The sequence below is a fragment of the Bradyrhizobium sp. CCGB12 genome (assembly GCF_024199845.1).
Classification (GTDB): domain Bacteria; phylum Pseudomonadota; class Alphaproteobacteria; order Rhizobiales; family Xanthobacteraceae; genus Bradyrhizobium.
This window is the reverse complement of record NZ_JANADO010000001.1, coordinates 3,906,630-3,963,440: the sequence shown is the minus strand read 5'-3', so window position 1 is coordinate 3,963,440 and position 56,811 is coordinate 3,906,630. Positions and strand designations below refer to the sequence as shown.

Annotated in this window: 51 protein-coding genes, 2 pseudogenes and 2 riboswitches (2 of these 55 running past the window's edge); of the genes and pseudogenes, 37 read left to right on the top strand and 16 right to left on the bottom strand. The window is 65.5% G+C overall.

The window, feature by feature from the left end; translation table 11 throughout:
* The 5 genes in view from cobN to cobJ are tightly spaced (at most 2 nt apart) and all read left to right on the top strand, a layout consistent with a single transcriptional unit that may run on beyond the window.
* Positions 1-486: the 3' portion of a cobaltochelatase subunit CobN gene (gene cobN, locus NLM27_RS18775; RefSeq protein ID WP_254144720.1), read on the top strand. 2,763 nt of this gene lie to the left of the window's left edge; the window shows 486 of its 3,249 coding nt (coding positions 2,764-3,249); its start codon lies off the left edge, out of view; its stop codon occupies positions 484-486.
* Positions 483-1,646 (top strand): precorrin-3B synthase, encoded by a 1,164-nt coding sequence (cobG, locus tag NLM27_RS18770; protein WP_254144719.1) that lies wholly within the window; start codon positions 483-485, stop codon positions 1,644-1,646. The genes cobN and cobG overlap by 4 nt, the downstream gene beginning before the upstream one ends.
* Entirely contained in the window at positions 1,646-2,275 is a 630-nt protein-coding gene (locus NLM27_RS18765) for a precorrin-8X methylmutase (protein WP_254144718.1), read from the top strand. The genes cobG and NLM27_RS18765 overlap by 1 nt, the downstream gene beginning before the upstream one ends.
* Positions 2,276-2,277: 2 nt before the next feature.
* A complete protein-coding gene (locus tag NLM27_RS18760) occupies positions 2,278-3,009 on the top strand; it encodes a precorrin-2 C(20)-methyltransferase (RefSeq protein WP_254144717.1) in 732 nt (243 codons plus the stop codon).
* The gene (gene cobJ / locus NLM27_RS18755) at positions 3,006-3,740 is read left to right on the top strand and encodes a precorrin-3B C(17)-methyltransferase (RefSeq protein WP_254144716.1); all 735 of its coding nucleotides are present in this window, start codon (positions 3,006-3,008) and stop codon (positions 3,738-3,740) included. The genes NLM27_RS18760 and cobJ overlap by 4 nt, the downstream gene beginning before the upstream one ends.
* Here the strand turns inward: cobJ and NLM27_RS18750 are convergent.
* On the bottom strand, positions 3,716-4,462 hold the full coding sequence (locus tag NLM27_RS18750; RefSeq protein ID WP_254144715.1) for a cobalt-precorrin-6A reductase: 747 nt from the start codon (positions 4,460-4,462) through the stop codon (positions 3,716-3,718). The two genes, cobJ and NLM27_RS18750, sit on opposite strands and share 25 nt — an antisense overlap.
* Before the next feature lie 10 nt (positions 4,463-4,472).
* Here NLM27_RS18750 and cbiE point away from each other — a divergent pair, with 10 nt between their 5' ends.
* The 8 genes from cbiE (at position 4,473) to cobT (ending at position 11,670) form a co-directional block, all read left to right on the top strand.
* Positions 4,473-5,654, top strand: coding sequence for a precorrin-6y C5,15-methyltransferase (decarboxylating) subunit CbiE (gene cbiE / locus NLM27_RS18745; protein WP_254148863.1), 1,182 nt, complete (start codon positions 4,473-4,475; stop codon positions 5,652-5,654).
* A complete protein-coding gene (locus tag NLM27_RS18740) occupies positions 5,651-6,019 on the top strand; it encodes a cobalamin biosynthesis protein (RefSeq protein ID WP_254144714.1) in 369 nt (122 codons plus the stop codon). The genes cbiE and NLM27_RS18740 overlap by 4 nt, the downstream gene beginning before the upstream one ends.
* The gene (cobM, locus tag NLM27_RS18735) at positions 6,016-6,798 is read left to right on the top strand and encodes a precorrin-4 C(11)-methyltransferase (protein WP_254144713.1); all 783 of its coding nucleotides are present in this window, start codon (positions 6,016-6,018) and stop codon (positions 6,796-6,798) included. Before NLM27_RS18740 ends, cobM begins: the two co-directional genes overlap by 4 nt.
* Positions 6,798-8,108, top strand: coding sequence for a cobyrinate a,c-diamide synthase (locus NLM27_RS18730; RefSeq protein WP_254144712.1), 1,311 nt, complete (start codon positions 6,798-6,800; stop codon positions 8,106-8,108). The genes cobM and NLM27_RS18730 overlap by 1 nt, the downstream gene beginning before the upstream one ends.
* Complete coding sequence (gene cobA / locus NLM27_RS18725) at positions 8,105-8,836, top strand: uroporphyrinogen-III C-methyltransferase (RefSeq protein ID WP_254144711.1); 732 nt, start codon at positions 8,105-8,107, stop codon at positions 8,834-8,836. Before NLM27_RS18730 ends, cobA begins: the two co-directional genes overlap by 4 nt.
* A 45-nt stretch (positions 8,837-8,881) precedes the next feature.
* Positions 8,882-9,102, top strand: a riboswitch (cobalamin riboswitch).
* A 36-nt stretch (positions 9,103-9,138) separates the two neighbouring features.
* Complete coding sequence (locus NLM27_RS18720) at positions 9,139-9,816, top strand: energy-coupling factor ABC transporter permease (protein WP_254144710.1); 678 nt, start codon at positions 9,139-9,141, stop codon at positions 9,814-9,816.
* Positions 9,817-9,857: 41 nt separating this feature from the next.
* Positions 9,858-10,607, top strand: coding sequence for a precorrin-6A synthase (deacetylating) (cobF, locus tag NLM27_RS18715; protein WP_254148862.1), 750 nt, complete (start codon positions 9,858-9,860; stop codon positions 10,605-10,607).
* A 10-nt stretch (positions 10,608-10,617) separates the two neighbouring features.
* On the top strand, positions 10,618-11,670 hold the full coding sequence (cobT, locus tag NLM27_RS18710) for a nicotinate-nucleotide--dimethylbenzimidazole phosphoribosyltransferase (protein WP_254144709.1): 1,053 nt from the start codon (positions 10,618-10,620) through the stop codon (positions 11,668-11,670).
* Positions 11,671-11,676: 6 nt separating this feature from the next.
* On the opposite strand, the gene NLM27_RS18705 is transcribed toward cobT, so the two are convergent.
* Positions 11,677-12,249 (bottom strand): histidine phosphatase family protein, encoded by a 573-nt coding sequence (locus NLM27_RS18705; RefSeq protein WP_254144708.1) that lies wholly within the window; start codon positions 12,247-12,249, stop codon positions 11,677-11,679.
* Positions 12,250-12,321: 72 nt separating this feature from the next.
* Positions 12,322-12,524: riboswitch (cobalamin riboswitch) on the top strand.
* A 114-nt stretch (positions 12,525-12,638) separates the two neighbouring features.
* Between NLM27_RS18705 and NLM27_RS18700 the strand changes: the two genes are divergently transcribed.
* The 9 genes from NLM27_RS18700 to NLM27_RS18660 all read left to right on the top strand — a co-directional run bounded on the left by NLM27_RS18700 (position 12,639) and on the right by NLM27_RS18660 (position 24,905).
* On the top strand, positions 12,639-14,987 hold the full coding sequence (locus tag NLM27_RS18700; RefSeq protein WP_254144707.1) for a TonB-dependent receptor domain-containing protein: 2,349 nt from the start codon (positions 12,639-12,641) through the stop codon (positions 14,985-14,987).
* Positions 14,988-14,999: 12 nt separating this feature from the next.
* Positions 15,000-16,433 carry a PepSY domain-containing protein gene (locus NLM27_RS18695; protein WP_254144706.1) on the top strand — a complete coding sequence of 478 codons (1,434 nt, stop codon included), beginning with the start codon at positions 15,000-15,002 and terminating at the stop codon, positions 16,431-16,433.
* Between the two features lie 168 nt (positions 16,434-16,601).
* Entirely contained in the window at positions 16,602-18,035 is a 1,434-nt protein-coding gene (locus NLM27_RS18690; RefSeq protein ID WP_254144705.1) for an NAD-dependent succinate-semialdehyde dehydrogenase, read from the top strand.
* Between the two features lie 244 nt (positions 18,036-18,279).
* The gene (locus NLM27_RS18685; protein ID WP_254144704.1) at positions 18,280-19,212 is read left to right on the top strand and encodes an N-carbamoyl-D-amino-acid hydrolase; all 933 of its coding nucleotides are present in this window, start codon (positions 18,280-18,282) and stop codon (positions 19,210-19,212) included.
* A 211-nt stretch (positions 19,213-19,423) separates the two neighbouring features.
* Complete coding sequence (locus NLM27_RS18680) at positions 19,424-21,028, top strand: ABC transporter substrate-binding protein (RefSeq protein WP_254144703.1); 1,605 nt, start codon at positions 19,424-19,426, stop codon at positions 21,026-21,028.
* Positions 21,029-21,045: 17 nt separating this feature from the next.
* Positions 21,046-21,987: an ABC transporter permease gene (locus tag NLM27_RS18675; protein ID WP_254144702.1), complete on the top strand. Its 942-nt coding sequence runs from the start codon at positions 21,046-21,048 to the stop codon at positions 21,985-21,987.
* Positions 21,984-22,907 (top strand): ABC transporter permease, encoded by a 924-nt coding sequence (locus NLM27_RS18670; protein WP_254144701.1) that lies wholly within the window; start codon positions 21,984-21,986, stop codon positions 22,905-22,907. Before NLM27_RS18675 ends, NLM27_RS18670 begins: the two co-directional genes overlap by 4 nt.
* 19 nt (positions 22,908-22,926) lie before the next feature.
* Complete coding sequence (locus tag NLM27_RS18665) at positions 22,927-23,916, top strand: ABC transporter ATP-binding protein (RefSeq protein WP_254144700.1); 990 nt, start codon at positions 22,927-22,929, stop codon at positions 23,914-23,916.
* Positions 23,913-24,905 carry an ABC transporter ATP-binding protein gene (locus tag NLM27_RS18660; RefSeq protein ID WP_254144699.1) on the top strand — a complete coding sequence of 331 codons (993 nt, stop codon included), beginning with the start codon at positions 23,913-23,915 and terminating at the stop codon, positions 24,903-24,905. Before NLM27_RS18665 ends, NLM27_RS18660 begins: the two co-directional genes overlap by 4 nt.
* Before the next feature lie 248 nt (positions 24,906-25,153).
* Here NLM27_RS18660 and NLM27_RS18655 read toward each other — a convergent pair whose 3' ends face one another.
* The 11 genes from NLM27_RS18655 to NLM27_RS18605 all read right to left on the bottom strand — a co-directional run bounded on the left by NLM27_RS18655 (position 25,154) and on the right by NLM27_RS18605 (position 36,016).
* Entirely contained in the window at positions 25,154-25,441 is a 288-nt protein-coding gene (locus tag NLM27_RS18655) for a YciI family protein (protein ID WP_254144698.1), read from the bottom strand.
* A gap of 75 nt (positions 25,442-25,516) precedes the next feature.
* Positions 25,517-26,491, bottom strand: coding sequence for a sugar ABC transporter substrate-binding protein (locus NLM27_RS18650; protein ID WP_254144697.1), 975 nt, complete (start codon positions 26,489-26,491; stop codon positions 25,517-25,519).
* A 42-nt stretch (positions 26,492-26,533) separates the two neighbouring features.
* Positions 26,534-27,511 (bottom strand): ABC transporter permease, encoded by a 978-nt coding sequence (locus tag NLM27_RS18645; RefSeq protein WP_254144696.1) that lies wholly within the window; start codon positions 27,509-27,511, stop codon positions 26,534-26,536.
* Positions 27,508-28,458: an ABC transporter permease gene (locus NLM27_RS18640; RefSeq protein ID WP_254144695.1), complete on the bottom strand. Its 951-nt coding sequence runs from the start codon at positions 28,456-28,458 to the stop codon at positions 27,508-27,510. Before NLM27_RS18640 ends, NLM27_RS18645 begins: the two co-directional genes overlap by 4 nt.
* Positions 28,451-29,977 carry a sugar ABC transporter ATP-binding protein gene (locus NLM27_RS18635; RefSeq protein WP_254144694.1) on the bottom strand — a complete coding sequence of 509 codons (1,527 nt, stop codon included), beginning with the start codon at positions 29,975-29,977 and terminating at the stop codon, positions 28,451-28,453. The genes NLM27_RS18640 and NLM27_RS18635 overlap by 8 nt, the downstream gene beginning before the upstream one ends.
* Positions 29,974-31,368, bottom strand: a complete 1,395-nt coding sequence (locus NLM27_RS18630) for an FAD-linked oxidase C-terminal domain-containing protein (RefSeq protein ID WP_254144693.1) — start codon at positions 31,366-31,368, stop codon at positions 29,974-29,976. Before NLM27_RS18630 ends, NLM27_RS18635 begins: the two co-directional genes overlap by 4 nt.
* 55 nt (positions 31,369-31,423) lie before the next feature.
* Positions 31,424-32,308, bottom strand: a complete 885-nt coding sequence (locus NLM27_RS18625) for an intradiol ring-cleavage dioxygenase (RefSeq protein WP_254144692.1) — start codon at positions 32,306-32,308, stop codon at positions 31,424-31,426.
* A 15-nt stretch (positions 32,309-32,323) separates the two neighbouring features.
* Complete coding sequence (locus NLM27_RS18620) at positions 32,324-33,226, bottom strand: NAD(P)-dependent oxidoreductase (protein WP_254144691.1); 903 nt, start codon at positions 33,224-33,226, stop codon at positions 32,324-32,326.
* Positions 33,227-33,247: 21 nt separating this feature from the next.
* Positions 33,248-34,612, bottom strand: coding sequence for an amidohydrolase family protein (locus tag NLM27_RS18615; RefSeq protein ID WP_254144690.1), 1,365 nt, complete (start codon positions 34,610-34,612; stop codon positions 33,248-33,250).
* Positions 34,613-34,616: 4 nt separating this feature from the next.
* A complete protein-coding gene (locus NLM27_RS18610) occupies positions 34,617-35,696 on the bottom strand; it encodes a maleylacetate reductase (protein ID WP_254144689.1) in 1,080 nt (359 codons plus the stop codon).
* Complete coding sequence (locus tag NLM27_RS18605; protein WP_097659251.1) at positions 35,693-36,016, bottom strand: Dabb family protein; 324 nt, start codon at positions 36,014-36,016, stop codon at positions 35,693-35,695. Before NLM27_RS18605 ends, NLM27_RS18610 begins: the two co-directional genes overlap by 4 nt.
* Positions 36,017-36,123: 107 nt before the next feature.
* On the opposite strand from NLM27_RS18605, the gene NLM27_RS18600 reads away from it, so the two are divergent.
* The 10 genes from NLM27_RS18600 (at position 36,124) to mdlC (ending at position 49,204) form a co-directional block, all read left to right on the top strand.
* Complete coding sequence (locus NLM27_RS18600) at positions 36,124-37,047, top strand: LysR family transcriptional regulator (RefSeq protein WP_254144688.1); 924 nt, start codon at positions 36,124-36,126, stop codon at positions 37,045-37,047.
* A gap of 13 nt (positions 37,048-37,060) precedes the next feature.
* Positions 37,061-38,506, top strand: a complete 1,446-nt coding sequence (gene xylB, locus NLM27_RS18595) for a xylulokinase (protein ID WP_254144687.1) — start codon at positions 37,061-37,063, stop codon at positions 38,504-38,506.
* Between the two features lie 130 nt (positions 38,507-38,636).
* Positions 38,637-40,160 carry a sugar ABC transporter ATP-binding protein gene (locus NLM27_RS18590; RefSeq protein WP_254144686.1) on the top strand — a complete coding sequence of 508 codons (1,524 nt, stop codon included), beginning with the start codon at positions 38,637-38,639 and terminating at the stop codon, positions 40,158-40,160.
* A complete protein-coding gene (locus tag NLM27_RS18585; protein WP_254144685.1) occupies positions 40,153-41,196 on the top strand; it encodes a ribose ABC transporter permease in 1,044 nt (347 codons plus the stop codon). Before NLM27_RS18590 ends, NLM27_RS18585 begins: the two co-directional genes overlap by 8 nt.
* 133 nt (positions 41,197-41,329) lie before the next feature.
* A complete protein-coding gene (locus NLM27_RS18580; protein WP_254144684.1) occupies positions 41,330-42,277 on the top strand; it encodes an ABC transporter substrate-binding protein in 948 nt (315 codons plus the stop codon).
* A 170-nt stretch (positions 42,278-42,447) separates the two neighbouring features.
* Entirely contained in the window at positions 42,448-42,915 is a 468-nt protein-coding gene (locus NLM27_RS18575; RefSeq protein WP_254144683.1) for a MarR family winged helix-turn-helix transcriptional regulator, read from the top strand.
* A gap of 45 nt (positions 42,916-42,960) precedes the next feature.
* Positions 42,961-44,670, top strand: coding sequence for an FAD-dependent oxidoreductase (locus tag NLM27_RS18570; RefSeq protein ID WP_254148861.1), 1,710 nt, complete (start codon positions 42,961-42,963; stop codon positions 44,668-44,670).
* Between the two features lie 80 nt (positions 44,671-44,750).
* Entirely contained in the window at positions 44,751-46,076 is a 1,326-nt protein-coding gene (locus NLM27_RS18565) for an MFS transporter (RefSeq protein WP_254144682.1), read from the top strand.
* Between the two features lie 34 nt (positions 46,077-46,110).
* Positions 46,111-47,559, top strand: coding sequence for an aldehyde dehydrogenase (locus NLM27_RS18560; RefSeq protein ID WP_254144681.1), 1,449 nt, complete (start codon positions 46,111-46,113; stop codon positions 47,557-47,559).
* A gap of 37 nt (positions 47,560-47,596) precedes the next feature.
* Positions 47,597-49,204, top strand: a complete 1,608-nt coding sequence (gene mdlC, locus NLM27_RS18555; RefSeq protein WP_254144680.1) for a benzoylformate decarboxylase — start codon at positions 47,597-47,599, stop codon at positions 49,202-49,204.
* On the opposite strand, the pseudogene NLM27_RS18550 reads toward mdlC, so the two are convergent.
* The 3 genes and pseudogenes from NLM27_RS18550 to NLM27_RS18540 all read right to left on the bottom strand — a co-directional run.
* Positions 49,201-49,467: pseudogene (locus NLM27_RS18550) on the bottom strand (hypothetical protein); the annotation flags it as partial. The gene mdlC and the pseudogene NLM27_RS18550 overlap by 4 nt on opposite strands.
* A gap of 172 nt (positions 49,468-49,639) precedes the next feature.
* A pseudogene (locus NLM27_RS18545) lies at positions 49,640-50,698 on the bottom strand (MFS transporter); the annotation flags it as partial.
* A gap of 101 nt (positions 50,699-50,799) precedes the next feature.
* Positions 50,800-52,152: a glycosyltransferase gene (locus tag NLM27_RS18540; RefSeq protein WP_254144679.1), complete on the bottom strand. Its 1,353-nt coding sequence runs from the start codon at positions 52,150-52,152 to the stop codon at positions 50,800-50,802.
* Between the two features lie 563 nt (positions 52,153-52,715).
* Here NLM27_RS18540 and NLM27_RS18535 point away from each other — a divergent pair.
* The 5 genes from NLM27_RS18535 to NLM27_RS18515 all read left to right on the top strand — a co-directional run.
* Positions 52,716-53,441, top strand: coding sequence for a response regulator (locus tag NLM27_RS18535; protein WP_254144678.1), 726 nt, complete (start codon positions 52,716-52,718; stop codon positions 53,439-53,441).
* 133 nt (positions 53,442-53,574) lie between these two features.
* Positions 53,575-54,228 carry a DUF1127 domain-containing protein gene (locus NLM27_RS18530; RefSeq protein WP_254144677.1) on the top strand — a complete coding sequence of 218 codons (654 nt, stop codon included), beginning with the start codon at positions 53,575-53,577 and terminating at the stop codon, positions 54,226-54,228.
* The gene (locus NLM27_RS18525) at positions 54,218-54,448 is read left to right on the top strand and encodes a hypothetical protein (protein WP_254144676.1); all 231 of its coding nucleotides are present in this window, start codon (positions 54,218-54,220) and stop codon (positions 54,446-54,448) included. The genes NLM27_RS18530 and NLM27_RS18525 overlap by 11 nt, the downstream gene beginning before the upstream one ends.
* A gap of 132 nt (positions 54,449-54,580) precedes the next feature.
* On the top strand, positions 54,581-55,444 hold the full coding sequence (locus NLM27_RS18520) for a cytochrome-c peroxidase (protein ID WP_254144675.1): 864 nt from the start codon (positions 54,581-54,583) through the stop codon (positions 55,442-55,444).
* Positions 55,441-56,811, top strand: partial view of a two-component system VirA-like sensor kinase gene (locus tag NLM27_RS18515; protein ID WP_254144674.1) — the 5' portion only. It continues 1,131 nt past the right edge of the window; only the first 1,371 of its 2,502 coding nucleotides appear in the window; the start codon lies at positions 55,441-55,443; its stop codon lies off the right edge, out of view. Before NLM27_RS18520 ends, NLM27_RS18515 begins: the two co-directional genes overlap by 4 nt.

Below are 56,811 nucleotides of genomic sequence, written 5' to 3'. Positions count from 1 at the left end.
CAGGACCTGCCGGAAACCGATCTGCTGCTCGCCGCCGACTATGCCGCGCATGAAGCCGGTGTTGCGGCCGCAGCGGCGCATCTCGGGGCGGCAGGGCCGGCGCTCTATCACCTCGACACGACGCGCCCCGACCAGCCGCACGCGCGCACGTTGACCGAGGAAATCTCGCGCGTCGTCCGGGCGCGCGCGGCCAATCCGGCCTGGATCGCGGGCATGCTGCGCCACGGTTTTCGCGGGGTGGCCGAGATCACTGCGACGCTCGAGCACATGGCCGCCTTTGCGCATCTTGCCAGCGCCGTGCCGCCGCATCTGTTCGACCTCTACTACGATGCGACGCTCGGCAATGACGACATCCGCGCCTTCATGGCGCGCGAGAATCCGGCGGCGCTCGCCGCGATGGAGACCTGCTTCACGCGCCTGCATGAGGCCTCGCTCTGGCGAACGCGCCGCAATTCGATCGCGGCTGCGTTGCGGGAGGCATCATGAGCGCTTCCGCGGTCAAGGGCTGGTGTCCCGGCGCGCTGCGGCCGATGCAATCGGGCGACGGGCTCGTGGTTCGCGTGCGCCCGTTCGGGGGGCGGCTCGAGGCAGCGCAGATTGCTGGCCTTGCGGAGCTTGCCGAACGCTTCGGCAATGGCCTGATCGACGTCACGAGCCGCGCCAATCTCCAGATCAGGGGTGTCAGCGATCAGAGCCACCGGCCGTTGCTCGACGGCCTCGCGCGGTTGGGACTGCTCGATCCCGACCCGGAGACGGAAGCTCGCCGCAACATCCTGGTGACGCCGTTCTGGAGCCCCGGCGATGAGACGCAAGCGCTCGCCGCCGAGCTCGAAGAGGCGCTTGCCGACAGCAGGCTCGAGCTCCCCACAAAATTCGGCTTCGCCATCGATGACGGGAGGTCGCGCGTGCTGGCGGGCGATTCCGCCGATGTGCGGATTGAACGCGATCGCACTGGCCGGCTCCTGGTGCGCGCCGATGGTGCGAGGCTCGGCCGTTCCGCTGGGCGTGGCGGGGCCGTGAGCACGGCGCTTGCGCTTGCAGGCTGGTTCATCGCGTCCGGCGGCATCACGGGCGGGCGAGGGCGCATGGCGACCCACATCGCTTCCGGCGCGGCATTGCCCGGAACCTTGCGCGGCGAGACCGAGCCGGCCCCCGTGATGGCCGCGTTGCGGCCCGGACATTATCCGCAAGGTGCCATGGTCGGTGTCGCGTTCGGGCAGATGTTGCACTCGACGCTGCATCAGTTTTCCAGCTGCGGTCATGCGCTGCGGATGACGCCGTGGCGGATGGTTCTGAGCGAGGGCAAGCGTGCGATGCCGAGCGCCGCAGGTCTCATCACCGAGCCCCACGATCCGGCGCTGCGTGTCATCGCCTGCAGCGGCGCCCCGCGGTGCCGCGAGGCGCATGCCGACACCCGCGCGCTCGCCGCTGCGCTCGCGCCGCGCATCGCGCCCGATACGCGACTTCACGTCTCCGGCTGCGCCAAGGGCTGTGCGCATTCCGGCGCCGCTGCGGTGACGCTGGTTGCGACTCGCGTCGGATTCGATCTCGTCCGCGGCGGCTCGACGCACGACGAGCCTGCCCTGCGCGGCCTGAACGGCGCCGACATCATCAGCGATCCCTCCATTCTGGTGGGAGGGCACTGATGCCGCACACTTACGAGACCGACGGCGCGGCGATCTATCGGCAGTCCTTCGCCACCATCCGGGCCGAGGCCGATCTTGCGCGCTTCACGCCGGACGAAGAGCAGGTCGTCGTGCGGATGATCCATGCCGCCGGCATGGTGGGCCTCGAGGCGCATATCCGCTTCACAGAGGGCATGGCGACTGCCGCGCGTGCGGCCTTGAAGAAGGGCGCGCCGATCCTGTGCGACGCGCGCATGGTCTCGGAGGGAATTACGCGCGCGAGATTGCCCGCGGCCAACGCCGTGATCTGCACGCTCAGTGACGCCGCCGTTCCCGCGCTCGCGCAATCCATGCGCAACACGCGCTCGGCCGCGGCGCTGGAGCTGTGGCGACCGCATCTGGGTGGCGCGATCGTCGCAATCGGCAATGCGCCGACCGCGCTGTTTCATCTGCTCAACATGCTGGAGGACCGCGACTGTCCGCGGCCGGCCGCCATCATCGGCTGTCCCGTCGGCTTCGTCGGAGCTGCCGAATCCAAGGCCGCGCTGATGGCCGATCCGCCGGTGCCGGCGCTGACGGTCGAAGGCCGCCTCGGCGGCTCCGCGATCACGGTTGCTGCCGTGAACGCGCTGGCGAGCCGGAGCGAATAGTCATGGGGCGCATCATCTGCTGCGGTCTCGGCCCCGGCGATCCTGATTTGATGAGCGTGCGCGCCGACCGCACGGTGCGCGGGGCACAGCACGTCGCCTATTTCCGCAAGAAGGGCAGGCCGGGGCAGGCGCGCCGCATCGTCGAGGGCATGCTGGCACCTGATGTCACCGAATATCCGATGGAATATCCTGTTACCACGGAGATCGCTTTCGACAGCCCCGAATACGTTCAGCTGCTTGCCGGTTTCTACGACGAATGGGCCGAGCGCCTGGCGCGGCTTTCGCGCGCGGTCGACGTCGTCGTGCTGTGCGAGGGCGATCCCTATTTCTACGGCTCCTTCATGCATCTGCACACGCGCCTGCAAGGCCGCGTCGAGATCGAGGTGATCGCGGGCATTCCCGGCATGGTCGGTTGCTGGAACGGCGTCGGCCAGCCGATCGCGCTCGGCGACGACGTCACGACGGTGCTGATGGGGACGCTGGCCGAAGACGAGCTCGAACGGCGCATGCGCGATTCCGATGCGCTCGTCGTCATGAAGACCGGCCGCAATCTCGCAAAGGTGCGCCGCGCGCTCGCTGCCGCAGGCCGACTGGACGATGCCTGGTTGGTCGAGCGTGGCACCATGCCGGGCGAACGCGTCGCGCGGCTCGCCGAGATCGATGCCGCCGATTGTCCTTACTTCGCGATCGTGCTCGTGCACGGCAAGGGCCGGCATCCGGGCGCGGCCGAATGACGGGCACGCTGACCATCGCAGGCCTCGGGCCGGGCAGCGACGCGCTGGTGACGCCGGAAGTCTCCGCCGCGCTCGCGTCTGCGACCGACATCTTGGGCTACGCGCCGTATGTCGCGCGGGTGCCGCCGCGAGCCGGGCTCACCCTGCATCCCTCTGATAATCGCGAAGAGCTTCATCGCGCGAGCGAAGCCTTGCGGCTCGCCGCCGAAGGCGGGCAGGTCGTGGTCGTTTCCTCCGGCGACCCCGGCGTGTTCGCGATGGCCTCGGCCGTGTTCGAGGCGCTGGAGCAGGCGCCGCAATGGCAGGAACTGCCGATCCGCGTGCTGCCCGGCGTCACCGCGATGCTGGCGGCGGCTGCCCGCGCCGGCGCGCCGCTCGGCCATGATTTCTGCGCGATCAACCTCTCCGACAATCTCAAGCCCTGGACGGTGATCGAGAAGCGGCTGCGACTCGCCGCGGAAGCCGATTTTGCCATCGCGCTGTACAATCCGCGCTCGGCGAGCCGGCCGGAGGGATTTGGCCGCGCGCTCGCCGTGCTCCGGGAGGCCGGCTGCGGCGAGCGTCTCGTGATCTTCGCGCGCGCGATCAGCGGCTCGGATGAGCGGATCGAGACCGTCACGCTGAACGAAGCGACACCCGAAATGGCCGACATGCGCACGCTAGTCATCGTCGGCAATTCGCAGACGCGCCGCGTCGGCCGCTGGGTCTATGCGCCGAGGCGGGCGCGATGACAGAGCCACTGCAGCACTTCAGCGACGCTCTCGACTCGCAGCCGTTCGGGCAGTCTTGGCCGCGCAATCATGATCACGGGCAGGCTGAGCATACGGGCCGCATCGATCTTGGCGCGTGCGCCGTCACCGCCGGAATTGCGGGCGACAATCCATGCGATGCTGCGCGTGCGCATCATCTCAAGCTCACCTTCGAGCGTGAACGGTCCGCGCGACACGATCACATCGGCCGTGAAGGGCAGGGGCTTTTCGGGCGGATCGACGAAGCGCAGCGTATAGGCGTGTTCCGGCCGGCTCGCGAACGGCGCGATATGCTGGCGGCCGATGGCGAGGAACACTTTTGCGGGCGACTTGGGCAGCGCGGCGACCGCGGCGTTGACGTCAGGAATTTCGATCCAGTTGTCGCCGGGCGCTTTCACCCAAGCCGAGCGCTCCAGCGCCATCAGCGGCACGCCGGTTTCCGCGCACGCTTCGACCGCGTTACGGCTCATCTCCGTCGCGAAGGGATGGGTCGCGTCGATCACATGCGTGATGCCTTCGCGCCTGAAATAATCGGCAAGCCCGCTCACGCCACCAAAACCGCCGATGCGGGTCGGCAGCGGCTGATCGGCCGGCGTGCGGGTACGGCCACCATAGGAATAGACGGCATCGATGCCGGCGCGCGCGATCTCCGCGGCGAGCAGGCTCGCATCGGCAGTTCCGCCCAGAATGAGGGCGCGAATCATGGATGATTCCTTGGCTGATCCCTGGCTGACCATCATCGGTATCGGGGAAGATGGCCTTGCGGGGCTATCGGAGGCAAGTCGAAAGGCGCTTGCCAAGGCAGAAACCGTCTTCGGCGGCGAACGTCATCTGGCGCTTGCGGAGGTCGGCGGTCGCGGCCGTCCGTGGCCGGTGCCGTTCGACGCGGATATCGTGCTGAGCTGCCGTGGCCGGCCAACAGCGGTGCTCGCCTCTGGCGATCCCTTCTGGTACGGCGCCGGAGCTATCCTTGCCGAGAAGCTCGAGACAAGCGAGTGGATCGCGCATTCGGCGCCGTCGACATTTTCGCTTGCGGCCGCGCGGCTGGGCTGGCGCCTCGAAGCCGTTGCCTGCCTTGGCCTCCACGCTGCGCCGTTCGAGCGTCTCGTGCCGCACCTTGCACCGGGCGCGCGCATCATTTGCCTGGTGCGCGACGGGAAGGCGGCCAGTGATCTCGCAAAATGGATGAGCGAGCATGGATGGGGAGCCTCGAACTTCTGGACTCTGGCGGCGCTCGGCGGGCCACGCGAAAGCATCAGGGAACATCGTGCCGATGGCTTTGCGGACGACCTCGCTGGAAACCTGATTGCAGTAGCCGTCGAGGCGAAGGGCGGGCAGGGCATGCCCCGCAGTTCGGGACTTTTGGACGATTCCTTCGTCCACGACGGTCAGATCACCAAGCGGCCGGTGCGCGCGCTCGCGCTCTCGGCGCTGGCGCCCCGACCCGGCGAACGGTTGTGGGACATCGGCGCGGGCTCGGGGGCGATCTCGGTCGAGTGGGCGCTGTGCGGCGGGACAGCCATTGCGATCGAAGCGCGCGAGGATCGTGTCGCGAACATTCGCAGCAATGCCGCCGCGTTCGGATTGACGCATCGGATCAGTATCGTCACGGGGCGGGCGCCCGGCGCTCTGGCTGCACTGGACGCGCCGGACGCTGTCTTCATTGGTGGCGGTCTCGATCACGCGATGTTCGATACCGTCTGGTCGCAACTCGCGCCGGGTGCGCGGTTGGTCGCCCATGCAGTCACGTTGGAGACGGAAGCGCTGCTCGGCGAGCTGCACCAGCGTCACGGCGGTGAGCTGATGCGGGTGGAGATCGCGCATGCCGCTCCGCTCGGCCGCTACAGGTCCTGGGAAGCGGCACGGCCTGTGGTGCAATGGAGTGCGGTCCGATGAAGGTTGCCGGGCTCGGATTCAGAAAAGATGCAACGCTGGCCTCATTGCGCGAGGCGCTTCTGGCCGCCGGCGGCACCGACGGCCTTGCGGCGGTGGCGACCGTCAGCGACAAGGCCGACGCCGAAGCGCTAAAGCAGCTCGCGCGCGAATGCGGCCTGCCGATCAAGGCGGTCCCGGCGAATTTGCTGGCCGGCATCGACACGCCGACGCAGTCCAAGCTCGTCACGGAAAAGTTCGCCACCGGCTCGGTTGCCGAGGCCGCGGCGCTCGCGGCGGCCGGCCCTCGCGCGCGGCTGATTGCGACACGGGTGGTCTCGCAGGATCGCACCGCGACTGCGGCGATCGCCGAAGGAGACGGCACATGACGGTGCATTTCATCGGCGCCGGACCCGGTGCTCCCGATTTGCTGACACTGCGCGGACGCGACCTGATCGCGGCTTCTCCGGTCTGCCTCTATGCGGGATCGCTGGTGCCGGAGGGCGTGCTGGCGCATTGCCCGCGAGGGGCGCGCATCGTCAACACTGCACCGATGTCGCTCGACGAGATCATCACGGAGATCGCCGCCGCGCATGCGGAAGGCAAGGATGTCGCGCGGCTGCATTCCGGCGATCTCTCGGTCTGGTCGGCGATGGGCGAGCAGCTTCGTCGCCTGCGCGCGCTCGGCATTCCCTACACCGTGACGCCGGGCGTGCCATCTTTCGCTGCTGCTGCGGCCGCGCTGGAAACCGAGCTGACGCTGCCCGGCCTCGTCCAAACCGTGGTGCTGACACGCACACCAGGTCGCGCCAGCGCGATGCCTGAAGGCGAGAAGCTCGCTGCCTTCGCCGCCACCGGCGCAGTGCTCGCGATCCATCTGTCCATCCATCTGCTCGACAAGGTCGTCGCCGAGCTCACGCCGCATTATGGCGCGGACTGCCCGGTTGCGATCGTCTGGCGCGCGAGCTGGCCGGACCAGCGCATCGTCCGCGCGACCCTCGGCACGCTCGATGCCGCCGTGGGGAGCGAGATGGAGCGCACGGCGCTGATCCTGGTCGGCAAGACGCTTGGCGCTGCGGATTTCGACGAGAGCCGCCTCTATGCCGCCGACTATGACCGCCGCTATCGGCCTGTCGGCACCGAGCCGCGCTTTCCGGAGGTGTCGTGATGGCGGCCGGCCTCGTCATCTCCGCACCTGCCTCTGGCGTCGGCAAGACAACGCTGACGCTGGCGCTCGCGCGCGCCTGGCGCAATCGCGGATTGAACGTGCAGTGCTTCAAGAGCGGCCCCGACTATATCGATCCCGCTTTTCACGCCGCGGCCACGGGACGCGCGTCCGTCAATGTCGATAGCTGGGCGATGGACCGCGGGGGCATCGCGCATCTCGTCAGCCGCGGCGCGGATGCCGACGTCGTGCTGGCCGAGGGCTCGATGGGTCTGTTCGACGGCGTCGCCGCGCGCGGTGTCTCCGGCACCGGCGCCACCGCCGACATCGCGGAGATGCTGGGTTGGCCGGTGGTGCTGGTGATCGATCCCTCGGGACAGGCGCAGACGGCGGCCGCGATTGCCGCGGGCTTGCGCGATTATCGCGCCGGGGTGCGCCTTGCCGGCGTCGTGCTCAATCGCGTCGCTAGCCCGCGTCACGAGGATCTCGTGCGGCGTGCGCTTGATGATGCCGGCATTGCCGTGTTCGGCGCACTGCCGCGCCACGCCGAGATCAGCCTGCCGAAGCGGCATCTCGGCCTGGTGCAGGCCGAGGAGCAGGCGGAGATCGGCAAGCTGATCGACGAGGCCGCGCGCTTCGTCGCCGAGCATGTCGATCTCGATGCGGTGCTGCGCTTCGCTGCAAGCTGGTCGCCGCAGCCTGCCGCGAATGGTCTCAACGTGATGCCGCCCGGCCAGCGCATCGCGCTGGCCCGCGATGCCGCGTTCTCCTTCGTCTATCCGCATATGCTGGAAGCCTGGCGGGGGGCCGGCGCCGAGATCTTGCCGTTCTCGCCGCTGGCCGATGAAGCGCCCGACGCAAGCGCTGACGTCTGCTGGCTGCCCGGCGGCTATCCCGAGCTTCATGCCGGCAAGATCGCGGCCAATGCACGCTTCCGCAGCGGCCTGCGTGCTTTTGCCGAGACGCGGCCCGTGCATGGCGAATGCGGGGGCTATATGGTGCTGGGTGCTGCTTTGACCGACGCCGACGGTATCAGCCATGAGATGGCGGGGCTGCTCGGTCTGGAGACCAGCTTTGCCAAGCGCCGCATGCATCTGGGCTATCGTCTTGCCGAATTGGCCGCGCCGATCCCGGGGCATCAGGTCGGCGCGCGGCTGCGTGGCCACGAGTTTCATTATTCGACCATCCTCGCGCAGCCCGATACGCCGCTGGCGGTCGTGCACGACGCAACCGGCGCGGTCATCGCCGAGACCGGCTCGCGACGGGGCCACGCCACCGGCACGTTCTTCCATCTGATCGCGGAGGACCGGTGAGCGGCTTCGTCACTTTCATCTCCGCCGGCCCCGGCGATCCAGAGCTGCTCACGGTGAAGGGGGCTGCGCGGCTGCGCGAGGCCGACGTCGTGCTCTATGACGACCTTGCCTCCGGCGCGATTCTTGACCTCGCCCGGCCCGGCGCCAATCTCGTCGCAGTGGGCAAACGGGCAGGGCGGCCCTCGACCAAGCAACACCACGTGAACCGCCTTTTGGTCGACTATGCCGCGACAGGTGCGCGTCTGGTGCGCCTCAAGTCCGGCGATGCCGGCATTTTCGGCCGGCTCGAGGAGGAACTGGAGACGCTGCGGGAGGCCGGCATCGGCTACGAGATCATTCCCGGCGTCACCTCGGCCTGCGTTGCCGCCGCGCAAGCCGGCATTCCCCTGACCCGGCGCCACACCTCGCGGCGGGTGCAGTTCGTGACAGGAGCCGACGTTACCGGCGAACTGCCGCCAAACCTGAATTGGGCGGCGCTGGCGGACCCGGAGGCAACGACCGTGGTCTATATGGGCCGGCGCACCTTTCCGGCGCTTGCCGCGAAATTAATCGAACATGGCCTCGCCGCTGATACGCCGGCGCTGTTCGCGGAATCTCTCGGCCGTTCCGACGAGCGGCTGGTCCGTACCACCATTGCCGAACTCGCCGAGCAGCTTGCGCGCGGCGGCGCCGCTTCTACGGCCGCCGTCATCCTGTTCGGGGCGCTGGCGGGGGATTATCCGTCATGATGGCCGCGGTCGCCCTTCGCCCCTTGACGCCCGGCTGGCGAAAGAGGCACACAGGAGAGGCATGGTGCTCGACGCGGCGCAAAGCGCCGGAGCATAATCGGGAATGGGGATGGGCGGACCCAGTTGCGGCGCCCAAAACCCCAGCCGCCCCCGCGACTGTAAGCGGTGAGGGGCTCCGAACCGCCACTGGGCCGCAAGGCACGGGAAGGCCGGAGATCCCCAGTGAACCGCGAGCCAGGAGACCGGCCCTGCACGTTTTGAGGCCAAGGCCGTCGGGTGTGACGGCAGGAAGGATCTGAGCCATGCATATCGAACCCGGAATCGTGACGGGCGCCAAGCTCGTGCTGAGTTACGCAACCGGCATCGCCGCAGGCGGCGTTGCGCTCAAGCTTGCGGTCGAGACCGTGCGCGAGCAGGGCATCGGCTCGCTCGCCGTGCGGACGCTGGCTACCACGGCCCTCGTGTTCGTGTTCTTCGAGATCCTGCCGCACTTCCCGGTCGGCGTCTCCGAAGTGCACTTCATTCTCGGTTCGACGCTATTCCTGTTGTTCGGTGCGGCGCCGGCGGCCCTCGGCCTTGCGTTCGGCCTGCTGCTTCAGGGCGTGTTCTTCGAGCCCGCCGACATCCCGCAATATGGCATGAACGTCACGACGCTGCTGGTGCCGCTATTCGCGATCCAGGCGATCGCCACGCGGATCATTCCGCGCAACACCGCCTATGTCGATTTGAGGTATCGTCAGGCTTTGGCGCTTTCGACGACCTACCAGGCCGGCGTGATCGCCTGGGTGGCGTTCTGGGCGCTCTATGGCTCCGGCTTTGCTATGACGAACCTCGCCAACATCGCGACGTTCGCCGCGTCCTATGCGCTGGTGATCGTGATCGAGCCGCTCGCCGATCTCGCGGTGCTGGCGCTGGCGAAATCGCTGCGCGGTGTCACCGCGCCCGGCCTCGTCACGCCGCGCCTGCACAACGCGGCATAAGAGACCAGCGAAGGACGGTGCGGCCGTCCTTCGCGCTCGCGATGCTCACGCTCTCCCTGATAGGCATCGGTTGCGGCGATCCCGGGCAGCTCACGCGCGCCGCGATCCGTGCCATCAACGCCGCCGATCTCGTCCTGATCCCCCGCAAGGGGACGGCGAAATCCGATCTTGCGGATCTGCGGCGAACGATCTGCGCGGACGTGCTCACCAGCGCGAGCACGCGGATCGCCGAGTTCGATCTTCCCGTGCGCGATGCGGGCGAGACGGATTACCGCAAGGGCGTGGACGATTGGCACGATGCCGTGGCCGCGACCTGGTCGCAAACGATCGCGAATCATCTCGAAGGTAACGGCAAGGTCGCGCTGTTGATCTGGGGCGATCCATCGCTTTACGATTCCTCGCTGCGCATCGCACGGCGGCTCAATCCGTTGCCTGATATAGAGGTCGTGCCCGGGATCACCTCGATCCAGGCGTTGTGCGCGGCGCATGCGCTGCCGCTCAACGACATCGGCGAGCCGTTCCTGGTCACGACAGGCCGCCGCCTGCGCGAAGGCGGCTGGCCGCAGGGCGTCGACACCGTGGTGGTGATGCTCGACGGCGGCGCGGCGTTCCAGTCGCTCGATCCGGCCGGGCTCCACATCTGGTGGGGCGCCTATCTCGGCATGCCCGATCAGATCATCATGTCTGGTCCGCTCGCCGAAGTCGGCCCGCGCATCGTCGCCCTGCGGCAAGAGGCGCGCGAGCGGCATGGCTGGATCATGGACAGCTACATTCTCAAGCGCCTGATGTAAGCGAGGCAGCATGCTCCCCGAATGGGTCACCCAGAAATGCCCTGAGATCTCCGCGCATCATCGCGAGGCAGCGATCGGGCGGCAGGCGCAATTGACCAAGCCGACCGGCGCTCTCGGCCGGCTCGAGCAGCTCGCCATCGAGCTTGCGGGCCTGCAGGCGACGGAGCAGCCCCGCGCCGCGCGCGTGCCGATCATCGTGTTCGCCGGTGATCACGGCATCGTCGCGCAGGGCGTGTCGGCCTATCCGCAAGCCGTGACCATCGCGATGATGGCGAATTTTGCCTCGGGCGGTGCTGCGATCTCGGTGCTGGCGCGTGAGCTTAGCTCGAACCTCGAAGTCGTCGATGCCGGTACGCTGGCCGAGGCGGAGATGGCGGGCGTCGTTACCGACAAGCCGCGTCGTGGCACGCGCGATTTCAGCGTCGAAGCCGCGCTCACACCTGCCGAGTTGGCATTCGCCTTCGAAACCGGTCGGCGCGCCGTCGCGCGCGCGGAGGCCCATCAGCCCGATCTCCTGATCTTCGGAGAGATGGGCATCGGCAACACCACGACGGCGGCGGCGATTGCAGCAAGCCTGCTCGGCATCAACGCCGAGGAGATCGCGGGCAGCGGTACCGGCATCGACGCGGCCGGCCGCGTGCATAAGGCGCGCGTGATTGATGCTGCAATCGCGCGGCATGGCGTTGCGGGAGCGACGCCGGAGCAGATCCTGTGTGCCATCGGCGGTTTGGAGATCGCGGCGATCTCAGGCGCCATCATTGCGGCCGCACAGCGCCGCATCCCCGTATTGATCGATGGCTTCATCGTGTCGGTCGCAGCGCTCGTAGCCGTACGTCTCAATCCCTCGTGCCGGCCGTTCCTGTTGCCGTCGCATCAATCGGCAGAGCAGGGGCATCGGCTGGTGCTGCGTGCGCTGAACGTGCAGCCGTTGATCAGCCTCGATCTCAGGCTCGGCGAGGGATCGGGCGCCGCGATCGCATTGCCGCTGGTGCGCCTCGCCTGCAGCCTCCACAACGGCATGGCAACCTTCGCGCAGGCCAATGTGCCGGACCGGCCGGCCTGATACGCATCAAGCCGCGCGCTGATTGACCGACACGACGCGCCAGCCGCTCGCGAGCCGGTCGATCCGGGTCAGCGACAGCGGATCGATCACGAAGCGCAAGGCCCCTTGCGGTGTCAGATCCAGCGCGATGCAGAGTGCAGCGCGGATCGTGCCGGAATGCACGACGAGCGTTGCTGGTCCGGCTCCGATCCGTGACAGACCCAGCCGGACGCGCGCGACCTGATCTTCAAAGCTCTCGCCGCCCGGTGGCCGCCCGTGCGCCGGATCGCTCCAGAATTGCGCATGGGTCTCGTCGCCAGCCGCGGCGATCTCGTCATGCCGACGGCCGGTCCAGTCGCCAAAATCCTGTTCGCTGAACTCGGGCACCAGCTCTGGCGCGAGCCCCAGCGCCTGCGCGGTCTCGACCGTGCGCCGCGACGGGCTGGCATAGCTCGCCGCGCCTCCTGGCAGGCGCTGCCGCAGTGCCTGGAATTGCGTGGGATCGCCGAGATCGGCCGGCGCGTCGGCCGCATGGATCGTTCCCGCGATGCCGTCGACCGGCGCATGCCGTATCAGCCAGAGGAAGGTCTCGCCTTCCATGCTCGTCTCCAAGGAAGTTGGTTGCTGTGGCAATACCGCCGCAGCTTGCACATTGACTCTGTCTTGATCGTAATCCTAGATGGCTGCGACGGTTTCCCCGAAAGGGGATGAAAAGGGAATGCGGTGCGGGGACGTTGTCCCCAATGCCGCGGCTGCCCCCGCAACTGTAAGCGGTGAATCCTTCGTCAGAAGCCACTGGGTCCTCGGTCCCGGGAAGGCGACGAAGCGGTCACGACCCGCGAGCCAGGAGACCTGCCGTCAGCCGTGGTCACACGCGAAGATGTCGGTCGGGGAGTACAGACATTCGGCTTCATCGGACGGCTGAAGGGCCAAAGGTGAGACCTCGTTCGCGGTGACGTGCCACTGACGTCATACCGATGCCCAAAACCGTGTCTTCCATCCGTCGTGTACCACCGCGCAGATTCCTCCTCGCCTCCGCGGCCCTTACGTCGCTCGCCGCCGTCGATGTTCCTGCCGCGCTGGCGCAGCAGACCCGCGAACCCCTGCCACCCGTCGAGGTGTCGCCGGCTCAATCCCGCAAGCAGGCGAGGCCAGTGGGCCGGGAGGCGCAGAGCGCACGCCGTGCGGCTGCACGCCGGCCGACACCGGCACCCGCAGCGCCCAAGCCTGTCGTTCCGACCGACGCAGCGCAAACACCGCTCAACACCAATGCGATCGCCGAAAGCGCCTCGCGCCTCGGCCTGACCGTGCAGGAGACGCCCGCGACCGTCGAGGTGATCTCGGCCCAGACCATGCGCGAGCAGGGCTATCGCACCGTGTCCGAGGTGGCGCAGGGTGCGGTCGGTGTGACCTCCGGCGATAATCCGGCCGAGCCCGCGGCCTTCTCCATGCGCGGCTTCACCAACAGCCAGATCAACACGCTCTATAACGGCATCAAGATCGGCCCGCAGAACATGACTTCGCGGATCATTGACACCGCCAATCTTGAAGCCGTTGAATTTTTGAAAGGCCCGGCCTCGCTGATGTCGGGCGAGGGCGCGGCCGGCGGCGCCATCAACTTGATCACCAAGCAGCCGCATACCGGAGCGATCCGGAACGAAGCTGATTTCTCCTGGGATTCCCTGAACTCGTTCCGCGCGCATTACGGCTCGGGCGGCAGCACCAATGTGCGGGGCCTCGACTATCGCTTCGACATCAGCCGCGCCTCGCTCAACGGCTTTGCCGACGACACCAACACCAAGACTTTCGACGTCTCCGGCCAGCTCAACTACCGCGTCTCCGACAGTCTCAAGATCTGGGGCGCGATCGAGTACCGGGAAGACCGCTCGAAGGCGTATTGGGGTGCGCCGCTGGTGGCGGTCGCCTTCAGCGGCTCGCACGCGACGACGGGGATCGTCTCCGGCAATTATTTCAACAGGACCGATCTTGGGGCTGTCACGATCGACGACCGCACCTTCAACACCAACTACAACGTCCTCGACAATCGTAACGTGGCGCAGGAGGTCTGGCTGCGCGGCGGCTTCGAGCTGAAGCTGGCGCCCGACCTGACGCTGAAGAGCCAGGCCTATGGCTACGGCGCAGACCGCACCTGGTTCAACAACGAGATCGAGGCGTTCGATTCCACGAACAACCAGGTATATCGCGAGCGCTTCTACGTCGCGCATAGCCAGCGGCTGGTCGGCAACATCACCGACTTGGTCTGGGATGCGAATATCGCCGGATTCGACAACCGCATGGTCACGACGCTGTCGTCGAGCTACCTTGATTTCGTCAGGCCGGGCTCGGCGACCTTCCCGAACGATTTTGTCTCTTTGGTCGATCCCAGCCGTGGCTTCTACGGCTCGCTCACGACCAAGCAGCAGACCGCGCGCATCGACAACGAGGCGCTCTCGTTCGAGGACCGGCTGAAGCTGACCCGCACATTTGCACTGGTCGGTGGCCTCCGCGTCGAGCATATCGGGCTCGACCGCAATTCGACCGATGTCAACGGGCTGGTGAAGGCCGGCTTCCCGTACTCGATAGACTGGGCACCGGTGACGGGTCGTATCGGCTACACGTGGGATGCCGTGCCCGGCCTGACCTTCTTCAGCCAGTACGCGACTGGCGCTGACGTCTCGGCCAACAACATCTTCCTGCTCGCACCGACCCAGCCGCTCGACCTGACCACCTCGCGTACCTATGAGACCGGCGTCAAGCACCTGTTCTGGGACAACCGGGCGGAGTGGTCGTTCTCGGCCTACGACATCGTGCGCAAGAACGTCTATGCCGCCGCCGGCGGCATGCAGCTTAACATCGCCGGACGACAGGAGTCGAAGGGCGTCGAGCTCGCCGCGTCCGTCAGGCCGATCGAGCCGTTGCGGCTGTGGGGCAACATCGCCTATGTCGATGCGCGCTACGCCGACTACAATTTTGTCGGCGGCTCGTTCTCCGGCAACACGCCGCCGAACGTGCCGCGCATCGTCGCCAATGCCGGCGCGTCGTACCGGTTCTTCACGCCCTGGCCGGTGGAGCTCGGCATCACCGGCCGCCATGTCGGCGACCGCTACAACACGGATGCGAACGTGGTGACGATGAAGGCCTATACCGTCGCCGACGTCTACGCCTTCGTCGATATCCCCAGAACGGTGTTCAATGCGGTCGATCAGGCCCGCCTGACCTTCCGCGTGCGCAACATCACCGACAAGCGCTACGCGATCTGGGGCGATCCATTCTATCCCGATCAGATCCTGCTGGGCGCGCCGCGCACCTACGAAATCTCGGCGGCGTTCAAATGGTGAGGCCTTGAGCGCATGATGGGCGCGATCGTCCTGCTGCACCGCTGGCTCGGGATCGCGTTCTGCCTGCTGTTCGCGATGTGGTTCGCGAGTGGAATCGTCATGCACTTCGTTCCGTTTCCGTCGCTGACGGAGGCGGAGCGATTTGCCGGACTCGTGCCCGTGGATCGCGAAGAGACGAGGATCTCGGTTGCCGATGCCGTCGCCGCGAGCGGGATTGCGGATGCCACGCGCGTTCGGCTGATCGAGCGGAGCGATGGACCGGTCTACATCGTATCGGGACCATCTCGTTCGCGCGCGGTCCACGCCTCCGACGGACGGGACGCGTCGGTGATGTCTGCCGATGCCGCACTCACCATCGTGCAAGGGTATGCCCGGCAGCGCGGGCTCGACGCCGCACGGGCCGCGATCGTCGGGCGCTCGGATTATGACCAATGGACCGTGCCGAACGGTTTCGATCGCCATCGACCGTTGTTTCGCGCGGCTCTCGGCGATGCCAACGGAACGGAGCTCTATGTCTCGTCGCTGACCGGCGAGATCGTGCTTGATACGACGCGCAGCGAGCGTGGGTGGAATTGGGCCGGCAGTGTGCTGCACTGGATCTATCCGACGGTTCTGCGAAGCAACTGGGCGCTATGGGATCAGGTGGTCTGGACGCTGTCGCTGCTGGCGCTGATCGCAGCAATGCTTGGGGCGGTGCTCGGGATCGTGCGGATCCAGCCGCGAGGAGGTCGCATCTCCTCGCCATACCGGGGCTGGCATGCGCTACATCATCTGATGGGCCTTGCGGCGATGTTCTTCGTGCTGACCTGGATCTTCAGCGGCTGGCTCTCGATGGATCACGGCCGGTTGTTCTCGCGCGGGCAATTGACCCCGACAGAGGCCGGCGTGATGAATGCCGCGCCGGATTGGAGGGAGGCCGCATTGCTCGATCGGCAGCCAATATCTGCCTCGGCTCGCGAGGCCGAATGGTTCGCCTTCAACGGCAATGTCTATCGGCGCGATCGGATCGGCCTGCACGATCAGACAATGATCAGGGCGGGAGGTACGCCTCGCGACGGAGGGACGGCATTCCTGGATGTGCGGGAGATCGGCGAGTTGATGGCGCGCCTTGCCGCCGGCTGTGCCGCATCGTCGGTGCTCGCCGACAATGACGACTATCCGGCGCGATCCGCGGTCCCGGGCGCACCAGTCTACCGCTCGACCTGCGGCGACCTCTGGTTCGATGTCGACGGCGCCGATGGCAGCGTGCTGCAAAGACTGGACCCGTCGCGGCGCGCGTACCGCTGGCTTTACGGTGCGCTGCACACGCTTGACTTTCCGATTCTGCTGGCCCGTCCGCGGCTGCGTGATGTCGTGATCGTCGGCCTCTGTACGCTCGGGCTGGTGTTTTCCGTTACCGGCATCGTCATCGGTTGGCGGCGGTTGCGATCCTCGCTGGCAGCATAGGTTGAGCGGAAACTACGGCGCGATGCGGTGCGGGGCAGCAGATCAGCGATGCGCTGCTCCGGCATCATTGATCCTTTTCGCCGGCGACCTTTCAGTGTAGCTCTGCCTTCGCTCGAAACGGCGGCATCAACCCGTCGAAATCCGAAAGTCATGCAGGAGGCAGCAAGGATGTACCCGAAAGTTCAGATGTTCATCGCCGGCGAGTGGACCGACGGCACGTCCGGCAAGTCGGAGGACATCCTCAATCCCGCCACCGGCCAGCCGATCGGCAAGACCCCGCATGCCTCGCGCGCCGATCTCGACCGCGCGCTGGAGGCCGCCAAGGCCGGCTTCGAGGTCTGGCGCAAGATGTCGCCCTTCGACCGCTACAAGCTGATGCGCAAGGCTGCCGACATCATCCGCTCGCGCGCCGCCGAGATCGCGCCCGTGATGACCATGGAGCAGGGCAAGCCGGTGGTGGAAGCGCAAGGCGAGACCATGCTGGCCGGCGACCTCATCGACTGGTTCTCCGAGGAGGCCCGCCGCGCCTATGGCCGCATCGTGCCGCCGCGGATGGGCAACGTCTCGCAGCTCGTGACCAAGGAGCCGGTCGGCCCGGTCGCGGCCTTCACGCCCTGGAATTTCCCGATCAACCAGGCCGTGCGCAAGATCTCCGCCGCGCTCGCGGCGGGCTGCTCGATCATCGTCAAGGGGCCGGAAGAAACGCCGGCAAGCTGCATGGAGCTGGTGCGGGCCTATGCCGATGCGGGCATTCCCCCCGGCGTCGTCCAGCTGGTGTTCGGCGTGCCGTCGGAAGTGTCGGAATATCTCATTCCGCATCCGATCATCCGTAAAATCAGCTTCACCGGCTCGACCGCCGTCGGCAAGCATCTCGCCGCGCTCGCCGGCCTGCACATGAAGCGCGTCACCATGGAGCTCGGCGGCCACGCGCCGGCGATCGTGTTCGCGGACGCCGATCTCGACAACGCCGCAAAGATCCTGTCCGCCAATAAATTCCGCAATGCCGGCCAGGTCTGCGTCTCGCCGACGCGCTTCCTGGTGCATGAAAGCGTCTACCAGCCCTTCGTCGATAAATTCGTGGCGGCGGCCAAGAGCCTCAAGGTCGGCAATGGCCTCGACAAGGACACCCGCATGGGGCCGCTGGCGAACCCGCGCCGTGTCGACGCCATGGAGGGCTTCGTCTCCGACGCGGTCCAGCACGGTGCCAAGGTGCAGGCCGGCGGCAAGCGCATCGGCAATGAAGGCTTCTTCTTCGAGCCGACCGTGCTGACCGACGTGCCGCGAGATGCCCGCATCATGAACGAGGAGCCGTTCGGACCTCTTGCCCCGATCACGTCCTTCCGCAGCTATGACGAGGTGGTGGCGGAAGCGAACCGTCTGCCTTATGGGCTTGCGGCCTATGCCTACACAACCTCGACCAAGACGATGCAGGCGATCGGCGCCGACGTCGAGAGCGGGATGGTCTCGATCAACCATCACGGCCTCGCTTTGCCCGAAGTCCCGTTCGGCGGCATCAAGGATTCCGGCTACGGCTCCGAAGGCGGCCTCGAGGCGATCGAGGGCTATCTCAATACGAAGTTCGTGACACAGGCGAGCGCGTAAAACCCGCGACGTCCGTCACAAGGCGCGTCAGGGCAGGCCGTGACGCGCCTTTCTCTTTTTTGCGATCACGGCGACCTCCCGGAACCACGCCGGCACGAGGTTCGAAGCGAAGGATGCCGGATTGGGCAAACGGCATGAAAGCTGCTTGGGTGGAAAAACGGCGCGGGGCTGCGTTATGCTGCGCGCGCCGGTAGGCCCCTGAGCCTGCGATCCCCAGCCTCGTCAAGACATCCGGAAATCGCCGATGCGTATCGTCAACGTTGCCGCCGCCCAGATGGGCCCGATCCAGAAAGCTGATAGCCGCGGGGCCGTGGTCAAGCGCATGATTGCGCTGATGGACGAGGCCAGCGCCAGAGGCGCCGACCTGATCGTCTATCCGGAGCTCGCGCTGACCACGTTCTTCCCGCGCTGGTACGTCGAGGACCGGGCCGAGTTCGACAGCTGGTTCGAGCGCGAAATGCCGAATGATGCGACGAGGCCGCTGTTCGAGCGTGCGGCGCAGCATCAGATCGCGATGAATTTCGGCTATGCCGAGCTGACGCCCGACGGCCATCACTTCAACACGGCAATCCTGACCGACAAGTCCGGCAAGATCGTCGGCAAATATCGCAAGGTCCATTTGCCGGGCCATACGTACTACGACGCCAATCGCTCGCACCAGCACCTGGAGAAGCGCTATTTCGAGCCGGGCGATCTCGGTTTCAACGTCTGGCGCGAGCTGGGCGGCGTCATCGGCATGGCCATCTGCAACGACCGCCGCTGGCCCGAGACCTATCGCGTCATGGGCTTGCAGGGCGTCGAGATGGTGCTGATCGGCTACAACACGCCATCGGAGAACGCGGAGCGACGTGAGGAGGGCACCGAGAAGCGCATGTTTCACAATCGCCTCTCCGTGCAGGCCGGCGCGTACCAGAATGCGACCTGGGTGGTCGCGGTGGCCAAGGCCGGCGTCGAGGACGGTCACGCCTTGTTTGGCGGCAGTCTGATCGTCGATCCCAACGGTGAGATCGTCGCCGAAGCCGAGACCGAAGGAGACGAGCTCCTCGTCCACAGCTGCGATCTCGATGCCACGAGCTTCGGCAAGACCACGATCTTCAACTTTGCACAGCACCGCCGCATCGAGCATTACGGCCTGATCACCAGCCGGACCGGCGCGGTGCCGCCACCGGAGAAGTGACGCCCCGGTTTGCCCGCAAATGGCGATCACGTAGCTTATGCCTATCGCGGTGTGCGTCCGTGCTGCCCTGCAATGACTGGGCCAAAAAAGTCGATGAGATCCTGCTGGCGAAGGCGCGATTAGTGGCATACCATTTGCTTGCAAATGGGCTCGGTTTCACTTGCCCTTGCCAATGAACAGCTGGCATCACGGCATTACTGGGAGGGACTTCATGGATCGCAGGACCGTATTGAAGGGACTGGCTGGCGCGAGCGGTCTGGCATTGACAGGCGGCCTTTCGGCCCCGGCGATCGCGCAAGGAGCAGCGGCGCGCACCCTGCGCTTCGTGCCCCAGGCCAATCTGGCCAATTTCGACCCGATCTGGGGCACGCAATATGTCGTCCGCAACGCGGCGGCGCTCGTCTGGGACACGCTTTACGGAATCGACGCGCAGCTTCAGCCGCAGCGCCAGATGATCGAGTCCGAGGAGACCACTGACGACGGCAAGACCTGGACATTCAAGCTGCGCCCGGGCCTCAAATTCCACGATGGTGAGCCGGTGCTGAGCAAGGACGTCGTCGCCAGCCTGTCGCGCTGGGCGGCGCGCGATCCGATGGGCCTGATGATCCTCGCGATCCAGCAGGAATTGACCGCGGTCGACGACCGCACGTTCAAATGGGTTTTGAAGCAGCCCTTCCCGAAAATGCTCTACGCGCTCGCCAAGAACAACGCGCCGTGCTCCTTCATGATGCCCGAGCGTATCGCCAAGACCGATCCCTTCAAGCAGATCACCGAATATATCGGCTCGGGCCCGATGAAATTCGCCAAGAGCGAGTGGGTCCCGGGCGCCAAGTCCGTGTTCGAGAAATTCGCCGACTACGTCCCGCGGCAAGAGAAGGCATCCTGGCTCGCTGGCGGCAAGCAAATCATGGTCGATCGCGTGGAATGGATCGTGATGCCGGACCCCGCGACCGCGGCGGCCGCATTGCAGAACGGTGAGGTCGACTGGTGGGAGAACCCGATCGCCGATCTCGTGCCCGTGCTGAAGAAGAACAAGAACATCAGCGTCGACATCGGCGATCCCCTCGGCAATATCGGCTCGTTCCGCATGAACCACCTGTTCGCGCCGTTCAACGACGTGCGGGCGCGGCGCGCGGTGTTGATGGCGCTCAGCCAGGAAGACTATATGCGCGCGATCGTCGGCGACGACGATGCGCTGTGGAAGTCGCTGCCGGGCTTCTTCACGCCTGATACCCCGCTCTACAGCGAGCTGGGCGGCGAGATCCTCAAGGGCAAGCGTAACTTCGATGCGGCCAAGAAGCTACTGGCCGAGAGCGGATATTCCGGCCAGCCGGTGACCTGTTTGGTGGCGCAGGATCAGCCGATCACGAAGGCACAAGGAGATGTCACCGCGGACCTCCTGAAGAAGCTCGGCATGAATGTCGACTTCGTTGCCACTGATTGGGGCACGGTCGGCTCCCGCCGCGCCGCAAAGACGCCGCCGGGACAGGGCGGCTGGAACATGTTCCATAGCTGGCATGCCGGCGCCGATTGCATCACGCCCGCTGCCTACACCGCCATCCGCGCCAACGGTGACAAGGCCTGGTTCGGCTGGCCCAACAGCCCGAACACCGAGAAGGAGATCGCGGCCTGGTTCGAGGCCAAGAATCTCGAGGAGGAGAAGGCCGCGATTGCGCAGGTCAACAAGGCGGCGCTCGAGGACGTCGTCTACGCGCCGACCGGCTTCTTCCTGACCTACACGGCCTGGCGCAAGAACGTCTCCGGTATCGCCAAGGGGCCGCTGCCGTTCTTCTGGGGGGTGTCGAAGTCCGCATGATCGCGCGCTGAAGCCAGATGCTTTCCTACATCCTCCGTCGCATCGTCGCGACCTTGCCGGTAATGGCGATCGTTGCGCTGTTCGTGTTCAGCCTGCTCTACATCGCGCCGGGCGATCCGGCCGTGGTGATCGCGGGCGACCAGGCGAGCCCGGAGGATGTAGAGCGCATCCGCCAGAGTCTCGGTCTGGACCGCCCGTTCCTGGTTCAGTTCGGCAGCTGGGTCTGGCGCATCCTGCACGGCGATCTCGGCACCTCGATCTTCACCAATCTGCCGGTGTCGGCGATGATCGGCCAGCGCCTCGGACCGACACTGTCGCTGATGATCGTCACCCTGCTGCTGACGATCGTGGTCGCGGTGCCGCTCGGCGTCGTGGCGGCGTGGAAGGCCGGCAGCCTGATCGACCGCGTCATCATGGGCTTTGCCGTGTTCGGCTTCTCGTTGCCGGTCTTCGTGGTCGGCTACATGCTCGCCTACATCTTCGCGCTCGAGCTCGAATGGCTTCCGGTGCAGGGCTACACGCCGCTCGCGCAAGGATTCTGGCCATGGCTGGAGAACCTGATCCTGCCGGCGATCGCGCTTGGCTGCGTCTACATCGCGCTGGTCGCGCGCATCACCCGCGCTGCCATGCTCGAAGTGTTGCAGCAGGACTATATCCGCACCGCGCGGGCGAAGGGCTTGGGGCAGGGCGGCATCCTGTTCATTCACGCGCTGAAGAACGCGGCAGTTCCGATCGTGACCGTGATCGGGATCGGTATTGCGCTGCTGATCGGCGGTGCGGTGGTCACGGAGAGCGTATTCGCGATCCCCGGCCTCGGCCGGCTCACGATCGATGCGATCCTGCGCCGCGACTATCCTGTGATCCAGGGCATCGTGCTGCTGTTCAGCTTCGTCTACGTCCTCGTCAATCTGATGATCGACGTGATCTACACGCTCGTTGACCCGAGGATCCGCTATTGACCGACACGACCGTCAATCCGCAATCGCTGCCTCCGGGACTCGTCCTCGCGCCGCAACTTCCTGAAATCCTCCGGCCTGTCACGATCAGGCGTGGATTCATCGGGCTCTTGCGCGGTCATCCCACCGTTGCGATCGGCGGCGCGCTGTTGCTCGCATTGGTCCTGATCGCGATCTTCGCGCCTTATCTCGGAACGGTCGACCCGACGGCGCTTGCGCCCGCCAAACGCACCCGGGCGCCGTCGGCCGATTTCTGGTTCGGCACCGACGTGCTTGGCCGCGACATCTATTCACGCGTGCTCTTCGGCGCGCGGGTCTCGCTCACGGTCGGCTTATCCGTTGCGATATTCGCATCTGCAGCGGGTCTCGCCATCGGCATGGTCTCGGGCTTCATCCGCTGGGCCGACGGCATCTTGATGCGCTTCATGGACGGGCTGATGTCGATCCCGCCGATCCTGCTCGCGATCGCGCTGATGGCGTTGACCCGCGGCAGCGTCGGCAACGTCATCCTCGCCATCACCATTGCAGAAATTCCGCGCGTCTCGCGCCTCGTGCGCAGCGTCGTATTGTCGTTGCGCGAGCAGCCCTATGTGGACGCGGCGGTCGCCTGCGGCACGCGCACGCCGATGATCATTTTGCGCCACATCCTGCCCAACACGGTGGCGCCGATGCTGGTGCAGGCGACCTATATCTGCGCCAGCGCCATGATCACGGAGGCGATCCTGTCCTTCATCGGCGCCGGGACGCCGCCGACCATTCCGTCCTGGGGCAACATCATGGCCGAGGGCCGCGCGCTGTGGCAGGTCAAGCCCTACATCGTGTTCTTCCCGGCGGCCTTTCTGTCCGTCACCGTTCTCGCCGTGAACCTGCTTGGCGACGGCCTTCGCGATGCGCTCGATCCGCGCATGGCCAAGCGTCTTTAGTGTCCCGGGGCTGATGGCGATGGCGTTGCTCGAAGTCGAGAACCTGCAGACCCACTTCCGCACCCCCAGCGGCATCAATCGGGCGGTCGACGGCGTGTCCTTCCACGTCAACGAGGGGGAGACGCTGGCCATCGTCGGCGAATCCGGTTGCGGCAAGTCGGTGACCTCGATGTCGCTGATGCGGCTGATCCCGGAGCCGCCGGGCAGGATCGCAGGCGGCATCCGCTTTGCGGGCAAGGACCTGCTGCAACTCTCCGACCGCGAGATGCGTGCCATCCGCGGCAATGACATCTCGATGATCTTCCAGGAGCCGATGACCAGCCTGAACCCGGTCCTCACCGTCGGCCGCCAGATCCGCGAGACCTTGATGATTCATCAGGGCCTGGACAAGCACGCCGCCGAGGCGCACGCGATCGAGATGCTGACGCTGGTCGGCATTCCCGAGCCGAAGCGGCGCGTGCGCGAATATCCGCATCAGCTCTCCGGCGGCATGCGCCAGCGCGTCATGATCGCCATCGCGCTCGCCTGCAATCCGAAGCTTCTCATTGCGGATGAGCCGACCACCGCGCTCGATGTGACGATCCAGGCGCAAATCCTGAAGCTGATGCTGGATCTGAAGCGCCGGGTCGGCGCGGCGATCATCCTCATCACCCACGATCTCGGCGTCGTCGCCGAAATCGCCGAACGCGTCATGGTCATGTATGCCGGCCGCAAGGTCGAGGAGGCGCCGGTCGGCGAATTGTTCCGGTCGCCGCGCCATCCCTATACGCAGGGCTTGCTCGGCGCGGTGCCGAAGCTTGGTTCCTCGCTTGCCGGGACGGCGACGCGGCTCGCCGAGATTCCGGGGCAGGTGCCCGATCTTCGCAAGCCCATCAGCGGCTGCGTCTTCGCCGGCCGCTGCGCGCTTGCGACCGATCTCTGCCGGCAATATGCGCCGGGGCTCGAAGAGAAGGGCCCCCGTCACATCGCCGCCTGCCACTATGCAGCCAAGGGAGCCGTCGCGGCATGAGTCCTCCGCTGCTCCAGGTCAACGACCTCAAGAAGCACTTTCCGATCAAGTCCGGCCTGTTCGGCCGCAAGTCCGAATTCGTCTATGCGGTGGACGGCGTGTCGTTCGAGATCGCCCGCGGCGAGACACTGTCGCTGGTCGGCGAGTCCGGTTGCGGCAAGTCGACGGTCGGCCGCGCCATCTTGCGGCTGTTCGACATCACCGCGGGACAGGTGATCCTCGACGGCCAGCGTATCGACGACGCCGCGCCGAGCACGCTGCGCCAGATGCGCCGCCGCGTGCAGGTGGTGTTCCAGGATCCGTTCTCGAGCCTCAACCCGCGTATGCGCGTGCGCGACATCCTGGCCGAGCCGATCCGGAATTTCGGCCTCGCCAAATCGGCGGACGATCTCGAGGTGCGCGTTACCGCGTTGATGGATACCGTTCGCCTGCCGCGCGAGGCCCTGAACCGCCGGCCGCACGAGTTCTCCGGCGGCCAGCGCCAGCGGATTGGCATTGCGCGGGCCCTTGCGGCCGAGCCCGAGCTCATCGTGTGCGACGAGGCGGTCTCGGCGCTCGACGTCTCCGTCAAGGCGCAGATCGTCAATCTGCTGCAGGATCTCCAGAGCGAGTTCGGCCTCGCGCTCTTGTTCATCAGCCACGATCTCGCGATCGTCGAGCACATGACTCACCGCGTCGCGGTGATGTATCTCGGCAAGATCGTCGAGGTGGCTCCGCGCCGCGAGATCTTTGCGGCACCGAGACATCCCTACACCAGGGCGCTGCTCTCGGCGGTGCCGCTGCCCGAGCCCGGCGCGCAGCGCAATCCCATCATCCTCAAGGGCGACGTGCCAAGCCCGATCAATCCGCCGCGCGGATGCCGCTTCCACACGCGCTGCCCGCTCGTCTTCGATCGCTGCCGGATCGAGGAGCCGGTGCTTCGTGCGACAGGGCCCGAGCAGTGGGTGGCCTGTCATCTCGAAGACGACACGCCAGCGACGGCCGCATAGTAGTTGCGCCAGCCGCTATTGGCGACAGGTCTGAGGGCGCAGCAACGACGATCGGGGAATGATGGCATCATGCCCCTGTTTTGCCCGACGTGTCAAAGCGCAACTGCCCATCTGGCTTGGCGTCGGGTTCGTATGCGAGAATCGTCCCGAACGCGCCTGGCGCGAAGTTCGCGATGGAAATTCGTAAGCAGAAACAACTCCGTTCTACTGTGCATGGGGTTGTTTTCGTATTTTTGATGTGGCCGGCCTCAACCCTGCCGCCGCAGGAAGGCCGTGATCGTGACCTTTTCCCAGATGCCGGCGGCGGCAAAAGGATCAGCGCGGTTGAAGGCTTCGACCTCATTGCGGCCGGGCGCCTCGATCAGGAACAGGCTGCCGATCATGGTCGCGCCGTCGTCGGAGACGAGCGGCCCCGACATCACGATCTTGACGCCGTATGGCGAGGTGTCGCTCAGGAAGATCTTGTGGGCGTCGTAATTGGCAAGCCGGGTCGGCAGCGCGCCGGCGCGGTCGACGGCATGAATGGCGAACAGCATGGTGTCTCCGTTTCTTGGCCAAGTTCTTGGGACGGCCGCAGGCGCGGCCGTCCGGGTTTGTGGTGATCGGCTGGCTTATTTCGCGCTGAGCTTGCCGGCGTCCTCGAAGGTCGGGCAGGTCCGCTGCTCCAGGGGCACGTCGAACGGCTGGTAATTGTCCTTTGTGATGACGGTCGGCTTCAGCACGATCTCGTTGATGACCGGCTGGCTGCGCAGGGACCGGATCGCCATCATGGTGCCGAGGCAGCCTTGCGCGAATCCGTTGTAGTCGCCGCTCGCGAGCAGCTTGCCGGATTTGATCGCGTCGATCGCCTCTTTGGTGCCGTTGATGCCGATCACCTGGGCCTTGCGGTTGGCGCCGTCGAGGGCCTCGATCGCGCCGACCGCCATGGCGTCGTTGGCAGCTAACACGCCGTCGATCTGCGAATTCGACTGCATCAAGTTCTCCATCACCTGGAGCGCCTGGAGCCGCTGGTAGTTGCCGGGCTGCGAGGCCAGGAGCTTGGCGCCCGCGCTTTCCTTGAGCGCATCGTTGAAGCCGCGGACGCGGTCGACATTGGTCAGCGAGCCCTTGACGCCCTCGATGATGACGATGTTGCCCTTGCCGCCCAGCGTCTTGAGCAGGAAGCGCGCGGTCTCCAGGCCAAGGCTGTAATCGTCGGCGCCGACGAAGGAGAGGAACTTGCCGCCGGCGGAACGGTCGGTGATGTTGACGACCGGGATCTTGGCTTCGTTGATCTTCTCGACCCCCGGCACCATCGCCTTGTAGTCGACAGGCGTGAAGACGATCGCGCTCGGCTTCTTCACTACGACGTCCTCGATCTGGCTGAGCTGCTCGGGAATCGAGTCCGGCTTGGTCGGGATGTATTGCAGCGTCTTCGCGTTCAGCGACTTCGCCATGTTGTCGGCGCCGACCCGCACCGTCTGGAAGAACGGATTGGTCTGGTTCTTGGTGAAGACGGCGATGGTCTCGCCATCGGCGCGCGCTTGCGTGGTGAGCGCAGCCGCCATCAGCAGCGGTAGCGCCAGATAACCAAATTTCTGTCTCATGTAGCCTCCATCCCTCATTTTGCTTGTTGGATTTCTAAGAACTCATTGCGCACGGCGGCGGGTTTTCATGTCGAGCCAGACCGCGAGAATGACGATGATGCCGGTGACGAGCGGCTGCCAATTGGCGCTGACCGACAAGAGGTTCATGCCGTTCAGCACCAGCGTCAGGATCAGCGCGCCGATGAAGGTGCCGAACACGGTACCGACGCCGCCGAACAGCGAGGTGCCGCCGATCAGCACGGCCGCGATCGCCGGCAGCGTCAGGCTTTCGCCGATATCGGCCTCCGCCGAGTTCAGCCGCGACAGGAAGATGATCGAAGCAAGGCCAGCCATGGTGCCGGAGACGGCGTAGACCAGCAGAAGGCGGCGCGCCACGGGAATGCCGGAGAGGCGGGCCGCGACCGGATTGGCGCCGATTGCATAGATCTCCTGGCCCCAGATCGTTCGCTGGGCGAAAAGCGTCCCGACGCCAAGGAACACCAGGAGCAGATAGACCGGGATGGGCAGGCCGAACAGATAGCCGCTGCCGATCTGGCGGAAGCCTGCCGGGAAGCCGTGAAGGGTCTCGCCCGCCATGTACCAATAGGTGAGGCCGTTCAGCACCCAGAGCATGCCATAGGTGGCGATGAAGGAGGGGATGCGGAGCGCGGTGACCATGATGCCGTTGAGCAGACCAACGATGCCGCCGCAGGCAAGCCCGGTGAGGATGCCGAGCGCCGGCGAGCCGGTCGTGTGGATCACGGTGCCGGCGATGCAGGCCGACAGCGCGACATTGGCGCCGACGGAAAGATCGAGGCCGGCGGTCAGCACCACAAGCGTCAGGCCGGAGGCGATGAAGAAGGTCAGGCTTGCCTGTCGCAGAACGTTGAGGATGTTGCCGAGGCTCAGGAAGGAATCGCTGAGCACGGCGAGCACCGCGCAGATCAAGAGCGCTGCGAGCAGGCGATAGAACACCTGGATCGCATCCTGCGAGAGGAAGGAGCGGGGCGGCGCGATGTCGTTCTTGGTGATGTCGGTCATGCGCGGCTCCTGAGGCCATCGAGGAACAGGGCAACGATGACGAGGACGCCGACGCTTGCGACCTGCACCGAGGAGGGCAGCGAGATCAGGTTCAGCCCGTTGCGGAGCACGCCGACTGAGAGGACCCCGAGCAGGGTGCCGAGCAGCCAGCCATTGCCGCGCTCGAACGAGGTGCCGCCGACGGCGACGGCCGCGATGGCATCGAATTCGAGCCCAAGGCCCGCGGTGGGATGGCCGGAATTCATCCGCGCCGTCATCAAGAGGCCCGCGATGCCGGCCATGGCGCCGCCGATCGCATAGACCGCGATCAACAGCTTGTTCGGCGAGAGGCCGGCGTAACGCAGGGCCTCGCGGTTGCCGCCGAGTGCGAAGATGTAGGTGCCGAAGCGGGTGTGATAGAGCAGGCCGTGAAACACTGCATAGGTCACCAGCGCCATCACGATCGGTACGGGAATGCCGAGAAGCGTCGCCGAATAGATGTCGCGCACGCTGTGGGGGATGCCGACCACGCTCTGGCCGTCGCTGACGATCAGCGACAGGCCCTGCGCCATGCCGAGCGTGCCGAGCGTCGCGACGAAGGGCGGGATGCCGAGGATCGCAACCAGCCAGCCGTTGGCGACGCCGAACGCCGTGCCGACGAGCAGACCGGCGCCTAGGCCCAGCAGCATCGAGTGCGTTGCGAGCGACACGATCGCGACGCAGAGCGAGGTCAGCGTCAGCACCGCACCCATCGACAGGTCCAGCCCCTCGGTCATGATGATCAAGGTCATCGGCAGCGCGAGCATGGTCAGGATGGTCGACTGCACCAGCACGTTGGAGAGGTTGGCGACCGACAGGAAGCCGGGCGCGATCACGCTGAACAGCGCGATCAGCAGCACCAGCACCATGGCAACGCCGGGAATGCGCTGCAGCGGATTGGGTTGAGCGACGACCGCGGCTTCACGCATGATGCATCCCCAGTCGCACGATGTTCTCCTCGGTCAGTTCGTTGCGGGTCAGATGCCCTGCGATGCGCCCCTCGCGCATCACATAGGCGCGGTCGCAGACATGGCAGATCTCGACCTGCTCGGACGAGATCATCAAGGCGGCCGCCCCCTCCGCGACGAGGCGGTCGATCAGGGCAAAGATCTCCGACTTGGCGCCGATGTCGATGCCGCGTGTCGGCTCGTCGAAGATGAACAGTTTCGAACCGGCCGCGAGCCATTTGCCGATCACGACCTTCTGCTGGTTTCCGCCCGAGAGCAGCCCGACGGTTTGCCGCGCGCTGGGCGTCGCGATGCGCAGCTGCCGGATCAGGCCGTCGGAGGTACGCTGTGCACGGCGCTGATCGAACAGCCCGCTCGGGAACAGCTTTCGCAGCGCCGACACCACCAGATTGTCGCTCACCGAGCGCAGCAGCGCGAGGCCTTCGCTCTTGCGGCTCTCCGGGATCAGCGCGATGCCGCGGCGGGCGGCAAGGTCGGGTTCGCCAGAAATGGACTTGCCGTCGAAGACGATTTCACCTGACGTCACGGGATCGGCGCCGAAGATGGCGCGGGCGACCTCGCTGCGGCCCGAGCCGACCAGGCCGCACAGGCCGACGATCTCGCCCCGGCGCACCTCGATGTTGATATCGGAGATCCCAGTCGAAGAGCTCAGGCCCTTGACCTCCAGCAGCAGCTCGCCGGGCTTGTCGGCAAAATTGCGCGGGTAGGTCATGTCGACATTGCGGCCGACCATCATGCGGACAAGCTGGTCCGGCGTGACGTCGGCGGGCCGGACCCCGTCGATGCGGCGGCCGTCGCGCAGCACGGTGATGCGATCTCCGAGCGCGAACACCTCGGCCATGCGGTGCGAGATGTAGACGATGGACACGCCGTCGGCCTTCAGCCGCGCGATCAGCGCAAACAGCAGCTCGGTCTCGCGGTCGGACAGCGCCGCGGTCGGCTCGTCCATGACGAGGATGCGGGCGTTCTGGCTGATCGCCTTGGCAATCTCGACCATCTGCTGCTGCGCCACGCCCAACTTGTCGACGGTGGTGGAAGGATCGATGTCGAAGCCGATCGTGCTGAGCACTCGCCTGGCGTCAGCCAGGATCTTGCGGCGGTCGATGGTGCCGGGAATGCGGCCCTTCGGTTCGCGTCCGAGGAAGATGTTCTGGGCGATATCGAGATAGGGGACCAGCGAGAATTCCTGGAAGATCACGGCAATGCCGAGCTTCTGCGCATCCGCGGTCGAAGAGATCGCGACCTTCTCGCCCTTGTGGTAGAACTCGCCGGCATCGGCGCGGTAGGCGCCGCACAGCACCTTCATCAGGCTCGACTTGCCGGCGCCGTTCTCGCCCAGCAGCATGTGGACTTCGCCGGGGTAGACGGCAAAGGACACGTCATCCAGTGCCTTGACGCCGGGAAACTCCTTGCTGATGCCGCGCAGCTCAAGGAGCGGGACGGGCGAGGAGGGCTCAATGGCCAATGCTGCGCTGCTCATGCCCGCGCTCCGCTGGCAAAGATCTTTCCGGGATTCATCAGTCCATCAGGATCGAGGGCTTGCTTGACCTGCCGCATCACGTCCACGGCCTCACCGAGCTCATCGGTGAGATAGTCGATCTTGCCGAGCCCGATGCCGTGCTCGCCGGTGCAGGTGCCGTCCATGGCGATGGCGCGGGCGACCATGCGGGCCTGGAGCGCCTTGGCGCCTTCGGCCTCCTCGGGCTTTGCCGGATCGATCAGGATCAGCATGTGGAAATTGCCGTCGCCGACGTGGCCGACGATCGGCGCGGTGAAGCCGTGCTCGTCCGCATCGCGGCGCGTCTCGGTCAGGCATTCCGCGAGCCGCGAGATCGGCACGCAGACATCGGTGATTACTGCACGTGCGCCGGGTCGCAGGCCGAGGCCGGCATAGAGCGTGTTGTCGCGGGCGTGCCAGAGCCGGCTGCGGTCTTCCGCGGCCTTGGCCCAGGCAAAGCCGTGGCCGCCATGATCGGCGGCGATCGCCTGGGCGGCCTCGGCCTGCTCGGCGACGGAGGTTTCGGAGCCGTGGAATTCGAAGAACAGAGTGGGGGCCTCCCGATAACCGAGCTTGGCGTAGGCGTTGATGCCGCGCATCATGACGTCGTCGAGCAGCTCGATGCGTGCCACCGGGATTGCGGACTGGATCACGGAGATGGCGGTGTCCACGGCATCGTGCAGGGTATCGAAGCTGCAGACCGCGGCCGAGATCGCCTGCGGCACCGGGTGCACCTTCAGCGTGACCTCGGTGATGACGCCCAGCGTGCCCTCGGCACCCACGAACATGCGGGTCAGGTCGTAGCCGGCGGCCGATTTGCGCGCGCGTTTGGCGGTCCGGATCACGCGGCCGTCGGCCAGCACCACCTCGAGCGCCATGACGTTGTCCTTCATGGTGCCGTAGCGCACGGCCATGGTGCCGGACGCACGCGTCGACGTCATGCCGCCGATCGAGGCGTCGGCGCCGGGGTCGATCGGGAAGAACAGGCCTGTATTGCGCAGCTCCGCATTGAGCTGCTTGCGCGTAATGCCGGGCTGCACCACGACATCCATGTCGCTGTCGTGCACTGTCAGCACCTTGTTCATGCGTGCAAAGTCGAAGCAGACGCCGCCGGCGACGGCGGCCGCATTGCCTTCGAGCGAGGTGCCGGCGCCGAACGGGACGATCGGCATGCCCGTGCCGGCGCACAGTTTCACGATTTCGGCGACCTCCTGCGTGGTCTCGGGGAAGACGACGATGTCGGGCGGTAGGTTGCGGTAATGCGACTCGCTCTGCCCATGCTGATCGAGCACGCCGCGCGCGACGCTCGCGCGCGAGCCGATCATGCCGTTGAGGCGCTCGGCCAATATGCTTGTGCTGACCCGCGGTCCCATCCTCAGCTCCCGTCTGCTCCCTGTTGCCGGACTCTTGTTTGGTCCGTCGTTCAGCTTAAGCGGCTCTCGCGTTGCTCGCGAGCTGCTTCAGGCCGAAATCATAGTTGAGATGAAAATACGCGCTGTCCACCATGCGACCATCCGGCGCACGGCCGGCGGGCTGACGGACGAACTCCCGAATCAGGCTGTCCTTGACGCCGAACACCACGTCGCTATCGAGATATTGGTCGCCGGCCACGAACACGTGGGTCACCAGCTGCTCGAAGCCGGGCGCCGAGATCATGAAGTGCACATGCGCGGGCCGCCAGGGATGGCGGCCCTGGACCTCCAGCATCTCGCCGACCGGGCCATCATGCGGAATGGGATAAGCCGCAGGCTTGATCGACCAGAAATGGAAACGGCCGCTAGCGTCGGTGTGGAAGCGCGCGCGCATCGCGAGATCGCCGATGTCGTCGAGCTGCTGCACGTCGTAATAGCCGTCATCGTCGGAATGCCAGACGTCGACGATGGCGCCCGCAAGCGGCTTTCCGTCGACGGTCGAGACCGAGCCGGAGACCAGCATCGGATCGCCCTCCATCGGGCCGGAGATGTCGGCGCCGCTGTCCTTCTCCGGCGCGGCCTGGACGAAGAATGGGCCGAGCACCGTGGTCTCGGTTGCGCCTTCCGGCACCGGATGGTTGATGGCATCGACCAGCATGGAGACGCCGAGCGTATCCGACAGCAAGATGAACTCCTGGCGCTTGTCGTCGCACATGTGCCCGGTGCGGGTCAGGAAATCGATGCCGTATTCCCATTCCTTCTGGGTCGGCCGCACCTCGCGGACGAAAGCGTGAAGATGGCGTACCAAGGCCTCGCTGACCTGCTTGATACGCGGGTCGGTGGCGCCCGCGATCCGCCCCAGCACCGCGTCCGTGATCGTGTTCTCGTTGAAGTTACGCATAGGTGCCTCCGCCGATCAGAGTTTGGGTTCGCCGAGCCCGGACAACCGTTCCAGATGTTTGACGGTCGCGATGAAGTCGGTATCGCCGTCGCCTTGTGCGACCAGCGATCCATAGGTCTCGCGCACCTGGGCTGCGAGCTGAAGTGGCACGCCAACGGCATGGCCGGCGCCGAGGATGAGATCGAGGTCCTTGGCCATCTGCCTGCAGGAGAAGGTGGACTCGAAATCGCGGGTCCGCAGCGGCGCGGTCTTGTACTTCACCATCGGAGAGGCCACCGCGCTGTCGTCGAGCACCTTCAAGATGTCCTGCCAGGCGATGCCGCCCTTGCGCGCCAGCGCTAGGCTCTCGGCCATCATCGCCGCCGATACCGCGATCATCAGATTGACCGAGAGTTTTGCGTAGCGGGCCTCTTCGCCGGGCCCGAGATAGGTCTGTGCGCGGGTGAATGTTGCGAATAGCGGCTTTGTGTTCTCGAAGGCTTCTTTGGGTCCTGATACGAAGCAGGTCAGCGCGCCCGTGTGCACGATGCTGGCATTGCCGGAGACCGGCGAGCGAAGATAGGTGATTCCGCGCGCCTGGGCTGCGGCCGCAACTTCGCTCGAGGCCTCGACACTCACGGTACTGGTTTCGATCAGAACAGCTCCCGGCGTCATCGCGGCGATGAGGCCGGTGGTGTCAAGCAGCGCACCGCGCAAGGCAGCGTCATCAGGCAGGGACGTGACGACAGCCGTCTTGCCGCTCACGGCCTCGGCCGGCGAAGCGGCAATCGAGATGCCTTGCGCGCGCGCCTCGTTGGTCCGCGCCGCGCTCTGGTCGAACGCGGTGACGGCATAGCCGGCTTTGGCGACGAGCATCGACATCGGCAGGCCCATCTTGCCGATCCCGATGAAAGCGACCTTTTTCGAAATGTCTGTCATTGTTCTTGTCCGTTGGCGCCGTCAGGCAGCGCGTCCCTGTCGTTCGATGTCTCGCACCAGTCGCTGGCCGGATTGTGCGAGCAGCTTCTTCTTCGTCTCCAGCCCGTCGACCAGCAATTGGCCATTCCTCTTCTTCCAGGCGCCGCCGATCATGACGGCATCGATGTTGGCGAGGCTGGTCTGCATCACGACGGTTGCGACGGGATCGTGCACCGGGAAGAGGTTGAGGTCGGAGGCGTTGATGATGACGAGGTCGGCGAGCTTGCCCGGGGTCAGCGAGCCGATCTGGTGCTCGCGGCCGAGCATGCGGGCGCCCTCTGTTGTGATCCAGCGCAGCGCTTCGCGCACGGGAATTGTGGTTGTCGCCGGAATCGTGCCGCTCGCTTGCCGCGACTCCGCATTGTCGAGCGCCCGCTGCATCGAAAGCGCCACGCGGGCGGCGGAGAAGAGATCGCCGGCCAGCACGGATTCGAGATCAATGCCGATCGTCGGCCGAACGCCGCGCTTTAGGAGGCGTCCGGTGATGGGAAAGCCATGGCCCTGGATCATCTCGTTCTCCGGCGTCACCGAGAACGACACACCGAGATCGACCATCCGGCCGAGCAGTTCATCGGGCAGGTCGTTACCATGCACGATGTTGACGCCGGCCCCGACGAGACCCGCCTCGATCAGCTTTTCCCAGCCGCCAGGCGTCTTGGCCGGACCGCCGCCCTGGTGCATCGATGCGATCAGCTTGAGCTCGCGCGCCAGGCGGAAATCGTGCATGGCGACGTCGAGGGTCGAATAGTGTGGGCCGAGAATGGCGAGCCCCAGCGTGACGAGGCCGTCGCGATCGGCAAGGGGACCTGCGAGCAGCCGCTCGACCTCGCGGCGCGGGTGCGGCACTTCTGAGAAATGCGGCTCACCCGGTTTCGGCTCGGGCTTCGGCGAGCCGTGGAAGAAGGCGGCGCGGATGCCGCTCTCAATCAGGCCTCGTACGGCGGCGTCGGTATGATCGGGCGTCGGGTTGTTGTGGCACCAGTCAACGAGTGTGGTCGTGCCGCAATTGATCTGGTTCAGCGCGCCGACGAGGGTTGCGATGTGGATGTCATCGGGCCGGAACACGGTCGCGAGCCCGGCATGCATACGACGGAAATATTCGAGCAGCGTCCAGTTCGCGGCATAGCCGCGCAAGCCCGTCTGCCAGGTGTGCATGTGCGCGTTGATCAGGCCGGGGATGACGATGCGGCCGGTACCCTCGACGATCTCGGTGTCGGCTGCGACGTCTATCGATGGGCGCACATCGACGATGCGATTGCCCTCGACCAGCACGTCGCCGGTGTTGAGATCGCCGATCGCGTCATCCATGCTGATGACGGTGGCGGATTTGATCAGCGTGCGCCGCATCGCTTCAAGCCGCAGCTTTGATGGTAACAGGCGGCTCGCCGGCCCAGGCGCGCGCGATCAAGTCACGAATGGCGTTTCGTTCGAGCGGACGCGGATTCCAGTAGGCGTTTGTCACCGCAAGATCGGCCGCCTTGTCGATTCCGTTCTCGGGCATGCCGACGTCGCGTAGCGCGAGCTTCGCACCCAGTCGCTTCGCAAGTTCGAACAGTCCTTGCGATGCATCGGCCGCGCCGATCGCGCGCGCGACGCGCGCCATCGCGTCGGGCACGGCCGGTGCGTTGTAGGCCAGCGCATGCGGCAGCACGATGGTGTGCGTTTCGGCGTGCGGCAGATCGAAGGTGCCGCCGAGCGTGTGGCAGAGCTTGTGATGCAGCGCCATGCCGACCGTGCCGAGGCAGACGCCGCACAGCCATGCGCCATAGAGTGCTTCGGTGCGCGCCTCGCGGTCGTCGCTCTTGGCAGCGATGGCGGGCAGGGCGCGGGCCAGCGCGCGGATGCCTTCTTCCGCCATCAGCGAGGTCACGGGATTGGAATCGCGCGCATAGAGCGCTTCCACCGCATGGGCGATCGCGTTGATGCCGGATGTCGCGGCCAGGCTCGCCGGCAGCGTCAAGGTCAGATCGACATCGTAGATCACGGTCTCCGGCAGCACGGCGGCGTCGCGCACCGTGGTCTTCAACCCGTTCTCGGTCTGGCCGACGATCGGCGTCATCTCCGAGCCGGCATAGGTGGTGGGAATGCAGAGCTGGTTGACGCCGGTGCGTAAGGCGAGCGCCTTGCCGAGGCCGGTGGTCGAGCCGCCGCCGAGCGAGACGACGCAGTCGGCATCGCACGCCTTCATCGCCGCGAGTGCACGTTCCGTGACCTCGACCGGCGTATGCATGGTGGCGCCCGGGAAGATGCCGGCATAGTGCGGGCCGAGCGCGGTTCCTAGGCTCTTGCCCTGCGCCTCTTGCTGCGGCGTCGTCAGCACCAGCGCGCGCTTGCCGCCGAGCCGCTCGACTTCAGCCTTGGCGGAGGCAAGCGTTCCGCTGCCGAACACGACGCGGCAGGGCAGGTTTTCAAAGGTGAACGAACCGATCATGCGCCGGTCTCTTTGATGGGATAATCGACCTGGAAGCGTCCGATCCGCAAGTCGCCCAGCGCCTCGCGCACGCGCAGATGTTCCGGGTGGTTGGCATAGGCGCTGAGCGCGGCCTGGTCGGTGAATTCGGAGAACAGCACCACGTCGCAGGCGTAGTCGACCGCGCTGACGTCCATGCCGACTTCGATATGGGTGAGGCCGTCGATTCGGCCCTTGAGGCCCTCGAACAGGGTCTTGACCTTGACCCGGGCGGCGGAGCGCTCCTCGGGGGTCTCCCCGCGCAGCCGCCACATCACGATGTGCCTGATCGGGCCCGACATTTCCTGATTTCCTCGCCTGCGATTATGCTTCGTTGGCGCCATTTTGCCTTGCAGAAATCGGAAATAAAGGTCAAAATTTGTAAGTCTCTTTTCCTCATCCTGCAAAAATGGACCGTCTGCTCCAACTCGAGGTCTTCTCCAAAACCGCTGAACTCGGCAGTCTTTCCAAAGCTGCCGAAATCCTGCGGATGTCGAACGCGGCCGCCAGCCGTCATCTCAGCGCGCTGGAGGATCGCCTCGCGGTCCGGCTGATCGAGCGCAACACGCGCCGGCAATGGCTGACCGAAGCGGGGCAGGAACTCCTGCAGCGTTGCAGCACGCTCTTGAACGAGCTCGCCGAGGCCGAGGACGCTGTCTCCGACCGCGCGCTATCGCCGAAGGGCATGCTGCGCGTGACGAGCTCGCTGTCCTTCGCGATGATCTATCTCGCGCCGATGCTGCCGGCCTTCCGCGCGCTCTATCCTGATCTCAGCGTGCAGATCATCAGCGCCAACCGCTATCTGGACTTCATCGAGGCCGGCATCGACGTTGCGATCCGCACGCGCGAGCACGAGCCGGATTCCAATATCATCGTCCGCCGCATCGGCCAGATGCATCGCGTGCTCGCGGCGGCTCCGTCCTACCTGGAGAAGCACGGCCGGCCGGAGCATCCCGCCGATCTCGCCCGCCACAACATGCTGATCTACAATCTCGCCAATGATCCCTATTCGCTCCGGCTGAGCCAGGGCAGCACGACGCAGACGGTCCGGATCGCGCCGACGCTCGACAGCAATGACGGCCAGATCATCTGTGGTGCAGCGCGCGCAGGGCTCGGCATCCTGATCCAGCCGCTTTACATCGTGCAGGGCGATATCGCGGCAGGCCGGCTGGTGCCCGTCCTGATGGGGTGGGAGCTGCCGCTGCTCACCATGAACATCGCTTATCAAAATCGTGTCCGGCTGCCCGCCAAGATCAGGGTCTTTTCAGACTTCCTGGTCAGCCACATCCGCGAGCATTCGGAGCCGGGGATCTGGATCGACGCGGCGAAGTGAACGGGAAGCACTCATGTATCTCGGCATCGATCTCGGCACCTCGGCGGTCAAGACCGTTCTCGTCGACGATGCCCAGCGCGTGGTCGCAAGCGAGAGCCGGCCGCTCGCGACCGCCTCGCCTCAATCAGGCTATAGCGAGCAAGACCCCGCGCAGTGGATCGATGCAACCTTTGCCACGCTGGATGCTTTGAAAGCGACACATGCCGGCGCGCTGGCTTTGGTCAAAGGCATCGGACTGTCCGGCCAGATGCACGGCGCCACGCTGCTCGATGCGAGCCTAAAACCCTTGCGGCCCTGCATTCTCTGGAACGACGGACGCTCGGCGGCCGAGTGCCGTATCCTGGAGCAGCGCTGGCCCGCCTTACGCGCGACGACGGGTAACAAAGCGATGCCGGGATTCACCGCGCCGAAGCTGCTCTGGATCGCGACGCACGAGCCTGCCATTTTCGCGGCGGCGAAGCTCGTTCTGCTTCCAAAGGCCTATTTGCGCCTGGTGCTGAGCGGCGAGGCCATCGAGGACGTTTCGGATGCATCGGGGACGCTGTGGCTCGACGCCGCGCGCCGTGACTGGTCGGACGCAGCGTTGGCAGCGACCGGCCTGTCGCGCAATCACATGCCGCGTCTGGTCGAGGGATGCGCGCCCGCAACGACATTGCGCAGCGAGCTCGCGCGACGCTGGGGCATGACCGGACAGCCGGTGATCGCGGGCGGCGCCGGCGACAATCCGGCGGGCGCCGTCGGCATCGGCGCGATCCGGCCGGGAACGGCATTCCTGTCACTGGGAACCTCCGGTGCCCTCATGGCACCGACCAACAGGATTGCCGCAAACCCCGATCGCATCGTGCACACGTTCTGCCACGCCATTCCCGACATATGGATCCAGGCCGGCGCGATCCTCTCGGCCGCCTCGTGCCTCGCCTGGATCGCGCGTCTGTTTGGCGTCGCCGAGGCCGAGCTGCTGGCGCCGCTTGGCTTGCGCCCGCAGGCGCCGTCGCCCGTGAGCTTCCTGCCTTACCTCGCAGGTGAGCGGACGCCGCATGACGATCCCCTCGTGCGCGGCATGCTCGATGGTTTAAGCCATGGCACCGATCGCGGGATGATCGTGCAGGCGGTGCTCGAAGGCGTTGCCTTCGCGCTTGCCGATTGCCGCGACGCGCTCGCGGATGCCGGTATTGCGATCACGGAAGCCGATGCCATCGGCGGCGGTTCGCGGTCCCGGTTCTGGCTCTCGGTGCTGGCCAACGTGCTGAATATCCCGATCCATCGCTTCGCCGGAGGTGAGGCCGGCGCGGCGTTCGGTGCGGCGAGATTGGGGCGGCTTGCTGTCACGGGTGAGGCAATTGCCGCCGTGTGCACGCGGCCGCAGCGCATCGAGACGTTTGAACCTGACGCCAGGCTGACCGAAGCCTATGCCGAGCGGCTTCCCGCGTGGCGCGAACTGTATCGGCCGCGCCACTAGCATCGCCTCGACGTCGAATTCTCGTATGTTCGGTATTGCCCTGTGCCGCGGCCTTTTGTTTAATGCGTGAGCCGCGCTGACAAGAAGATCGAGACGCGGGTGGGAAACGCATTGTGCGCCGGGAGGCACGATGAACGATCCGATCCTCGAGATGCGTGGGGTCTCAAAATCCTTCTTCGGCATCAAGGCGCTGCGCTCGGTCGATCTCACCGTCTATGCCGGCGAAATTCATGCCCTGATGGGTGAGAACGGCGCCGGAAAGTCGACGCTGATGAAGATCCTGTCCGGCGCTTACACGCCAGATCCCGGCGGCGAGATCCGTATCGAAGGAAGCCCGGTGCGGATCGAAGGTCCGCTCGGCGGCCGCGCCGCGGGCATCTCCATCATCTACCAGGAGCTGTCATTGGCTCCCAATCTCAGCGTTGCCGAGAATATCTATCTCGGCCGGGAGATATCGCAATCGGGTTTGCTGGCGCGGGGCGCCATGCGCGAGGGCGTCGGCCCGATCCTGAAACGGCTGGGCGCGGACTTCCTGCCGTCGACGCTGGTGGCGCATCTCTCCATGGGCCAGCGGCAACTGGTCGAGATCGCGCGTGCGCTGCACGCAAGATCAAAAATCCTGATCATGGATGAGCCGACCACCGCGTTGTCGGCCGGCGAGAGCGCGCGGCTGTTCGCGCTGATCCGCCAGCTTCGCTCCGAGGGGCTTGCCATCATCTACATCTCGCATCGCATGGACGAGGTCTATGCGCTCGGCGACCGAGTTACCGTGCTGCGCGACGGCCGGCTGGTCGGGTCGCTCGACAAGCCCGAGATCCGCGCCGACACCATCGTTCGGCTGATGGTTGGGCGTGACGTCTCCTCGTTCTACAAGAAGGATCACGATCCGGAGGCGGGGCGAGGGCATCCCGTGCTCGCGGCCATCGACATGGCCGACGGCCAGCGCGTCAAGGGGTGCTCGCTCACCGTGCATGCGGGCGAGGTGGTGGGGCTTGCCGGCCTGATCGGCGCCGGCCGCACCGAACTTGCACATCTCATCATCGGCGCGGCACCGAGAACGTCGGGCCGTCTCGAACTTGAAGGCCACCCGATCGACATCCGTAGTCCCGGCGCGGCACTCGAGGCCGGCATTGCCTATCTGACGGAAGACAGGAAGGCGCTCGGCCTGTTTCTCGACATGTCATGTCTGGACAACATCAATCTCGCTGTGCTCGCGCGCGATGCGAAGCTCGGCTGGTTCCTGGATCGCGACAAGGCGCGCGAGCGCGCCGACCGGGCCTTCGCGGGGCTCAGCATTCGCGCCGCCGATGTCGGCGTCCCCGCCGGTGGCCTCTCCGGCGGCAACCAGCAGAAGGTGCTCTTGTCGCGGCTTCTCGCCATTGCGCCAAAGGTCCTGATCCTCGACGAGCCGACGCGGGGCGTCGACGTCGGCGCCAAGTCCGAGATCTATTCGATCATCGACAATCTGGCCAAGGCCGGCACCGCGATCCTCGTCATCTCGTCCGATCTTCCCGAGATCATCGGCATCTGCGATCGCGTCATCGTGATGCGGTCGGGACTTGTTGCGGGCGAGGTCAGACGAACCGAAACGGCGGCGTTGAACCAGGAAGACATCATGGCGCTTGCCACGGGGATGGAGCATCTCGATGCCTGACAATGGTGCTTCGGAGGCCCAGCCCGCCCCGACGACGACGACCAACGGTGCTGCCGCGGAGACAAAACGCCAGCGGGCGAGGGTGCTGATCAGCGCGCTCGGCATGCTGCCGGTATTGCTCGTTCTCTGCATCGGCTTCCATGTGCTGTCCGAGGGGCGCTTCTTCACCGGACAGAATCTCGGCATCGTGTTGCAGCAGGCCGCAGTGAACACCGTGCTCGCCGCCGGCATGACCTTCGTCATTCTCACCGGCGGCATCGACCTCTCGGTCGGCTCGATCCTGGCGGCCTCCGCGATGGCCGGGCTGACGCTCTCCAAGCTGCCAGACCTCGGGATGCTGTGGCTGCCGGCCGCGCTGCTCACCGGCCTCGGATTCGGTGTCGTCAACGGCGCGCTGATTGCGCTCCTGCGCCTGCCGCCTTTCATCGTCACGCTCGGCTCTCTCACCGCGGTGCGCGGCCTGGCACGACTGCTCGGGGCCGACACCACCGTGTTCAATCCCTCCATTCCCTATGCCTTCATCGGTAACGGCTCGCTGACCCTCGTTCCCGGCGTCGCGTCGATCCCGTGGCTCTCGGTGATCGCCTTGCTCGTCATCCTCGTCTCGTGGCTGGTGCTGCGCCGGACCGTGCTCGGCGTGCACATCTATGCGGTGGGCGGCAATGAAAGCGCGGCGCGGCTTGCCGGCATCAAGGTCTGGGCCGTGCTGATCTTCGTCTACGGTGTCTCCGGACTTTTCGCCGGGCTCGGCGGCGCCATGCAGGCGGCGCGGCTCTATGCAGCCAACGGCCTCCAGCTCGGTCAGTCCTACGAGCTCGATGCGATCACCGCCGTGATCCTCGGCGGCACCTCATTCGTCGGCGGCATCGGCTCTATCTGGGGCACGCTGGTCGGCGCCTTGATCATTGCCGTCCTGTCGAACGGGCTCATTTTGATCGGCGTCTCCGACATCTGGCAATACGTGATCAAGGGCCTGGTGATCATCGGCGCCGTGGCGCTGGACCGCTACCGGCTGCAGGGCTCTGCCAGAACCTAGGAGGCTCTGCCAGAACTTAAGAGGCGCTCCGCCAGAACCCCGAAGGGCTCGGCGCACACCTGCTTGATACGAGATTCCGTTGCGGCAACTGGTCTGCCGTGCCGGAGATGAAGACAGACCAGGGAGGAAGCCAATGTTGAAGACGATCACGCTTGCCGGCGCCGCCATGGCGCTTGCCCTAAGCACCGTGCCAACCTTCGCCAAGGAGCTCAAGTCGATCGGCGTCTCGCTCGGCTCGATGGGCAACCCGTTCTTCGTCGCGCTGTCGAAGGGCGCCGAGTTCGAGGCGAAGAAGACCAATCCCAATGTGAAGATCACGACCGTCGGCTTCGAATACGACCTCGGCAAGCAGGTCACCCAGATCGACAATTTCATTGCCGCCGGCGTCGACCTGATCCTGTTGAACCCCGGGGATCCCAAGGCGATCGGGCCGGCGATCAAGAAGGCGCAGGCGGCGGGCATCGTCGTCGTCGCGGTCGACACCGCGGCCGAAGGCGCCGATGCCACCGTAACCACGAACAACGTGCAGGCCGGCGAGATCTCCTGCCAGTACATCGTGGACAAACTGGGCGGGAAGGGCGACGTCATCATCGAGAACGGGCCGCAGGTTTCTGCCGTGATCGACCGTGTCGTCGGCTGCAAGAACGTCTTGTCGAAGAATCCAGGCATCAAGGTACTGTCCAGCGACCAGGACGGCAAAGGCTCGCGCGAGGGCGGTCTCACCATTGCGCAGGGCTACCTGACCCGCTTCCCCAAGATCGACGCCATTTTCGCCATCAACGATCCGCAGGCGATCGGTACCGATCTTGCGGCTCGCCAGCAAAACCGCAGCGGCATCGTCATCACGGCGGTCGACGGCGCGCCCGATATCGAGGCCGCGCTGAAGGATCCACAGTCGCCGCAGATCCAGGCCTCGGCTTCGCAGGATCCGTTCTTCATGGCGCGGCGGGCCGTGCAGGTTGGCGTCGGCATTCTCAATGGCCAGAAGCCGGCCTCGACCGTGGAGCTGTTGCCCTCCAAGCTCGTGACCAGGGACAACATCGCCGAGTACAAGGGCTGGACCTCGGATCGTTCACAGTAGAAGGCCGCCCCGCTACCGGGAATGCTCGAAACACACGATGACGGGCAGCGTCTTGATTGACGCCGCCCGCTGCCAACTACACGTGCGCTGATCGACTGTACGAGCGCGCCTGGGCTGCCTCTTGTGCTAGCCTTGCATGATCTCGATCGCTCGATTCGGAAGCATAATTCGTGAAAGCCAGGACATCCGGGACCGCGTGGCGGCACGCCAATATTGGCCGCCTGCTCAACAACGCGGTGCGGCGTTTCGAGGGCCGCGTGCTCGAACTGATGAGCGAGCGAGGCCACGACGAAACACGCATCGCGCATGTCGGCCTCACGCGCAATCTCGATGTGGAGGGGACGCGGCTCACCGAGCTCGCCCGCCGCGCCTCCATGAGCAAGCAGGCGATGGGCGAACTGGTCGATCAATGCGCCGAGCTTGGCCTCGTCGACCGCATCGCCGATCCGACCGATCGGCGCGCGCGCATCGTCATGTTCACCCCGGCCGGGCGCAAATGGCTCGATGCATTCCGCGATGCGGTCGACATAGCCGAGCAGGAGATGCGCGCCGAGCTCGGCAAGGCCACGATGGACGCGATCCTGAAAGGGCTCGCGGTCTACGGCGCGGAGTTCGACACGCTGGACGATGCCGATTAGTCAGGCTACTTGACGAAATAGTCAGGCGACCTTACCATGCAGATAATGCTGGTAGGGAGAAGCGACTTGGAAACACGTCTAACGGCCGCGGTGCTCATCGTGGGCGGCGGGCCCTGCGGGCTGATGCTGGCCAACGAGCTCGGCCGGCGCGGCGTGGCCGCGATCCTGGTCGACGAGAAGCCGGGCACGGCATTCAATCCGCAAGCCAATGCGACCCAGGCGCGCTCGATGGAGCATTACCGGCGGCTGGGCTTTGCCGACGAGATCAGGCGAGAGGGCTTGCCTGCGGACTACCCGACCGACGTCGCGTATTTCACGCGCTATAGCGGTTACGAGCTGGCGCGGTTCGCACTGCCGTCATCTTCGCGCGCAGGTGAGCTCATCAAGGGCATGTCGGGCTCCTGGAGCGCAGCGGAGCTGCCGCATCGGGTCTCGCAGAAATATGTCGAGGCAGTGCTGCGCCGCCACGCCGAACGGCTTCCCGGCATAAGGCTGAACTACGGCCACAGGCTGATCAGCTACGTCGAGGGCGACGACGGTATCGTCGGCGACATCGAATGTCTGGGTGATGGCAGCCGCTTCCAGGTGCGAGCCGACTTCCTGGTCGGCGCGGACGGGCCGCGTTCGATGGTGCGGCAATCGCTCGGGATCGTCTATGGCGGCGAGACGGGGGCGCAGCGCGATTTCATGGGCGGCCGCATGCTGGCGGTCTATCTCCGTTCACCTGGGTTCTATGCGACCGTCCCGCACGCCAAGGCGTGGATGTACAATTGCTTTAACGGCGACCGCCGTGCCTTCATGGCCTCCGTGAACGGGCGCGACGAATTCGCGTTTCACACGCAGCTTCGGCCAGGCGAAGACGAAAGTGCGATCACAAGCAACGAGGCCAAGGCCGCATTCCAGCGCGCCTGTGGCGCGCTGATCGATTGCGAGGTGCTGTCGTTCCTGACCTGGACTGCCGGTCACGCGCTGGTCGCGGATGGGATGCAGCGGGGCAGGGTCTTCCTCGGTGGCGATGCGGCCCATCTGTTCACGCCGACCGGCGGGCTCGGCTACAACACGGCGATCGAGGATGCGGTCAATCTCGGCTGGAAGCTCGCAAGCGTCGTCAAGGGCACGAGCCCGGCAACGCTGCTCGAGAGCTACGAGATCGAGCGCCGTCCGGTGGCGCTCCGCAACACCGACTATGCGCGGCGCTTTGCCGACTCGCTCGGCCTGTTCGCGCCGGCGCCGGAGATCGAGGACGCCACGGGCGAGGGCGACGAAGCGCGACGGACGGCGGGCGCCTATCTCGAACAGCACGCCCGGGCCGAATTCAACATTCCCGGCGTCACCTTCGGCGGACGTTACGACGGCTCGCCGATCATCATCTCCGATGGCCGCGACCCGCCGCCGGACGCTGCGAACGTCTACGTTCCGAGCGCCTGTCCCGGCGGCCGCGCACCGCATGCGTGGTTGGAAGACGGCGTGTCCTTGTACGACCTGTTCGGGTTCGAATGGACGCTGCTTCAGTTCGGCGAGGTCGCATCGGCTCACGCCGCGGTCGCTGACGCCGTCCGCGCGCTCGGGGTCGATGTGAAGCTGGTCACGCTGCCACAATCCTTGCGCGATCTCTACGAGGCAGATCTCGCCCTGATACGTCCCGATCAGATCGTTGCCTGGCGCGGTGCCGCATCGCAGGCCGGAACGATCGGACACGTCCTTGGCCGCGCGCTCGGGCGAGGCGCAGCCAATGGCGCGCGGCTGGCGAGCTGATCGATTTCCGCCGACGGGTTCACCCCGCGGCAGTACAGCCAATAACAACAAGACCACAATGATACCCGGAGGAGGACGAGGTGACGACGAGAGCATTCGAGGACTACGACGACCGTGCCGCCAACGCCGTCGGCGCCGAGCAGACCGCAAGCAGCCGCCGGCGCATCCTGATCGCCGGCACCATCGGCACCGCGATCGAATGGTACGACTTCTTCATCTACGGCCTGGTCGCGCCGCTGGTATTCGATCAGCTGTTCTTTCCGAAGTTCGACCAGCTCACGGCAACCGTCGCGGTGTTCGCGACATTCGCCGTCGGATTCCTGGCGCGGCCCCTGGGCGGGCTCGTGTTCGGCCATTTCGGCGATCGTCTCGGCCGCAAGTCGGTCCTCTTGTGCACGCTGCTCCTGATGGGGCTTGCGACCATGTCGATCGGGCTGTTGCCGACCTACGCCAGTGTGGGCGTGCTCGCGACCATCGCGCTCGTCGTGCTGCGCTTCCTCCAGGGCTTTGCGCTCGGCGGCGAGTCCACCGCGGCGATCCTCATGGCAATCGAGACGGCGCCGGGCCACAAGCGCGGCTTCTCGGCCGCGGTGATCCAGGCCGCAGGACCCGTCGGCGTCGTGCTTGCCTCGTTTGCGGCGCTCGCGATCTCGCGGCTGCCGGAGGCGGACCTGCTGTCATGGGGTTGGCGCGTTCCGTTCCTGATCAGCGCCGTGCTGGTCGCGCTCGGCGTCTATATGCGGTGGCGCATCGAGGAAAGCGCGACGTTCCGCGAGGCGAAGGAGACTGATGCCGTGCCGGCGGTCGAGGCGGTCAGGGGGCACTGGCGGCCGATCCTCATCGTGTTCTTCGCCGAGATGGCGCAGACGTCCTATTTCTACCTGACCGCGATCTTCACCATCTCCTTCGCGACGCGTCAGCTCGGTGTTCAGAAGGACGTGATCACGCAGGCCGTGCTGTTCGCCAATCTCGTCGGGCTCGTGGCCATGCCGCTGATCGGCGCCTGGTCCGACCGGATCGGACGCAAGCGACTGTTCCTGGCCGGCGTCGTGCTCGCGGCGATCTCGATGTTTGCGTTCTACGGTGTGGTTGCGAGCCGCGACACGCTGCTCGTGACCGGCGCGGTGATCTTCGCCGCCGGCGTCATCCATCCGCTGATGTTCGGCACCGAGGGCAGCTATTTCCCGGAGCTGTTCCCGATGCGGATCCGTTTCACCGGCGTGTCGATCGGAAAGCAGCTCGGGACGGTGTTCGGCGGCGGCATCGCGCCGTTGGTCGCCACCAGCCTGTTTGCGCAGACGGGCTCCACCTACGCCATCACCGGCTATTACGTCGCGCTCGCACTCGCGGCGATGATCGCACTCGGCTTTGCACACGAAACCAGCAAATCGCGGCTGCTCGGCTAGGTCCGGCGCCATTACCAATAGCAGGGAGGTTCTCATGGACATCAATCTTCTCATCGCCGGCCAGGATCGGGCCGCTTCCAGCGGCAAGATGTTCGAGCGGCGCAATCCGCTGTCGCAGGAGGTCGCAAGCCGCGCGGCCGCCGCGACGGTGTCCGATGCTGACGCTGCGGTGGCAGCAGCCTCCGCCTCGTTTCCCGCATGGTCGGCGCTCGGTCCGAACGCGCGGCGCGCGCTGCTGCTGAAGGCCGCCGATGCGCTCGATGCCATGCGAGACGCCTTCATCAAGATCATGATGGCCGAGATCGGCACCACCGAAGTCTGGTCGGCCTTCAACGTCAAGCTCGCGACCGGCATGCTGCGCGAGGCGGCATCGCTGACGACGCAAATTGCGGGCGAGGTGATCCCGTCGGACAAGCCAGGATGCATTGCCATGTCCGTTCGCCAGCCCGCGGGCGTTTGCCTTGGCATCGCGCCGTGGAATGCCCCGATCATTCTCGGCGTCCGCGCCGTTGCGACGCCGCTCGCCTGCGGCAACACGGTGGTGCTCAAGGCGTCCGAGATCTGTCCCGGAACGCACCGGCTGATCGGCGAGGTGTTCAGTGACGCAGGCTTCCCGCCCGGCGTCGTGAACGTCGTGACCAACGCGCCGGCTGACGCGCCCGCTTTGGTCGAACGTCTCATCGCCAATCCTGCCGTGCGGCGGATCAACTTCACCGGCTCGACTCGCGTCGGCCGCGTCATCGCCGAGCTCGCCGGACGTCATCTCAAGCCGGTGCTGCTCGAGCTCGGCGGGAAGGCGCCGCTGGTCGTGCTCGACGATGCCGATCTCGATGCCGCCGTGGCGGCCGTGGCGTTCGGTGCCTTCATCAACCAGGGCCAGGTCTGCATGTCGACCGAGCGGGTGATCGTCGACGAGGCGGTGGCCGCGTCCTTCGTCGAGAAGCTCGCGAAGAAGGCGAGCGCGCTTCCGGCCGGGGACCCGCGCTCCGGTCCGGTGGTGGTGGGATCGATGATCGACGAAGCGCCCGCCAAGCACGTCGTTGCGCTGATCGACGACGCGATCGGCAAGGGCGCCGCCAAGGTCGCGGGCGGCGAACGTGCTGGCACTGTCGTTCCGGCGACGGTGCTCGATCGTGTCGTGCCCGGCATGCGCATCTACACCGAGGAAAGCTTTGGCCCGGTCGTCTCGGTGATCCGCGCGAACGGTGTGGATGACGCCGTGCGGCTCGCCAACGACACCGAATACGGCCTTTCGGCGGCCGTGTTCGGCCGCGATGTCGCCCGTGCGCTGACGGTGGCGCAGCGCATCGAAAGCGGCATCTGCCACGTCAACGGCCCGACCGTGCATGACGAGGCGCAGATGCCCTTCGGCGGCGTAAAGGGATCGGGCTACGGCCGGTTCGGCGGGCAAGCCGGGATCGCCGAGTTCACGGACTTGCGCTGGATCACCATCGAGACGCAGCCGCAGCATTATCCGTTCTGATTGCGCCCAAAAGCGAAGCACCCAAGGAAATCTGCCAATGAACTCCAAAGTCCTGACGGTTCGGGAAGCGACCCTCGGCGTGCTTCGCTCCTTTGGCGTCGATCGCGTGTTCGGCAATCCCGGCTCGACCGAGCTTGCCTTTCTCGGCGACTGGCCCGATGACATCGACTACGTCCTCGGCCTGCAGGAAGGCTGCGTGGTCGGCATGGCCGATGGCTATGCGCAGGCCACGGGGCGACCGGCCTTCGTCAACCTTCACTCGGCAGCCGGGCTCGGCCACGCGCTCGGCAATCTCTTCACCGCGTTCCGCAACAAGACGCCGATGGTCGTGACGGCGGGGCAGCAGGCACGCAGCCTGCTCAGGATGCGGCCTTATCTCTTTGCCGAAGACGCCGCGCAGTTTCCAAAGCCCTATGTGAAATGGAGCGTGGAACCCGCGCGGCCCGAGGATGTCCCGGCGGCGATTGCGCAGGCTTTCCTCACCGCCATGCAGCATCCACGCGGTCCGACCTTCGTGTCCGTGCCGTCGGACGATTGGGCGCGGCCTGCGGTCGCGCCGCCCATCCGCCACATCGCGACGGAATTTGCGCCCGATCCGGCCGCGATCGTCCGGCTCGGCGCAGCCATCGCGGCGGCCAAAAGACCTGTCTTCGTCGTCGGTCCCGACATCGATCGCAGCGGCTGTGTCGAGGCGATGGTCGCGCTGGCCGAACAGGCGAGGGCGGCCGTCTGGGCAAGCCCGATGTCGAGCCGGTCGAGCTTTCCGGAATTGCATCCGCAATTCGCAGGCTTCCTTCCGGCAGCGCCGGCAGGGCTCGCCCGCACCTTGCGCGGCGCCGATCTGATCGTCGTGGTCGGCGCGCCCGTGTTCACCTTTCACGTCGAAGGACAATGCGAATTGCTCGAGGACGGAACGCCAGTCTGGCAGATCACTGACGATCCGACCGAAGCGGCGTCGGCGGCCGTCGGCGACACCATCATCACCACGCTCCCCAAGGCGCTCGCTGCGCTTCGGTCGGCGCTGCCCGACATCGCGAAGCGCGAGGTGCCCGCCGCGCGGGCGCGGCCTGCCGATCCGGCCGCGCAAGATCCGATTCCTCCGGCCTATGCGCTGAGCCGGTTGTCGGCGCTGATGCCGCACGATGCGATTGTGGTGGAGGAGGCGCCGTCGCATCGTCCGGCCATTCAACAATTCCTGTCCCGGTCGGGCGCCGACAGTTTCTACACGATGGCGAGCGGAGGGCTCGGTTACGGCCTGCCGGCCTCCGTCGGCGTGGCGCTGGCGCGGCCCGGCCGCCGCATCGTCGCCCTGATCGGCGACGGGTCGGCGATGTACTGCATTCAGGCGATCTGGACCGCCGCGCATCGCGGACTGCCGATCACCTTCGTGATCATGAACAACTCAGGCTATGGCGCGATGCGCGCTTTCAGCCGGCTCATGCAGGCGCATCGCCCGCCCGGCATAGACTTGCCCGGGCTCGATTTCGTGGCGCTCGCCAAGGGAATGGGTTGCGTGGGACGGCGCGTCACCGATGCCGGCGATGTCGATCGCATCTTGGCGGAAGCGTTGGCCTCACACGGTCCCGCGCTGGTCGAGATCGCAGTCGACGACGCCGCGACGGACCTGTTCAGCCACCCGCGCTAGCAGGCGGTTCGCGGCGACAAGCGGGCCGATGGAAATCTGCTCGTGAAGGCTCGAGTCTTGGGTTGAAGGCTCGATCCGTCGATCACCTCGAGCCGGCCGCAGCGGTTCAGCGTGTGCAACTTCCGGCCGGGCCATGCCGCTCCGGGCTTGTTGGCGTGGCGGACGATCTGCTTAAAGGTCGTCGGGGACAGTTCGACGATTTCCGTCAGCGCAAGTGCTGCGCCTCAACCGGCGGCACAATCCTGAACCGACCGCCACAATTTGTGTGGTGCCTTCCGCCACGGTGATCTCACGTTGCGAGCGGCGTCCGGCGGAGCGGGCAAATCGCAAATATAGAGTCAGCGCCAGCAGCGTAGTCGCCGCCATCACGGCGGCCATCGACAGCGCGCTACGTCCGTCGAAGAGCAGCGCAACCAGGCCGCTGGCGATCGCGCCGGAGCTCATCTGAACGGTGCCGGCCGCGGCGCTGACCGCGCCGGCGATATCGGGCAATGGCTGCATCGTAGCATTCATGAGGTTTGGCATGCTGAGCCCGAAGGCCAGCGCAACCACCATCAGGAGCGCGGTGACGAGGGCAGGCGCGCTCAAGCCGGCCAGGGTCGTCACGAGCATCGTGCCTGAGCCAACAAACAACAACACCAGGCCAACGGTCAGCACGTCCGCGGGCGCGACGCCGCGGCGGCCGAGCCGGCCGTCGAGAAACGCGCCGATCATCACGGCTCCCGAGCAGGCGCTGAAGATCATGCCGTACTGCTGCGGCTGCAGGCCGGCGACGCTGATGAAATACAGCGAAGAGCCCGTGACATAGGCAAATACGGCAGATCCGGCGGCGGCGCCGACCAGGATGAAAGCCATTGAAACCGGGTGCGTGACGATGCGCAGATAGTCCTTGACGACGGTAGACGCCGCGATGCGGTTAGCAGCATCTATCTTCGCGCTCTCGGCCAACCCCCACATCACTGTCGGTATCAGGATGAGTCCGGCTGCGGCTTGAACTACATAGATCAGACGCCAACCCCCGATCGCGAGCAGCGCGGCACCGGCAGTTGGTGCAATCACAGTGACCACATTGATGGCAATCATGACACTGCCGATCTTCGCGCGTCCCGACGCCTCGTCGAACAAGTCGCGGATGATAGCAAAAATCGTCGTCGTACCGGCCGCGCCGATGCCCTGAATCGCGCGGCATATCAGCAGCATCGGCAGCGACTGCGCTGCCGCGCAGGCGAGGCTTGCGATCACGAGCAGCACGAGGCCGAACACGATGACGGGCTTGCGGCCAACCCGGTCGGAGATCGGTCCGTAGAGAAGCGGTGCGATCGCAAGACTCAGCATGAAGGCGCTCATCGTCAGGCCGACATGCGAGGGGCTTGCTCCGAGCGCAGCGCCGGTCGCGGCCAGCGCCGGGAGATTGATGTCGATGCCGGAATACGGCACGGCCGCGAGGAAGCCGAGCACAACCGTAAAGGCGGCGGAAGCAGGCTGGATCTTCATGGTCGTTCACATGCGACGGAGCGTGGGAAGGAGGGAAGGGGACGATCCCCTCCTTCCCCGGGCGGAGGTCAGGTGCAGAGATCAGATGACGTCAGCGCGCGTCAGCTGACCTGGCGATGTGCCTGCATCCCGCCTGTCTCCATGGTGCCGGTTCGTCGCGTCTCGTAACCATCGGCGACGAGGCGCTTGATGATCCGCAGCACTGCCGAACGGGTCCCGATGCTGGCGAACTCGTCAGCCATTCGCGAGGCACGCATGCGATAGGCCGGTCGATCGAGCACGGTGCGTACCGCCTCGCGCAACGCCTCGGGTGTCGGCTCATTGGTGGCGAGATTGATGCCGACGCCGGACCACGCCACGCGCGCATTGACGTCGGCCTTGTCCTCCGTCAGGCCCGCCGTGACCAGCGGAATGCCGAAGCTCATGGCCTGGTTGACGCTGCCATAGCCGCCATTGGTGACGAGCGCGTCGACGCGCGGCAGCAGCCATTCAAACGGCAGATAGCTCGCCAGCCGTGCATTGGACGGGATGGGGCCGGGGATGGCGTCAACCGGGCGGCCACCGGCCGTCGCGACAACGAGCACGTCAGGCTCGCTCGCGAGCGCCTCGAGCGTCGGGGCGAGAAGGAGACCAAAATTGTGATTGGCCACCGTGCCCTGGGTCACCAGCACCACCTTTTGCGAGCCGTCGAGTTCGTCAGCCCAAGGCGGCAAGGGGACCTGGTCCCGAATAATGGGCGGCGTGCCGACGAAATGGACCGTGGAAGGAAACCGCCGCGGAAATTCGAAGCTCGGCACCGACAGCTGCATGTAGGCATCGGCAAGCTCGATGACGGAATGGAACAGCGGTATCGTCACGGGCCGGACGCCGTAGGATTTCAGCACCTTGTTCAGGCTGCGCAGCACGGGCTGATCGACATTGACGTCGTACTCGTCCGCAACGACGGCGTATTGCCGGCGCTGTTCCTCCGTTGTCGCCGGCGGCAGGCCGACGAAGTTCGGCGCACCGTCATCGCGCGCCCAGTGCAGGATCGACGTCCCGCACAGAACGACGGGCGGCCGTTCCTCGCGCGGGCCGAGCAGCATCGGCAGGATGCCGAAGATCATATCATCGCCGACGATGACGTCGGCCTGAAAATGCTCCAGCGCCTCGTGGAGGCCCTGGTTCTGCGCCGGGATGGCGTCGACGAAGATGCGCTCGCAGGCGACGCGCAGCCATTCGGGTCCCGGTGCGATGGTCTTGAGCTCTGGCACCACCGAGAGCATGTCGCGCAAGTCGAAATCGGCGCCGCTGGGAAGGGCAAAGAACTTCGCCCCGCTGGCCTCGACGCGGGCGCGAAACACCGAGCCTGTCAGGAACGCGATCTCGTGGCCGTCGGCAATGAGGATGTTGGCGATCGCCAGCATCGGATTGAGATGGCCTGTCGCAGGCGTGGAAGCAAAGAGAACTTTCATGTGGTCGATCCTCTGATTGTCGAACGGCAATCTGGTGCCGGTCGATGAGCAGAGGCCAAATGTCTGCATCGCCGTTACGGGAAAACTTCGCGGCGGCTGCGAAATGGTTACGGCGGCAACGCAACGTGGCTTTGTGGCGACGCAAGCTTGCGGAATCCGCGCCATGTTACAATTGTAACCGTCGCCGGCCGCGCTGAAACGAAGCTGTAATTCGACGTGCGATCTGGAAAATCCGCATCAGGTCCCGCAGGCGCCGCGTTCGCTAAAGTAGTAGATGATGGGATCACAAGTCTTCACGTCTAGGAGATTCCGCGGAATGCGACGGAAAAATGACCTAGTTCGCGGTGAGGATCGCGAACGTTATTGTTCGTCGTCGGTACATATCTAGATACGTCGTCGGCAAATGATCGTTCGTTTCGAACGGTCGAAATCGCCGCCGGCAGATCGAGTGCCTTATTTTCCGCTTTAGCCGGAGCAGTCCATTGCCTGTCCAGACCCTGACATTGCGCGGCAAGCGGGATTGGCCTGAGGCAGGTTCCTGGGGCAAGTTTGAGAGACCAAATATGTTGGCAGACGTCGGCCATATCATCGTCGTCGATGACGACACCACCCTACGGCAAATGGTGATCAAATATCTGGAAGAGCACAACGTACCGAGCAGGGCCGCATCCACCCGGGCGGAACTGCATCGACATCTGGAAGGAGCGCAGCCCAGCTTGATCATTCTCGATCTCCGGCTGGGACAGGACGACGGTCTCGATATGCTCAGGGAAATCCGTGCGCAGTCCGATGTGCCTGTCATCATCACGACGGGGCACCGGCCCGATGAAATCGATCGCATCGTCGGTCTCGAGCTCGGCGCCGACGACTACATCATCAAGCCATTCAGCCTGAGGGAGCTGCTGGCGCGGGTCCGCGCCGTGTTGCGCCGTCAGGAGATGGGCCGGGCCGCGCGCGCTCGCGATCCGGAGCGCGGCGGCTACCGCTTCAACGGCTGGAAGCTCGAACGCCGTGGCCGAAGGCTGCTGGATGCAAACAACGAGCAGGTTCCCTTGAGCAAGGGCGAATACGCGCTGCTGCTGGCCTTTCTCGAAGCGCCGCAGCGGCCGCTGACCCGCGAGCATCTGCTGCAGGCGACCCGCGTCCATGAAGACATCTTCGACCGGAGCATCGATGTTCAGGTGTTGCGGCTGCGACGCAAGCTGGAGACCGATCCGAGTGCACCGCGGATCATCCAGACCGAGCGCGGCGTTGGTTACGTCTTCACACTCCCCGTAGAACCGTTCTAGTCGCGGCGCGAACGAGAATCCGGATTAATGAGGACGCGAAGGCCGCCGGCGATACTGCAAAGATGGCGGCGCCAGGCTGCGTCTGTAACCTTTTTCTGCGTGGCGGTGACGGTGACGTAACAGGGCAGCTTCAATGTCACTCCTGCAAAACATCGTGCAGGAGAATCTTCCCATGCTGGAACAGCAACTGTCTTCAAGCGTGAGCCGGATCGTTCAGCCGTCCCACCGCCGGAGCGGCGACATCGCGCGCGGCCTGACTCTGCCGGGGGATCGAGGCGACATGCGCGTTCGCGCCATGCGGGACATGTCGAAATACACGGCGCCGTCGGCTGTGGCGCTTTCGGAGGAGAGGGAGAGTCCGGCCATCGCTTGGTGGTGGGTGGCGCTGGCGTTTTTCATGGAAGGCTTTGCCGTTTACGGCGCGTCGCTGCATCCGATCGCGGTTTTCCCGGTCGATGAGGCGTCGGTTTCCACAAATGCGCACCTCGCTCGCAATCAGCATCCCGCTATGGCGCTCGAGCAGAGCGTCTCTCAACCTTTGAATGGTTCTAACATCATCGCGCCTGAGCTCGCAGCGTGGTCGGAGCAACGTCCGCGCGATCGCGGAAACTGGTTGGCCGGTCTCGGTGAGCAGATCGCGGCGTTGTGGACGCATTGGCGCAGGGAACAGGAGATCAGACGGGCCGTCAGGGCGCTTGCGGAATACGACGACCGGACCTTGCGGGATCTCGGCATCCAGGGCCGGGCGGACATCGAGCGGATGGTGAGGTACTGCCATGATTGCTGATGCGATATTCTGCGCAATCGCCGGATTGGACTACTACCACGCGATCGCCTGTGCGGTCATCCCACGCGGCCTGGAAGCCGGCTTGATGCTGTACGGTTGGACGAGACGACTGATCGATGCGGCGGCGCGAGCCCGCCGCATCGATCAAGAAGACTTGAAGGTTGCGGGCGAATTGTGCCGCGATGATATATTGCTGAAATGCGCGATGACGCCTAGCTGACGAGCAGTGCCCGGATCTGCCCAGACTCGTTCGTTGCGTGAATTGATGCGGTGGCGGCCTGTCGTCGCCGTCTGCGTGTTGGTCGTCAGTGGCCTCCAACCCTCGTCGGCGCCGCCACAGGTGGCGCCTCCGATGCCGCCCGCCCTGCGCGGCATGGACGAGCCGATCACGCCGATGCCGCCGGCTCCCGCGCTCGATCCGCGAAAGGTCACGCTCGGTGAGCGCCTGTTTGGCGATCTGCGTCTCTCGCGCGACAATTCGAGAAGCTGCTTGTCGTGCCACGACATCAGCGCGAATGGCGCCAGTACGAGGCGGCACGACGTCGATCTGAACGGCGCAGAGCTGCCGCTCAACACGTTGACCGTCTTCAACGCGACCCACAACTTTCGTTTCAGCTGGGAAGGAAAATATCGCAACGTCGACGCAGACGTCACGTCTTCGCTCGTTAACCCGCGGATCATGGGCAGCGATCTGGACACGATCGCGCATAAGCTCAACCACGATCCCGCGATGCGCGCCGGCTTCTTTGCCGCCTATGGCCGCGGTCCGGATGGCGACAACATCGTCGACGCCATTGTGAATTTTGAAAAGACGCTGGTGACGCCCGGCAGCAGATTCGACCGCTGGCTCGAGGGCGATGGCGCCGCGTTGAGCTCCGAGGAATTGGAAGGATATCACCAGTTCAAATCCCTGGGCTGCGTCTCGTGCCATCAGGGCGTTAATGTCGGCGGAAATCTGTTTCAGCGTCACGGCATATTTCATCCTCTGGCCGCGCCAGACCCGGCCATTCTGCGTGTGCCGAGCCTGCGCAACGTCGCGACGACGCCGCCTTACTTTCACGATGGCAGCGCACCGACACTCGATGACGCTGTTCGCCGGATGGGGCAGGCCCAATTGAACGCGACCCTGACAGATCATCAAGTGAAGGCGATCGTTGCCTTCCTCCAGAGCCTGACCGGACAATATCGCGGCTCACTGGTCGGAGGTGAACCATGAAAATCGCCCCCGCGATGATCGGCGTGGCGTTCCTGCTCGCGCTGCTGACCTGGCTTCTGCTGAACGGCCTGAATTTGAATTCGGACCGCTATGATCGCCAAACGCAGGCGCTTTCCGACTTCACCCGATTCGAGCGCGGTGTGAACCGCGAGGTGTTGACGTCACGGGCCGGCCTGTCGAAGAATTACGATGCGCTCGTCGCGATGGTGGATGCCTACGATGCAGCGCTGGTGCGGCTTCGCGAGGCTGCCGGTACGGACAGGGAGCAGAATGCCGCGATCGACATGCTGGCGGCGCGTGCCGCCAGGCAAGAGGATTTGATCGAGCAGTTCAAGAGCAAGAACGCGCTGCTCAGGAATTCCTTCACTTATTTCAGCCTGTTCAGTTCCCGTCTGTCGTCGTCGAACGACAGGCCGCTGGTGGCGGACGTCTCGGCGCTGTCCGCGGCGATGCTGCAACTGACGCTCGACACGTCCGACGTCACCGCGGGCGAGCTGCAGTCCCGGCTCGACAATCTCGAACGCCTGCAGATCACGTCCGAAGACAACGAGCTGCTGCACGCCGCCGTTGCGCACGGCCAGCTGCTGCACGACCTGCTTCCGGATGTCGACGCCATTCTGAAAGCGTTAGTCGCCGAGACCAGCAATCGCGAGCAGGATGCGGTCCATGCGCTGATCGTCAAGCGCCAGATCGCTGCCCGGCTCGCGGCGCGCAAGAACCGCTTGTTGCAGTATCTCACGTCGCTGCTGCTCCTCGGTGCTCTCGTCTATTTCGGTCTGCTGTTGCGCGCCCGCGCCAAGGCTCTGCGCCGTCGCGCCGCCTTCGAGCATGTGATCGCAAACATCTCGATGCGATTCATCGAGTCGCATCGCGATGGCCTCCGTAGTCATGTCGAGAGTGCGCTTGCGGAGCTTGCGGGCTTTATAGGTGCGGACCGGGCTTACTTCGCATGGTCGGCAACAACAACCGACAATGTCTATCGGTGGGCCCGCGAGGGTACTCGCCTCGACGCAACCTGGCCGAACCGGGCACGCGATCTGGCCCAACGGTTCGATGATCGCGAGGATGCGATCATTTACATTCCCAGGGTCCGGCCATCGCATCCCGACGATCTGGCGAACCTCCTCGACGAAGCCGGAATTCGGGGCTGGCTGTGCATTAAGACCGCGTCCGAACATGGACACGCGGCCATTCTCGGCTTCGACGCGGTAGAGGCCGCTGCGCTGAGCAAATGGGCCGAATTTGCGCTCTTCCGCACCGCCTTCGATGCGATCCGCAACGCCGTGGGACGCGTGGTCCTCGAGCAGGAGAAGGAGCGGCTCCAGGCGAGCCTGCAACAGGCTCGGCGGATGGAGACGATCGGCACC

What these genes read in the sequence shown, in the direction of transcription:
- cobG (WP_254144719.1), top strand. Translation starts at nt 483, where the DNA reads ATGAGCGCTTCCGCGGTCAAGGGCTGGTGTCCCGGCGCGCTGCGGCCG.
- NLM27_RS18765 (WP_254144718.1), top strand. Translation starts at nt 1,646, where the DNA reads ATGCCGCACACTTACGAGACCGACGGCGCGGCGATCTATCGGCAGTCC.
- NLM27_RS18760 (WP_254144717.1), top strand. Translation starts at nt 2,278, where the DNA reads ATGGGGCGCATCATCTGCTGCGGTCTCGGCCCCGGCGATCCTGATTTG.
- cobJ (WP_254144716.1), top strand. Translation starts at nt 3,006, where the DNA reads ATGACGGGCACGCTGACCATCGCAGGCCTCGGGCCGGGCAGCGACGCG.
- NLM27_RS18750 (WP_254144715.1), bottom strand. Translation starts at nt 4,462, where the DNA reads ATGATTCGCGCCCTCATTCTGGGCGGAACTGCCGATGCGAGCCTGCTC.
- NLM27_RS18740 (WP_254144714.1), top strand. Translation starts at nt 5,651, where the DNA reads ATGAAGGTTGCCGGGCTCGGATTCAGAAAAGATGCAACGCTGGCCTCA.
- cobM (WP_254144713.1), top strand. Translation starts at nt 6,016, where the DNA reads ATGACGGTGCATTTCATCGGCGCCGGACCCGGTGCTCCCGATTTGCTG.
- NLM27_RS18730 (WP_254144712.1), top strand. Translation starts at nt 6,798, where the DNA reads ATGGCGGCCGGCCTCGTCATCTCCGCACCTGCCTCTGGCGTCGGCAAG.
- NLM27_RS18720 (WP_254144710.1), top strand. Translation starts at nt 9,139, where the DNA reads ATGCATATCGAACCCGGAATCGTGACGGGCGCCAAGCTCGTGCTGAGT.
- cobF (WP_254148862.1), top strand. Translation starts at nt 9,858, where the DNA reads ATGCTCACGCTCTCCCTGATAGGCATCGGTTGCGGCGATCCCGGGCAG.
- cobT (WP_254144709.1), top strand. Translation starts at nt 10,618, where the DNA reads ATGCTCCCCGAATGGGTCACCCAGAAATGCCCTGAGATCTCCGCGCAT.
- NLM27_RS18705 (WP_254144708.1), bottom strand. Translation starts at nt 12,249, where the DNA reads ATGGAAGGCGAGACCTTCCTCTGGCTGATACGGCATGCGCCGGTCGAC.
- NLM27_RS18695 (WP_254144706.1), top strand. Translation starts at nt 15,000, where the DNA reads ATGATGGGCGCGATCGTCCTGCTGCACCGCTGGCTCGGGATCGCGTTC.
- NLM27_RS18690 (WP_254144705.1), top strand. Translation starts at nt 16,602, where the DNA reads ATGTACCCGAAAGTTCAGATGTTCATCGCCGGCGAGTGGACCGACGGC.
- NLM27_RS18685 (WP_254144704.1), top strand. Translation starts at nt 18,280, where the DNA reads ATGCGTATCGTCAACGTTGCCGCCGCCCAGATGGGCCCGATCCAGAAA.
- NLM27_RS18680 (WP_254144703.1), top strand. Translation starts at nt 19,424, where the DNA reads ATGGATCGCAGGACCGTATTGAAGGGACTGGCTGGCGCGAGCGGTCTG.
- NLM27_RS18675 (WP_254144702.1), top strand. Translation starts at nt 21,046, where the DNA reads ATGCTTTCCTACATCCTCCGTCGCATCGTCGCGACCTTGCCGGTAATG.
- NLM27_RS18665 (WP_254144700.1), top strand. Translation starts at nt 22,927, where the DNA reads ATGGCGTTGCTCGAAGTCGAGAACCTGCAGACCCACTTCCGCACCCCC.
- NLM27_RS18660 (WP_254144699.1), top strand. Translation starts at nt 23,913, where the DNA reads ATGAGTCCTCCGCTGCTCCAGGTCAACGACCTCAAGAAGCACTTTCCG.
- NLM27_RS18655 (WP_254144698.1), bottom strand. Translation starts at nt 25,441, where the DNA reads ATGCTGTTCGCCATTCATGCCGTCGACCGCGCCGGCGCGCTGCCGACC.
- NLM27_RS18650 (WP_254144697.1), bottom strand. Translation starts at nt 26,491, where the DNA reads ATGAGACAGAAATTTGGTTATCTGGCGCTACCGCTGCTGATGGCGGCT.
- NLM27_RS18645 (WP_254144696.1), bottom strand. Translation starts at nt 27,511, where the DNA reads ATGACCGACATCACCAAGAACGACATCGCGCCGCCCCGCTCCTTCCTC.
- NLM27_RS18640 (WP_254144695.1), bottom strand. Translation starts at nt 28,458, where the DNA reads ATGCGTGAAGCCGCGGTCGTCGCTCAACCCAATCCGCTGCAGCGCATT.
- NLM27_RS18635 (WP_254144694.1), bottom strand. Translation starts at nt 29,977, where the DNA reads ATGAGCAGCGCAGCATTGGCCATTGAGCCCTCCTCGCCCGTCCCGCTC.
- NLM27_RS18630 (WP_254144693.1), bottom strand. Translation starts at nt 31,368, where the DNA reads ATGGGACCGCGGGTCAGCACAAGCATATTGGCCGAGCGCCTCAACGGC.
- NLM27_RS18625 (WP_254144692.1), bottom strand. Translation starts at nt 32,308, where the DNA reads ATGCGTAACTTCAACGAGAACACGATCACGGACGCGGTGCTGGGGCGG.
- NLM27_RS18620 (WP_254144691.1), bottom strand. Translation starts at nt 33,226, where the DNA reads ATGACAGACATTTCGAAAAAGGTCGCTTTCATCGGGATCGGCAAGATG.
- NLM27_RS18615 (WP_254144690.1), bottom strand. Translation starts at nt 34,612, where the DNA reads ATGCGGCGCACGCTGATCAAATCCGCCACCGTCATCAGCATGGATGAC.
- NLM27_RS18610 (WP_254144689.1), bottom strand. Translation starts at nt 35,696, where the DNA reads ATGATCGGTTCGTTCACCTTTGAAAACCTGCCCTGCCGCGTCGTGTTC.
- NLM27_RS18605 (WP_097659251.1), bottom strand. Translation starts at nt 36,016, where the DNA reads ATGTCGGGCCCGATCAGGCACATCGTGATGTGGCGGCTGCGCGGGGAG.
- NLM27_RS18600 (WP_254144688.1), top strand. Translation starts at nt 36,124, where the DNA reads ATGGACCGTCTGCTCCAACTCGAGGTCTTCTCCAAAACCGCTGAACTC.
- xylB (WP_254144687.1), top strand. Translation starts at nt 37,061, where the DNA reads ATGTATCTCGGCATCGATCTCGGCACCTCGGCGGTCAAGACCGTTCTC.
- NLM27_RS18590 (WP_254144686.1), top strand. Translation starts at nt 38,637, where the DNA reads ATGAACGATCCGATCCTCGAGATGCGTGGGGTCTCAAAATCCTTCTTC.
- NLM27_RS18585 (WP_254144685.1), top strand. Translation starts at nt 40,153, where the DNA reads ATGCCTGACAATGGTGCTTCGGAGGCCCAGCCCGCCCCGACGACGACG.
- NLM27_RS18580 (WP_254144684.1), top strand. Translation starts at nt 41,330, where the DNA reads ATGTTGAAGACGATCACGCTTGCCGGCGCCGCCATGGCGCTTGCCCTA.
- NLM27_RS18570 (WP_254148861.1), top strand. Translation starts at nt 42,961, where the DNA reads ATGCTGGTAGGGAGAAGCGACTTGGAAACACGTCTAACGGCCGCGGTG.
- NLM27_RS18560 (WP_254144681.1), top strand. Translation starts at nt 46,111, where the DNA reads ATGGACATCAATCTTCTCATCGCCGGCCAGGATCGGGCCGCTTCCAGC.
- mdlC (WP_254144680.1), top strand. Translation starts at nt 47,597, where the DNA reads ATGAACTCCAAAGTCCTGACGGTTCGGGAAGCGACCCTCGGCGTGCTT.
- NLM27_RS18540 (WP_254144679.1), bottom strand. Translation starts at nt 52,152, where the DNA reads ATGAAAGTTCTCTTTGCTTCCACGCCTGCGACAGGCCATCTCAATCCG.
- NLM27_RS18535 (WP_254144678.1), top strand. Translation starts at nt 52,716, where the DNA reads ATGTTGGCAGACGTCGGCCATATCATCGTCGTCGATGACGACACCACC.
- NLM27_RS18530 (WP_254144677.1), top strand. Translation starts at nt 53,575, where the DNA reads ATGTCACTCCTGCAAAACATCGTGCAGGAGAATCTTCCCATGCTGGAA.
- NLM27_RS18525 (WP_254144676.1), top strand. Translation starts at nt 54,218, where the DNA reads ATGATTGCTGATGCGATATTCTGCGCAATCGCCGGATTGGACTACTAC.
- NLM27_RS18520 (WP_254144675.1), top strand. Translation starts at nt 54,581, where the DNA reads ATGCCGCCCGCCCTGCGCGGCATGGACGAGCCGATCACGCCGATGCCG.